This window comes from Streptomyces sp. NPDC033177 (assembly GCF_055577715.1).
In genome coordinates, this window is record NZ_JBVIPS010000009.1 from 459,965 (window position 1) to 500,711 (window position 40,747).

The 40,747-nt window shown below is 71.4% G+C and carries 29 protein-coding genes and 1 pseudogene (1 of these 30 only partly in view); 21 read left to right on the forward strand and 9 right to left on the reverse strand.

Annotated elements, in window-relative coordinates; translation table 11 throughout:
- From ACZ5U5_RS30530 to ACZ5U5_RS30550, 5 genes are all read left to right on the forward strand, one after another.
- Window positions 1-492, forward strand: partial view of a (2Fe-2S)-binding protein gene (locus tag ACZ5U5_RS30530; RefSeq protein WP_469027958.1) — the 3' portion only. 102 nt of this gene lie to the left of the window's left edge; 492 of the gene's 594 nt are visible here — the last part of the coding sequence; the start codon falls outside the window, past its left edge; the stop codon is at window positions 490-492.
- Window positions 493-494: 2 nt separating this feature from the next.
- A complete protein-coding gene (locus ACZ5U5_RS30535) occupies window positions 495-2,885 on the forward strand; it encodes a xanthine dehydrogenase family protein molybdopterin-binding subunit (RefSeq protein ID WP_469027961.1) in 2,391 nt (796 codons plus the stop codon).
- A gap of 269 nt (window positions 2,886-3,154) precedes the next feature.
- Window positions 3,155-4,633 (forward strand): NCS2 family permease, encoded by a 1,479-nt coding sequence (locus ACZ5U5_RS30540; RefSeq protein WP_469027963.1) that lies wholly within the window; start codon window positions 3,155-3,157, stop codon window positions 4,631-4,633.
- A 37-nt stretch (window positions 4,634-4,670) separates the two neighbouring features.
- Window positions 4,671-5,828, forward strand: a complete 1,158-nt coding sequence (locus ACZ5U5_RS30545; protein ID WP_469027966.1) for an XdhC family protein — start codon at window positions 4,671-4,673, stop codon at window positions 5,826-5,828.
- 61 nt (window positions 5,829-5,889) lie between these two features.
- Window positions 5,890-7,104, forward strand: a complete 1,215-nt coding sequence (locus ACZ5U5_RS30550; protein WP_469027968.1) for an FAD-dependent monooxygenase — start codon at window positions 5,890-5,892, stop codon at window positions 7,102-7,104.
- Between the two features lie 20 nt (window positions 7,105-7,124).
- Here the strand turns inward: ACZ5U5_RS30550 and ACZ5U5_RS30555 are convergent, their stop codons facing one another.
- From ACZ5U5_RS30555 to ACZ5U5_RS30565, 3 genes are all read right to left on the reverse strand, one after another.
- Window positions 7,125-7,583: an SRPBCC family protein gene (locus tag ACZ5U5_RS30555; RefSeq protein WP_469027971.1), complete on the reverse strand. Its 459-nt coding sequence runs from the start codon at window positions 7,581-7,583 to the stop codon at window positions 7,125-7,127.
- Between the two features lie 71 nt (window positions 7,584-7,654).
- The gene (locus ACZ5U5_RS30560) at window positions 7,655-8,458 is read right to left on the reverse strand and encodes a polysaccharide deacetylase family protein (protein WP_469027973.1); all 804 of its coding nucleotides are present in this window, start codon (window positions 8,456-8,458) and stop codon (window positions 7,655-7,657) included.
- Between the two features lie 89 nt (window positions 8,459-8,547).
- A complete protein-coding gene (locus tag ACZ5U5_RS30565) occupies window positions 8,548-9,984 on the reverse strand; it encodes an aminopeptidase P family protein (RefSeq protein WP_469027976.1) in 1,437 nt (478 codons plus the stop codon).
- 110 nt (window positions 9,985-10,094) lie between these two features.
- Here ACZ5U5_RS30565 and ACZ5U5_RS30570 point away from each other — a divergent pair, with 110 nt between their 5' ends.
- The 6 genes from ACZ5U5_RS30570 (at window position 10,095) to ACZ5U5_RS30595 (ending at window position 16,037) form a co-directional block, all read left to right on the forward strand.
- Window positions 10,095-11,273, forward strand: a complete 1,179-nt coding sequence (locus ACZ5U5_RS30570; protein ID WP_469027978.1) for an NAD(P)/FAD-dependent oxidoreductase — start codon at window positions 10,095-10,097, stop codon at window positions 11,271-11,273.
- Window positions 11,270-11,572, forward strand: a complete 303-nt coding sequence (locus ACZ5U5_RS30575; protein ID WP_469027980.1) for a (2Fe-2S)-binding protein — start codon at window positions 11,270-11,272, stop codon at window positions 11,570-11,572. The genes ACZ5U5_RS30570 and ACZ5U5_RS30575 overlap by 4 nt, the downstream gene beginning before the upstream one ends.
- 309 nt (window positions 11,573-11,881) lie before the next feature.
- Window positions 11,882-13,309: an FAD-dependent oxidoreductase gene (locus tag ACZ5U5_RS30580; RefSeq protein ID WP_469027983.1), complete on the forward strand. Its 1,428-nt coding sequence runs from the start codon at window positions 11,882-11,884 to the stop codon at window positions 13,307-13,309.
- A gap of 23 nt (window positions 13,310-13,332) precedes the next feature.
- Entirely contained in the window at window positions 13,333-14,235 is a 903-nt protein-coding gene (locus tag ACZ5U5_RS30585) for a dihydrodipicolinate synthase family protein (RefSeq protein WP_469027985.1), read from the forward strand.
- Window positions 14,236-14,270: 35 nt separating this feature from the next.
- Window positions 14,271-15,272: a proline racemase family protein gene (locus ACZ5U5_RS30590; protein WP_469027987.1), complete on the forward strand. Its 1,002-nt coding sequence runs from the start codon at window positions 14,271-14,273 to the stop codon at window positions 15,270-15,272.
- Between the two features lie 72 nt (window positions 15,273-15,344).
- A complete protein-coding gene (locus ACZ5U5_RS30595; protein WP_469027990.1) occupies window positions 15,345-16,037 on the forward strand; it encodes a GntR family transcriptional regulator in 693 nt (230 codons plus the stop codon).
- 135 nt (window positions 16,038-16,172) lie between these two features.
- Here the strand turns inward: ACZ5U5_RS30595 and ACZ5U5_RS30600 are convergent, their stop codons facing one another.
- Complete coding sequence (locus tag ACZ5U5_RS30600; protein WP_469027992.1) at window positions 16,173-17,516, reverse strand: phytase; 1,344 nt, start codon at window positions 17,514-17,516, stop codon at window positions 16,173-16,175.
- Window positions 17,517-17,782: 266 nt separating this feature from the next.
- On the opposite strand from ACZ5U5_RS30600, the gene ACZ5U5_RS30605 reads away from it, so the two are divergent.
- The 4 genes from ACZ5U5_RS30605 (at window position 17,783) to ACZ5U5_RS30620 (ending at window position 21,597) form a co-directional block, all read left to right on the forward strand.
- Complete coding sequence (locus ACZ5U5_RS30605) at window positions 17,783-18,253, forward strand: ATP-binding protein (protein WP_469027995.1); 471 nt, start codon at window positions 17,783-17,785, stop codon at window positions 18,251-18,253.
- Window positions 18,254-18,401: 148 nt separating this feature from the next.
- Window positions 18,402-20,075, forward strand: coding sequence for a PP2C family protein-serine/threonine phosphatase (locus ACZ5U5_RS30610; RefSeq protein ID WP_469028065.1), 1,674 nt, complete (start codon window positions 18,402-18,404; stop codon window positions 20,073-20,075).
- Window positions 20,072-21,193: a cobalamin B12-binding domain-containing protein gene (locus tag ACZ5U5_RS30615; RefSeq protein ID WP_469027998.1), complete on the forward strand. Its 1,122-nt coding sequence runs from the start codon at window positions 20,072-20,074 to the stop codon at window positions 21,191-21,193. Before ACZ5U5_RS30610 ends, ACZ5U5_RS30615 begins: the two co-directional genes overlap by 4 nt.
- A complete protein-coding gene (locus tag ACZ5U5_RS30620; protein ID WP_469028001.1) occupies window positions 21,190-21,597 on the forward strand; it encodes an STAS domain-containing protein in 408 nt (135 codons plus the stop codon). Before ACZ5U5_RS30615 ends, ACZ5U5_RS30620 begins: the two co-directional genes overlap by 4 nt.
- On the opposite strand, the gene ACZ5U5_RS30625 is transcribed toward ACZ5U5_RS30620, so the two are convergent.
- On the reverse strand, window positions 21,568-22,452 hold the full coding sequence (locus ACZ5U5_RS30625) for a DUF72 domain-containing protein (RefSeq protein ID WP_469028004.1): 885 nt from the start codon (window positions 22,450-22,452) through the stop codon (window positions 21,568-21,570). The two genes, ACZ5U5_RS30620 and ACZ5U5_RS30625, sit on opposite strands and share 30 nt — an antisense overlap.
- A gap of 206 nt (window positions 22,453-22,658) precedes the next feature.
- On the opposite strand from ACZ5U5_RS30625, the gene ACZ5U5_RS30630 reads away from it, so the two are divergent.
- The 3 genes from ACZ5U5_RS30630 to ACZ5U5_RS30640 are packed head-to-tail and all read left to right on the forward strand — an operon-like array spanning window position 22,659 to window position 26,187.
- Window positions 22,659-23,048 carry a hypothetical protein gene (locus ACZ5U5_RS30630; RefSeq protein ID WP_469028006.1) on the forward strand — a complete coding sequence of 130 codons (390 nt, stop codon included), beginning with the start codon at window positions 22,659-22,661 and terminating at the stop codon, window positions 23,046-23,048.
- Window positions 23,045-25,144 (forward strand): bifunctional polysaccharide deacetylase/glycosyltransferase family 2 protein, encoded by a 2,100-nt coding sequence (locus tag ACZ5U5_RS30635; protein ID WP_469028008.1) that lies wholly within the window; start codon window positions 23,045-23,047, stop codon window positions 25,142-25,144. Before ACZ5U5_RS30630 ends, ACZ5U5_RS30635 begins: the two co-directional genes overlap by 4 nt.
- Entirely contained in the window at window positions 25,141-26,187 is a 1,047-nt protein-coding gene (locus ACZ5U5_RS30640) for an LCP family protein (protein ID WP_469028011.1), read from the forward strand. Before ACZ5U5_RS30635 ends, ACZ5U5_RS30640 begins: the two co-directional genes overlap by 4 nt.
- A gap of 28 nt (window positions 26,188-26,215) precedes the next feature.
- On the opposite strand, the gene ACZ5U5_RS30645 is transcribed toward ACZ5U5_RS30640, so the two are convergent.
- The 4 genes and pseudogenes from ACZ5U5_RS30645 to ACZ5U5_RS30660 form a co-directional block, all read right to left on the reverse strand.
- Entirely contained in the window at window positions 26,216-27,517 is a 1,302-nt protein-coding gene (locus ACZ5U5_RS30645) for a phosphatase PAP2 family protein (RefSeq protein WP_469028067.1), read from the reverse strand.
- 162 nt (window positions 27,518-27,679) lie between these two features.
- Window positions 27,680-27,874 (reverse strand): annotated as a pseudogene (locus ACZ5U5_RS30650) (CorA family divalent cation transporter); the annotation flags it as partial.
- Between the two features lie 803 nt (window positions 27,875-28,677).
- A complete protein-coding gene (locus ACZ5U5_RS30655; protein ID WP_469028013.1) occupies window positions 28,678-29,679 on the reverse strand; it encodes a TauD/TfdA family dioxygenase in 1,002 nt (333 codons plus the stop codon).
- A gap of 81 nt (window positions 29,680-29,760) precedes the next feature.
- Window positions 29,761-30,699, reverse strand: coding sequence for a TauD/TfdA family dioxygenase (locus tag ACZ5U5_RS30660; RefSeq protein ID WP_469028015.1), 939 nt, complete (start codon window positions 30,697-30,699; stop codon window positions 29,761-29,763).
- A gap of 192 nt (window positions 30,700-30,891) precedes the next feature.
- Between ACZ5U5_RS30660 and ACZ5U5_RS30665 the strand changes: the two genes are divergently transcribed.
- From ACZ5U5_RS30665 to ACZ5U5_RS30675, 3 genes are all read left to right on the forward strand, one after another.
- A complete protein-coding gene (locus ACZ5U5_RS30665; RefSeq protein WP_469028018.1) occupies window positions 30,892-31,107 on the forward strand; it encodes an MbtH family protein in 216 nt (71 codons plus the stop codon).
- A gap of 274 nt (window positions 31,108-31,381) precedes the next feature.
- Complete coding sequence (locus tag ACZ5U5_RS30670; RefSeq protein WP_469028020.1) at window positions 31,382-36,040, forward strand: amino acid adenylation domain-containing protein; 4,659 nt, start codon at window positions 31,382-31,384, stop codon at window positions 36,038-36,040.
- Window positions 36,041-36,120: 80 nt separating this feature from the next.
- Window positions 36,121-40,747, forward strand: a 4,627-nt coding sequence (locus tag ACZ5U5_RS30675; protein WP_469028023.1) for an amino acid adenylation domain-containing protein, incomplete at its 3' end; no start/stop codon positions are given.

The window sequence follows — 40,747 nt, forward strand, 5'->3', positions numbered from 1 at the left end:
GGTTCGAAGAACGCCTGCGAGCAGGGCGAGTGCGGATCCTGCACCGTCCGCCTCGACGGCGTACCGGTCTGCTCGTGTCTCGTCGCCGCCGGTCAGGTCCAGGACCGAGAGGTCGTCACCGTCGAGGGCCTCGCGGACTACGCCAAGCACCGCGAGGACTCCCACCCGGGCGGCGCCTGCGGCTCCGTCTGCGGCGGCACCAGCCTCCAGGAAGCCCGCCAGTGGCAGGCGAAGGGCACCGACGGCCAGACCGGTGAGGGCGGCGAACTCTCCCAGATCCAGCAGGCGTTCATCGACGCCGGCGCCGTCCAGTGCGGTTTCTGCACCCCCGGTCTCCTCGTCGCGGCCGACGAGCTCCTGGAGCGCAACGCCTCGCCGTCGGACGCCGACATCCGTGAGGCGCTCTCCGGCAACCTCTGCCGCTGCACCGGTTACGAGAAGATCCTGGACGCGGTCCGCCTGGCGGCCGCCCGTCAGGAAGAGACGGTCTGATCATGGCTGGAACCAAGACCACCACGGGCGCGCCCACCGAGGTCACCCAGAAGCACAACAAGGGTGGCATCGGCGAGTCCACGCTCCGCCCGGACGGCACCCTCAAGGTCACCGGCGAGTTCGCCTACTCCTCGGACATGTGGCACGAGGACATGCTCTGGGGCCAGACGCTGCGCAGCACCGTCGCGCACGCCGAGATCGTCTCGATCGACACCGTCGAGGCGCTCAAGACGCCGGGCGTGTACGCCGTTCTGACGTACGACGACCTGCCCGCCGAGATGAAGAACTACGGCCTGGAGCTCCAGGACACCCCGGTCCTCGCCCACGGCAAGGTCCGTCACCACGGTGAGCCGGTCGCCCTCGTGGCCGCCGACCACCCGGAGACCGCACGCCGTGCCGCCGCGAAGATCGTGGTCGAGTACAGGGAACTGCCCGTCATCACCGACGAGGCGTCGGCGACCGCTCCGGACGCCGTCCTCGTCCACGAGGGCCGCAGCGACGAGTACATCAAGCACGTCCCGCACCCGAACATCGTGCACAACCAGCCGATCATCCGGGGCAACGCCGAAGAGGCCGCCAAGAAGGCCGACTTCATCGTCAAGGGCGAGTACACCTTCGGCATGCAGGACCAGGCCTTCCTCGGCCCGGAGTCCGGCCTCGCCGTACCGGCCGAGGACGGCGGCGTCGACCTGTACGTCGCCACCCAGTGGCTGCACTCGGACCTCGAACAGATCGCCCCCGTCCTCGGCCTGCCCGAGGACAAGGTGCGCATGACGCTCTCCGGCGTCGGCGGCGCGTTCGGCGGTCGCGAGGACATCTCGATGCAGATCCACGCCTGCCTCCTGGCGCTGCGCACCGGCAAGCCGGTCAAGATCGTCTACAACCGCTTCGAGTCCTTCTTCGGCCACGTGCACCGCCACCCGGCGAAGCTCTACTACGAGCACGGCGCCACCAAGGACGGCAAGCTCACGCACATGAAGTGCAAGATCGTCCTGGACGGCGGCGCCTACGCGTCGGCCTCCCCGGCGGTCGTGGGCAACGCCTCGTCCCTGTCGGTCGGTCCGTACGTGATCGAGGACGTCGACATCGAGGCGATCGCCCTCTACTCGAACAACCCGCCCTGCGGCGCGATGCGCGGCTTCGGCGCCGTTCAGGCCTGCTTCGCCTACGAGGCGCAGATGGACAAGCTCGCCGACAAGGTGGGCATGGACCGGGTCGAGTTCCGCCAGCTCAACGCCATGTCGCAGGGCACGCTCCTGCCGACGGGACAGCCCGTCGACTCGCCGGCCCCGGTCGCCGAGATCCTGCGCCGCGTCAAGGCCCGCCCGCTGCCGCCCGAGCGCCAGTGGGAGTCCAGCGAGGGCGCGGACGTCCGCGCGCTGCCCGGCGGCCTCTCCAACACCACGCACGGCGAAGGCGTCGTACGAGGCGTCGGCTACGCGGTCGGCATCAAGAACGTCGGCTTCTCCGAGGGCTTCGACGACTACTCCACCGCCAAGGTGCGCATGGAGGTCATCAACGGCGAGCCGGTCGCGACCGTGCACACCGCGATGGCGGAGGTCGGCCAGGGCGGCATCACCGTCCACGCGCAGATCGCCCGCACCGAGCTCGGCGTCCAGCAGGTGACGATCCACCCCGCCGACACCCAGGTGGGCAGCGCCGGTTCGACGTCCGCGTCGCGTCAGACGTACGTCACCGGTGGCGCCGTCAAGAACTCCTGCGAGCTCGTCCGCGAGAAGGTCCTGGAGATCGGCCGCCGCAAGTTCGGCTCGTACCACCCGGCGTGGGCCACCGCCGAACTCCTCCTGGAGGGCGGCAAGGTCGTCACCGACGGCGGCGAGGCCCTCGCGGACCTGGCCGAGCTGCTCGAAGGCGAGAGCGTCGAGGTCGAGGCCGAGTGGCGGCACCGCCCGACCGTGGCCTTCGACAAGAAGACCGGTCAGGGCAACGGCCACGTCCAGTACTCGTTCGCCGCGCACCGCGCGGTCGTCGAGGTGGACACCGAGCTCGGCCTGGTCAAGGTCATCGAGCTCGCCACCGCGCAGGACGTCGGCAAGGCGCTCAACCCGCTCTCCGTCGTCGGCCAGATCCAGGGTGGCACCACCCAGGGCCTGGGCGTCGCGGTGATGGAGGAGATCATCGTCGACCCGAAGACCGCGAAGGTGCGCAACCCCTCCTTCACGGACTACCTCATCCCGACCATCCTCGACACCCCGACCATCCCGGTCGACGTGCTCGAACTGGCCGACCCGAACGCGCCCTACGGCCTTCGCGGCATGGGCGAGGCCCCGACCCTCTCCTCGACTCCGGCCGTCCTCGCGGCGATCCGGAACGCGACGGGCCTGGAGCTGAACAAGACGCCGGTACGCCCCGAACACCTCACCGGTACCTGATCCCAAGATCTCTCCGGGCGGCGCGTGCCTCCCACGGAACGTCACACTTCCCGTCGCCCGTGCCGCCCGGAGAACCCCAGTACCGCACCGCTCGCGGTCATCGCAGTACCTACGCAGCACCCACGCTCTTCGGAGCCCCAGTTCGTCTCGGGCCGTCCCCCGGGTCGTGCGCCCAACGCACCATCCCAAATCCCGCAGTCTCCACAGGCCCGACCCTCTTGTGAACCGCCTGTTGCGGGTGCCCCTTTGAACCTTGGGAGTTAGGCACCATGACCCAGCAGTCAACGGAGCCGAAGACCACCGCAGAGGACGCGGGCAACGGCTCACGCGTCCCCGCCGGCAGGTCTTGGCTGGACCGCTATTTCCACATAACGCGCAGAGGATCGACCGTCGGCCGGGAGGTGCGCGGCGGCATCACCACCTTCATGGCGATGGCCTACATCATCCTGCTCAACCCGGTGATCCTCTCGGTTCCCGACGCCACGGGACACCGCCTCGACGGTGATCAGCTGACCACCGCCACCGTCTTCGCGGCTGCCGCCACCACCATCGTCATGGGCATCCTCGGCAATGTGCCGCTTGCCCTCGCGGCGGGACTCAGCGTCTCCGCCGTGATGGCCTTCCAGGTCGCCCCGGAGATGACCTGGGGCAACGCGATGGCGATGTGCATCATCTACGGCGCCATCATCATCCTGCTGGTCCTCACCGGCCTGCGGACCCTGATCATGGACGCGATCCCCCTGGCGCTGAAGCACGCCATCACCATGGGCATCGGCATGTTCGTCACGCTGATCGGCCTGGTCCAGGCGGGCTTCGTCACCTCCATGCCGTCCAAGCACGGCGACATGTACGCGAAGCCGATCCAGCTGGGCGTCGACGACAAGCTCATGGGCTGGCCCGTCCTCTGCTTCGCCGTCACCGTCCTGCTGATCTTCCTGCTCCAGGTCCGCAAGGTCCCCGGCGCGATCCTCATCGGCATCGTCGGCGGCACCGTCTTCGCGGCGATCGTCCACCAGCTCGCGGGCATGAGCCCCAAGGACTGGGGTCTGAACGCCCCGGAGCTCGACGGCTCCGTCGTCTCGTCGCCCGACTTCGGCCTCTTCGGCGAGGTGTCCTTCAGCGGCGTCGGGGACATCGGCGCCATCACCGTCGGTGTCATCGTCTTCACCCTGGTCCTGGCCGGCTTCTTCGACGCCATGGGCACCATCATCGGCATCGGCCAGCAGGCCAACCTCGCCGACAAGGACGGCAAGATGCCGGGCCTGAACAAGGCCCTGGCGATCGACGGTGCCGGCGGCGTCGTCGGTGGTGTCGCCGGCGCGTCCGGCCAGACCGTCTTCGTCGAGTCCACCGCGGGCGTCGGCGACGGCGCGCGCACCGGCTTCGCGAGCGTCATCACCGGCCTCGCGTTCGCGCTGTGCCTCTTCTTCACCCCGCTCGCCCAGCTCATCCCGACCCAGGTCGCCTCCGCCGCCCTCGTCGTCATCGGCGCGATGATGCTGAGCAACGCCCGGCACATCGACTGGACCGACCAGGCCACCGCCATCCCGGTGTTCCTCACCACGGTCCTGATGCCGTTCACGTACTCCATCACGGTGGGTATCGCGGCCGGTGTCATCGCCCACGTCCTGATCAAGGCCGCGCAGGGCAGGGCACGTGAGATCGGCTGGCTCATGTGGGTGCTCGCCCTCGTGTTCCTGGCCTTCTTCGCGCTCCACCCGATCGAGAACTGGATGGGCGTCAAGTAGCCCGTCCAGGTCCTCACACACCCGTTAGGAGACGGACATGCTGGACATCGCCGAAGAGCTGAACCGGTGGGTCGAGCAGGGACGCGACTTCGCCGTCGCCACCGTGGTGGCGGTCGGCGGCAGCGCGCCCCGGCAGCCCGGTGCGGCCCTGGCCGTCGACTCCGACGGCACGGCCATCGGCTCCGTCTCCGGCGGGTGTGTGGAAGGCGCCGTCTACGAACTGTGCCAACAGGCCCTGCAAGACGGCGAAAGCGTCCTCGAACGCTTCGGATACAGCGACGAGGACGCCTTCGCCGTGGGACTGACCTGCGGCGGCATCATCGACATCCTCGTCACCCCGGTCCGCGCGGACTCCGCCGCGCGACCGGTCATCGCCGCCGCGCTCGCGGCGGCGGCATCGGGCGAGGCCGCGGCCGTCGCCCGCATCACTTCCGGCCCCGCGGAACTCGTGGGCCGCGCCCTTCTCGTACGGGCGGACGCCGACGCCCCTCATGAGGGCGGGCTCGGCGGGCATCCCGAGCTGGACCGCACCGCCGCGGGCGAGGCCCGCGCCCTGCTGGACGCGGGGCGCACTGGCACGGTGGAGATCGGCGAGGACGGCTCGCGCTGCGGGCAGCCGCTCACCCTCCTCGTCGAGTCGAGCGTTCCGCCGCCCCGCATGATCGTGTTCGGCGCGATCGACTTCGCGTCCGCGCTCGTCAGGGTCGGCAAGTTCCTCGGCTACCGCGTGACCGTCTGCGACGCGCGGCCCGTGTTCGCCACGGCGGCGCGGTTCCCGGACGCGGACGAGATCGTCGTCGAGTGGCCGCACGAGTACCTGAAGCGCACGGACGTCGACGCCCGCACCGTCGTGTGCGTCCTGACGCACGACGCCAAGTTCGACGTGCCGTTGCTCGAACTCGCCCTGCGCCTCCCGGTCGCCTACGTGGGCGCGATGGGTTCGCGCCGCACGCACGAGGACCGCAACGAGCGGCTGCGTGAAGTCGGCGTGAGCGAGCTGGAACTGGCCAGGCTGCGCTCGCCCATCGGTCTCGACCTCGGCGCGCGCACCCCGGAGGAGACGGCCCTCTCCATCGCCGCGGAGATCGTCGCGAACCGGCGGGGCGGCAGCGGCGTCTCGTTGACGGGCGCGCACACGCCGATCCACCACGACGCCTCGCGGCGGCCCGCCGGGCGTATCGGGTCCGTGGCCTGAGGGGCCCCTGCTGTTACCTTGCGTCACGAGTTGATCACTTTGTTACGCAATAGGAGCATTCGTGAAGGTCGCCTGCGTCGGTGGCGGGCCCGCCGCCCTCTACCTCTCGATCCTGCTCAAGCGGCAGGACCCGTCCCACGACATCACCGTCCACGAACGCAACCCGGCAGGATCGACGTACGGCTGGGGGGTCACCTACTGGGGCGGCCTGCTCGACAAACTCCGGGCCGGCGACCCCGAGTCCGCGCGCGCCATCAGCGAGCACTCGGTCCGCTGGAGCGACGGCGTCGCGCACGTCGGCGACCGCACGACGGTCCACCACGGCGACGAGGGCCACGGCATCGGGCGCCACCGGCTTCTCGACATCCTCACGAGCCGGGCCCGCTCCCTCGGCGTACGCGTCGAGTTCGAGAGCGAAATCACCGACGCGGCCCAGCTGCCCGACGCCGACCTCGTCGTCGCGGGCGACGGCGTCAGGAGCGCCCTGCGCGAGCGCCACACCGACCACTTCGGCGCCGAGATCACGCTCGGCCGCAACAAGTACATCTGGCTCGGCACCACGAAGGTCTTCGACTCCTTCACCTTCGCCTTCGTGGAGACCGCGCACGGCTGGATCTGGTGCTACGGCTACCGCTTCAGCGACGAGAAGAGCACCTGCGTCATCGAGTGCTCCCCGGAGACCTGGACGGGCCTTCGCCTGCACGAGGTGAGCGAGGCCGAAGGGCTCGCCCTCCTTGAGCGGCTCTTCGCCGGGCCCCTGGACGGGCACCGCCTGATCGGCCGCGCGCAGGCCGACGGCAGCGCGCAGTGGCTCAACTTCCGGACGCTGACCAACCGGACGTGGCACCGCGGCAACGTGGTCCTGCTCGGCGACGCCGCGCACACCACGCACTACTCGATCGGGGCGGGCACGACGCTCGCCCTGGAGGACGCCATCGCCCTGGCGGACGCCCTGCGGGGAAACACCGACCTCACCGCCGCCCTCACGGGCTACGAACGGGAGCGGCGTTCCGCCCTTCTCTCCGTCCAGAGCGCGGCCCGCTACAGCGCCCAGTGGTACGAGAACCTGCCGCGCTACATCGGCCTCGACCCGGCCCAGATGTTCGCGCTCCTCGGCCAGCGCCACTCACCGCTGCTGCCGCACATCCCCCCGCAGCTCTACTACCGGATCGACCGCGCCGCCGAGCAGTTGGAGCCCCTGCGCCGGATGAAGCGGTGGCTGGGCCCGAGGGTGGCGCGGACGCTGCACGGACGGGTACGGGACTCGCGGGGCTGAACCGGCGGGCCGCGCGCCCCTTACGCGAAGGGGCGGGGCGGAGGAGCGGAGAGCAGCCCGTCCACCGCCCGCCCGAACATCCGTCGTCCGGCGGCCGCGAGCACCCTGTCGAAGACCGCCGGCAGCCACCGCACGCGCAGTTCCTCCCGCCAGAGCACCGTCGAACCAGTCGCTCCGGCTCGCGGAGACACCTCGATCTCCGCCCACCCCGTCACGAACGACCCCCGCTTCTCCAGCCGGCACAGGCCGCCGCCCGCCTCGGCCGGGCGCCACGTCACGACCTCCATCACGTCGTCGAAGCCGACGGGGCCGAGCCCGCTGCGGGCGACGAAGACCGTGCCCTCCCTGTGGGGCGGCGGTGTCCGCACGACGACCCGCGTCAGCGGGACCACGTCGGCATGCCGCTCCCAGGTGGTGAGCCGGCGCCAGACGTCGTCGGCGGGCAGGGATGATTCCCGGTCGATACGGAAGAGAGCCACACGGCGATCCTGCCAGGCCCCGGCGGCGAAACGCGCCTTCTACGGAGCCACGGATGCGAGTCCTGCGGGTCCTACGGGCGGTAGACCTTGCCCGGCTCGGCCTTCCCCGGCGCGAGCAGCTGCGGAACCGTCACGAAGACGTAGCCGCGCTTCTTCAACTCGTCGATGATGCCCGGCACCGCGGGCACCGTCCCCTTGTAGATGTCGTGCAGCAGGATGATGCCGTCCCGCTCGGTCTGGTCGATGACGCGCTTCTTGATCAGCGCGGAGTCGTTGGTCGTGTAGTCCTTGGCGGTCACGCTCCACAGGACCTCCGAGAGGCCCTCCTCGCGCGAGATCTTGTTGACGTCCGGGTTCGTGCGGCCCTGCGGAGGGCGCATCAGCGTCGGCTTGCGGCCGATCAGTTTCTCTATCGCCTCGTCGGCCCTGCGCAGTTCCTCGCGCGCCTCGTCCGGCGTGATGTCGGTGAGGATCTTGTGCGACCAGGTGTGGCTCGCCACCTCGTGCCCTTCGGCGTCCATGCGCTTCACGAGCTCGGGGTGCTCGGCTATGTGGTTCTTGCCGAGCAGGAAGAAGGTGGCGGGCACCTTCTCCTCCTTGAGGATGTCGAGCAGCCGCGCCGAGTTCTCGCTCGGCCCCGCGTCGAACGTCAGGGCCACGCACTTGGTGCTGCGGCAGTCGACCGTCCCGACCTTCGCCCTGCCCTTCACGCCCACCGATGCCGCGTCCTTGCGCACGGAGCTGGGGGAGGTGGTGTCCACCTTGGTGCAACCCGTGAGGGCGACGGCCATGACCGCGGCGGTCATGGCCGTCATGTAAGCGGCTCGACGGAACCCCGGGGCGGATCTCTTCATCTTGCTTTTCGCAGCGGACATGCGAGCACTATACACAGTGTGTATATACCGAGTGTATAGAGGGCTCCCGGGAGCTCGCTTGCCTTGTTGTGTCCGGGTCGGCGGCCGCTCTAACGGTCGCTCACCAGGCCGTCCATCCAGGCCTCGACCGCGGCGGAGTCACGCGGCAGACCCGCCGACAGGTTCTCGTTGCCGTCCGCGGTGACGAGGATGTCGTCCTCGATGCGGACCCCGATGCCCCGGTACTCCTCGGGCACGGTGAGGTCGTCCGGCTGGAAGTACAGGCCCGGTTCGACGGTGAGCACCATGCCCGCCTCCAGTACTCCGCCGACGTACTCCTCGGTGCGCGCCTGGGCGCAGTCGTGGACGTCGAGGCCGAGCATGTGGCCCGTGCCCGCCATGGTGAAGCGCCGTTGCAGCGCGAGCTCGAAGACCCGCTCCGGGTCACCGTCGAGAAGACCCCACTCGACGAGCTTGTACGCGAGGTGCCGCTGCGCCGCGTCATGGAAGTCGCGGTAGGCGGCGCCCGGCTTCACGGCGGCGATGCCCGCCTCCTGCGCCTCGAACACCGCGTCGTAGATCTTGCGCTGGAGCGGGGTGAAGGTGCCGTCGACCGGGAGGGTGCGGGTGACGTCGGCGGTGTAGAGGGTGTGGGTCTCCACGCCCGCGTCCAGGAGCAGGAGTTCGCCGGGGCGCACCGGACCGTCGTTGTCCTGCCAGTGCATGATCGTGGCGTGTTCGCCCGCCGCGCAGATCGAGCCGTAGCCGATGTGGTTGCCCTCCAGGCGGGCGCGGCGGAAGAAGGTCCCCTCGATCCACCGCTCCGACGTGGCGACGGCGGTCGCCAACTCCCGTACGACATCAGTGAATCCGCGGACCGTGGAGTCCACCGCCTTGCGCAGCTCGCCGATCTCCCAGCCGTCCTTGACCAGGCGCAGGCCCGAGAGTGCCTCCTCCAGTTCGGCGTCGCTTTCCTCGTCGGTCGTCACCGACGCCTCCAGCTCCGGGTCGTGGCCGCGCACGATGCGGGTCGGCACGCCGGGTGACGCGGCCAGTTCGGCCGGGGCGTCGCGGACGTCGCGGCAGGGCAGGCCGAGCAGCAGCTCGGACTCGGCGAGGCTGCGCCTGCGGCCCATCCACAGCTCGGCTGTCATGCCGGTCCAGAACTCGTCGCTGTCCCTGCTGTCGCGGGGGAGTTGGTAGAGGTGCGCGTCGTGGCCCTCACCCCCGGCGCGGGGTTCGAGGACCAGGGCGCAGTCCCGTGCCTGGTCGCCGGTCATGTGGACGTAACCGGAGTACGGGCGGAAGGGGTAATGGCTGTCGTTCGAGCGGATCTTGAGCTTTCCCGAGGGGATCACCAGACGCTCGCCCGGGAACAGCGCGGACAGGGCGGCGCGGCGGCGCGCCGCGTGTGGGGTCTGTTCCGCCGGGCGCAGGTCGCGCTGCTCGGTGTCGGCCCAGCCCGTCCGCATCAGGGCGGAGAGCTCCTCGGAGATCTCGGGATACAGACCGTTCTTGCGTACGCCGGACGCCTTCTTCTTGGCCATCGGATTCACCTTTTCTTCCCCGTTCCGGGGCTCGTGGTGGAGTGCTCTGGGGCGGTTCAGTCAGCGTAGAGACCCTTGGCCCGTAAGGGAACATGTGACATAGTACTGGCGTGACAAAGCGGCTGACCTGCGATGTTGTGGTGGTCGGCGCCGGGATGGTGGGCGCCGCCTGTGCCCTGTACGCGGCGCGCGCCGGACTCTCCGTCGTCCTGGTGGACCGCGGTCCGGTGGCCGGCGGCACGACTGGATCCGGCGAGGGGAACATCCTCGTCTCCGACAAGGAACCCGGCCCCGAGCTCGAACTCGCCCTGTTGTCAGGGCGTTTGTGGACGAAGCTCGCCGCGGAGCCGGGCGTGGGCACGCGCATCGAGTACGAGGCCAAAGGCGGCGTGGTCGTCGCCTCATCCGAGCAAGGTCTCGACGCACTGGGGGAGTTCGCTGCCGGGCAGCGAGAAGCCGGGGTCGAGGCGCGGACGGTGGCGTCCGATGAGCTGTACGACCTGGAACCGCACCTCGCTCCCGGGACGGCGGGCGGCGTCCACTACCCGCAGGACGCCCAGGTGATGCCGTCGCTGGCCGCGGCCCAACTGGCACGCCTGGCCAGGGGATTGGGTGCCGAACTCCGCACAGGGTGGGAGGTCATCGCCGTGCTGCGGACCGCGGGCGGGGAGATACGCGGGGTTCGCACCGACCGGGGTGAGATCCACGCCCCGTACGTCGTGAACGCGGCGGGCACCTGGGGCGGCGAGCTCGCCGCCCTCGCCGGAGTCACCCTGCCCGTGCTGCCGAGGCGGGGCTTCGTCCTGGTCACCGAGCCGCTGCCGCGCAGGGTCCGGCACAAGGTGTACGCCGCCGACTACGTGGCGGACGTGGCCAGCGGGTCCGCCGCGCTGCAGACGTCGCCGGTGGTCGAGGGCACGGCGGCGGGGCCGATCCTGATCGGCGCGAGCCGCGAGCGGGTCGGCTTCGACCGGAGCTTCTCGCTGCCGGTCATGCGGGCCCTGGCGGCGGGCGCGACGCGGCTCTTCCCGTTCCTCGCCGAGGTCCGGGCCATGCGCGCGTACGTCGGCTTCCGCCCCTACATGCCGGACCACCTCCCCGCCATCGGCCCCGACGCCCGGGTGCCGGGGCTGATCCACGCCTGCGGTCACGAGGGCGCGGGGATCGGACTCGCCACGGGCACGGGCCACTTGATCGCCCAGCTGCTGAGCGGCGCGCCACCGGACCTGAACCTGACCCCCTTCCTCCCCGACCGTTTCGCCGCCCGCCCGCCAGAGGAGGCGCCATGAGCAAACGCACCCCCCTGAACCTCGTCCACGCCCGCCCGGGGCCACCGCACACCGTCACGTTCGACGGCCGGGAAATCCCGGCCTTGCCGGGCCAGACGGTGGCCGCGGCGCTCTGGTCGGCGGGAATCACGGCGTGGCGCACCACGAGACGGGGCGGCGAACCAAGGGGCGCCTTCTGCGGGATCGGCGCCTGCTTCGACTGCCTGGTGGAGATCAACGGTCAGCCGAATCAACGCGCTTGCCTTGTACCGGCGGCTCCCGGAGATGTGATCAGGAGCGGGGGTGGGGACGTTGTGTGACGGCGGCGGAGCTGCGGGACCGGTCCGGCCTGGGTGCGGGGCCGCGCCGGTATGTCCGTCCTCGCTATCGTCCGGTGGCTCCGGGGCTGCTTCGGCCCCGGAGTGCCGCGAACCGTGCTCCGGGCAGACATACCGGCACGTCCCCTCGCGTCCGCTACCGACTGCGGCTGTTCGCTGGTCGCTGCGGGGCAATCGGGTGGGTGGGCGGGAAGGCTTGTTCGTCCAGGGTGGGATACGGGGTTACGGGTGGGTGGGCGGGAGAGGCGGGAGAGGCCCGTTCGGCAAGGGGCGAATGCCGGGGGGCGGGCGGTGACGCCGGAGGCGAAACCGCCCCGCACGCTGGCGGTGATCGGCGCGGGCCCCGCCGGGCTCGCCGCAGCGCTGGCCGCCGCGCAGCGGGACGTACGGGTCACGGTTCTCGACTCCGCCCCGCAGGCAGGCGGACAGTTCTACCGGCAGCCCGCAGTCGCGCTCGGCGCACGCCGTCCGCAGGCGTTGCATCACCAGTGGCGTACGTGGGAACGGCTGCGGGACGGGCTCGCGGAACAGATCGAGGCGGGCCGCATCACGCACCTGACGGAACATCACGTCTGGTTCGTGGAGCGCGAAGAGGGAGACGGTGGCTTCGCCGTACAGGCCCTCCTCGGACCCGAGCAGCAGGAGACCGTAGCCCTGCGTGCCGACGCCGTGCTCCTCGCGACCGGGGGGTACGAGAAAGTCCTGCCGTTCCCCGGCTGGACCCTCCCCGGGGTGATCACCGCCGGCGGCGCCCAGGCCATGCTCAAGGGAGGGCTGGTCCTCCCGGGCCGTACCGTCGTCGTGGCCGGAACCGGGCCACTGCTCATGCCCGTCGCCGCCGGGCTCGCGGCGGCCGGGGCCGAGGTGGCCGCGCTGGTCGAGTCCGCCGACCCCAAGGCCTTCGCGCGGCACGCGGCCACCCTCGCCGCCCATCCGGACCAGCTCGCCGAGGGCGCTCAGTACGCCGCTCAACTCCTGCGCCACCGCGTTCCGTTGACCACCGGCCACACGGTCGTCGAAGCGCACGGCAAGAACGTACTGGAGGCGGTGACCGTCGCCGCGCTCGACACGGCGGGGCGGGTGCGGCCCGGCACCGAGCGGCGCATCCCCTGCGACACCCTCGCCGTCGGCCACGGCATGCTGCCGCACACCGATCTCGCCGAGGGCCTCGGCTGCCGTATCGACGGGGTGGATGTCGCCGTCGACGCCGAGCAGCGCACCGACGTCCCCGGCGTCTGGGCCGCAGGCGAGGCGACAGGAATCGGCGGCGCGGCTCTCTCCCTCGCCGAGGGGCACATCGCCGGGTGCTCGGCCGCCGCCCGGCTCCGGGGGAGCACACCCGACCCGCGCACATGGGCCGCCGCCGCCAAGTCCCGTACGAGAATGCGAGAGTTCGCAGCGGCCATCGGCGCCGTATACGCGCCGCCCGCGCACTGGGCGGAGCAACTCCGCGACGACACCCTCGTCTGCCGCTGCGAGGAGGTTCCCGCGTCGGCGGTCCGCGAGGCCGTCGAGGAACTCGGCGCCACCGACGCGCGGACGGTGAAACTCCTGACCCGGGCCGGCATGGGCTGGTGCCAGGGCCGCATGTGCTCGGCGGCCGTCGCCGGGCTCGCGGGCTGCGAGGAGCGGTCCGCGCGGCGGCCGTTCGCCAGACCGGTACCGCTCGGCGTGCTCGCGCGGACCACCGACGAAGACGAGCCGACCCCCTCCTCCTGACCTGCAACGAAGGGACAACACCGATGACCACAACCCCCGACCGCCGCCCCTGGCACGGCGTTCTCGTCGCCACCGCCCTGCCCCTGAACGACGACGACCTCTCCGTCGACCACGACCGCTACGCCGAGCACTGCGCCTGGCTCGTCGAGAACGGCTGCGACGGCGTCGTGCCCAACGGCTCGCTCGGCGAGTACCAGGTGCTCACCCCCGAGGAGCGCGCCAAGGTCGTGGAGACCGCCGTCGCGGCGGTCGGCGGCACGCGGGTGATGCCCGGCGTCGCCGCCTACGGCTCCGCCGAGGCCCGCCGCTGGGCCGAGCAGGCCAAGGACGCGGGCTGCGCCTCGGTGATGCTGCTCCCGCCGAACGCCTACCGCGCCGACGAGCGCTCCGTGCTCGCCCACTACGAGGAGGTCGCGAAGGCGGGCCTCCCCGTAGTCGCGTACAACAACCCCATCGACACCAAGGTCGACCTGGAGCCCGAACTCCTCGCGAAGCTGCACGGCGAGGGATACATCCACGCCGTCAAGGAGTTCTCCGGCGACGTCCGCCGCGCTTACCGCATCGCCGAACTGGCCCCGGAACTCGATCTGTTGGTCGGCGCGGACGACGTCCTGCTCGAACTCGCCCTCGCGGGCGCCAAGGGCTGGGTCGCGGGCTACCCGAACGCGCTGCCCGCCGCCTGCGTCGAGCTCTACCGTGCCGCCACGACCGGAGAGCTGACCACGGCGCAGGAGCTGTACCGGGAACTGCACCCCCTGCTGCGCTGGGACTCCAGGCCCGAGTTCGTGCAGGCCATCAAGTTGTCCATGGACCTCGTCGGACGGCACGGCGGCCCCTGCCGTCCGCCGCGGGTGCCGCTGCTTCCGGAGCAGGAGAAGGCGGTGCGCGCCGCCACCGAGCGGACGGCCGCCGCCGGGCTCGGCTGACGCCCCCGCACGGCCACCTACGAAAGGGCTCCGCCATGCGCAGCAAACTCGTCCTGCACGCGGTCGACTCGCACACCGAAGGCATGCCGACGCGGGTGATCACCGGCGGCATCGGCACCGTACCCGGCGCGACGATGAACGAGCGCAGGCTCCACTTCCGCGAGCATCGCGACGACATCAAGCAGCTCCTGATGAACGAACCGCGCGGTCACGCGGCCATGAGCGGCGCGATCCTCCAGCCGCCCATCCGGCCCGACTGCGACTACGGCGTGATCTACATCGAGGTCTCCGGCTATCTGCCGATGTGCGGGCACGGCACCATCGGCGTCGCCACCGTCCTCGTCGAGACCGGCATGGTCGAGGCCGTCGAGCCGGTCACCACGATCCGCCTGGACACCCCGGCGGGCCTCGTCGTCGCCGAGGTCGCCGTCGAGGACGGCGCGGCGAAGGCCGTCACGCTCCAGAACGTGCCGTCCTTCGCCTTCGGACTCGACCGCAAGATCACCCTGCCCGACGGCCGTTCGGTGACGTACGACCTGGCCTACGGCGGCAACTTCTACGCGATCCTGCCCCTGGACCAGTTCGGCCTGCCCTTCGAGCGCGGGCGCAAGGACGAGATCCTCGCGGCGGGCCTCTCGCTGATGGCGGCGATCAACGCCGAGGACGAGCCGCTGCACCCCGATGACCCGTCCATCCGCGGCTGCCACCACGTCCACCTCTACGCGCCCGGCGCCACCGCCCGGTACTCCCGGCATGCGATGGCCATCCACCCCGGCTGGTTCGACCGCTCGCCGTGCGGCACGGGCACGAGCGCGCGCATGGCCCAGCTGCACGCGCGCGGAGAGCTGCCCCTGGACACGGAGTTCGTCAACGAGTCCTTCATCGGCACGCGCTTCAGCGGGCGGCTCCTGGGGACCACCGAGGTCGCCGGCACCCCCGCGGTCCTGCCCAGCTTCACCGGCCGGGCCTGGGTGACCGGCACCGCGCAGTACCTCCTCGACCCGGACGACCCCTTCCCCGCGGGCTTCGTGCTCTAGCCGACCGGGATAATGGCCACTCGTAGCACGTGACATTGCACCCTGACAGTGCACCCAGGAGGAACCGTCCCCATGGCCGCCCGGCGCAACCCCGCCCCGTCCGCCGCCCCTGCCGCCCTGCCCAGCCTGGGCGGCACGCGCAGCAGCTACCGCGAACGGGTCGCGGACGCGCTGCGCGCCGCGCTCATCGCGGGGGAGCTGCGCGCGGGCGAGGTCTACTCGGCCCCCACCCTGGCCGTGCGCTTCGGCGTGTCCGCGACCCCGGTCCGCGAGGCCATGCTCGACCTCGCCAAGGAGGGGCTCGTCGACACCGTGCCGAACAAGGGCTTCCGGGTCACCGCGGTCTCCGAGAAGCAGCTCGACGAGTACAAGCACATCCGCGCACTGATCGAGATCCCCACCACGGTGGAGCTCGCCGGCTCGGCGGACCCCGCCGACCTCGAAACACTGCGGCCCACCGCGCAGGCGATCGTCACCGCGGCGGCGGACGGCGACCTCATCGCGTACGTCGAGGCCGACATCCGCTTCCACCTCGGTCTGCTCGCGCTCTGCGGCAACGACCACCTCGTCGAGGTGGTCGGCGACCTGCGCAAGCGGTCCCGCCTGTACGGACTCCAGGCGCTCGTCGACGCGGGCCGCCTCGCGGCGTCGGCGGAGGAGCACCTGGAGATCCTCGACGCGCTGCTCGCCCGCGACGCGGACGCCGTACACGCGGTGATGACCCGCCACCTCGGTCATGTGCGCGGACTGTGGGCGGCCGAATAGCCCCGGCCGGACACGATCACCCTGGCGTGAGCCTCCCTCTCCACGCCCGGCACCACAGGACCGCCAGACCGATGTCCGGCCCGGCGGCCCTGTGCCTCATGTGCCGCCTGTCGTTCCGGCGAGGGTTACGCCGTGTCAGTCATCGACGGCGTCGAGCACGTCGCCCAGATCCACGAACTTGAAGCCCGTGGACGGGCGTTCGGCGTCGCCGGGCGTGTCATGGCCGTCCTGCACGACGAGAAGGCCGTGCGGGAACGCGGCGCCGAGCGGCTTGTTGAGGACCGCGGCGCCGTCACACTCCTCGGAGCCGTCGAGCGCTGCGGAGGCGGCGGTGACGCGGAAGCCGCCCTCGTACGCGTTGCGGTCGGACACCTCACGGTCGTAGGCGGCGAAGGTGTCGTCACCCTGGCTGGAGACCAGCAGATAGCCGTCGCCGTCGCCTTCGTCGAGCAGCGTCAGACCCTCGACGTCGGCCTTGAGGCGCTTGCCGCCGTAACCGGGGTCGGCGCCCGCGGTGCACTCCTCGGTCGCGGGGTCGTACGTCCCGGGAACACCGTACTCATGCACCTTGTCGACCAGTTGGGGCTTGCCGGTCAGGTCGGCGTGCAGCCGCCAGATGCCGACGTCCTCCTGGCCCGCGTAGAGCGTGCCGGAGGCGGGGTCCACGACCATGCCCTCCACCTGCGGCAGTTCGCCCGGCTCGCCGCACGGCGTCCATGAAGTGCCGTTCGGCAGGCGGAAGTCGGCGGGCAGTTCGAGGGTGCGGACCTTGCGGTAGCCGACGGTGCCGTCGCTCTTCGGGGTCAGTTCGAGGAGCGCGAGACGGGTCCGCTCCCGTTGGCTGACCAGTGCGTACGACCGGCCCGAGCGGCGGTCGGTCCAGGTCGCGAGGCCGTACGCGGTGCGCTGCTCGTTTATCTCCTCCTGCGAGGAGGAGAAGACGGGCGCCGCCGAAGGGTCGGTGACGTCGGTGAGCGGGCCCCCGGGGCGCTCGCGGTCGATGCGGTAGACGCGCAGCCGGTCGTTGCCGCGGTCGCTCGTCACGGCCAGGTCGGCGCGGCCCGACGGCAGCCGCAGGCCGTGCACCAGGTCGACGTTGTTGAAGCGGCCGGGCGCGTCGTCGGGGCCGGGCGCCGCGGGTGCCGGAACGGACTGGACCTCGCGCGCGGAGAGGTCGTACACGCGAAGACCGCCCTGCTTGGCGGTGGCGACGACCAGGCTGCGGCCCGGGTCGGCGGGGTTGCGCCAGATCGCCGGATCGTCGGCGTCGGCGTTGCCGCCCGCGTCGTCGTCGTGCAGGGCGGTGGTCTCGGCGCGCGGCTGGACGGCGGGCAGCGCCGTGGCCGCGAGGGCGCCCGGACCCGGGGGAGCGGTCGCCGCCACCGCCGCGAGGGCCGCGACGAGAGCGATGCGGGTGAGGGCGGGGCGGGCGAGGAAGGGAAGTGCGAGGGCGGGGCGGGGTCTGCGGGGCTTGGCCATGAAGGGATCCCTTTCTGTCATGGGTACCGCATGACGAATCCACTCTGTGATCTTGCTGTGAAGACTTGCCGTCGGATGGTGCCTCGCCCGGCGGTCCGCGAAGTGAACGGAGTGTGTCGCCGGGCACGTACGTGTTCGTAGAATGTGCGACCTCTAATGGCAGGTGGTAAACCGGCTGTTCGAGGTGAGATACGTCTCGGAGCAACGCGGGTCGGCCGAGGCGTCGGTACGGCGCTGCCCACGGCCCAGGTGAAGGAGTCTTGCGTGTGAGTCCCGACGCACCGTCCGACTGGCCCCGCGAGAACGGGCGTCCGGCGCCGCTGCCGGCCGCTCCGTCGTTCCCGGCTGCCTCGTCCGTGCCGCCCACGGCGGCCGCGGCGCGCGGACACGTGCGCTGCGTCCTGCGGCACCGCGCGGACCGAGGCGAGGGCACGGTCTGCGAGCGTGCCCTGACCGACGTCCTCCTCGTGGTCTCGGAGCTGTTCACCAACGCGCTGCGGCACGGCGGCGGCGTCACCCGGTTCGAGGTCAGCGTGGCGGCCGACGTGCTGCGGGTGACCGTGGGCGACCGCTCGGCGGACCTGCCCCAGCAGCGGCACACCGTCGCCCCGGGGACGCGGACGGGCGTGGCGGGCGGATACGGGTGGCCCCTCATCCGCGAACTGGCCACCGAGGTCGACCTCGTCCTGGAGCGCGGCGGCGGCAAGCTCATCACCGTGACACTGCCTCTGAACTGAACAGCTCTCAACTGATCCCGGCTTCCCTGTTTGGCCGAACGTACGCGTGGTACCCGTGCGCCCTCAGGGCCGAGTGCCGCACAGAGTCGTTGGTGGGGCGGAATCCCCGCAGGGAGGGAGGTGGGGTTCGCCTCGCGTGCCCATCGTCATGAACGCACCGGAACAGCTGGGAACGAAGACGCGTATCGCACCAACGGTCCTGGCCGACGCCTGGGCCACCGCGCCGCACCCCGTGGTCGTCGCCGACGGCGCGGGCCGGGTGGCGGCCACGAACGAGGCCGTGCGGCTTCTCCTGCCGACCGCGGCGAACGGCACGGCCCTTCGCGAGGCCGCACCGCGATGGCTCGCCGAGGCGCACACCCGGCTGACCGCACAGGACCCCCGGGCGTCCGACGACGGTGTGCCGGACGTCGTACGCGGCGAGATCGGCGAGCGGAGCTTCGAGGCACGCCCCGCCCGGCTGGACGACGCGCACTGGGCATGGTGGCTGGCGGAGGACACGTACCGGCGCACGGCGGAGGACGACCTCCGCGCCGAACGAAGACGTACGGCGCTACTGGCGGACGCCTCCCAGCAGTTGCTCGCGTCCCTCAACATCGAGCGGTGCATGGAGGTGACGGCCACCATGGCAGCGGGGCATCTCTGCGACGCGGCGACAGTGATCGCGCCGGGCCGCGGCAACGTGCACCCCATGACCAGCACCGGGCCGGCGGGGAAGGTCACCCACTCCACCGTGGAGATCGACCTGGCGGAGGTGCCGGGGCTCAGCGAGGCGATGCAGGGCTTCCCGCCGGTGCCCTCGCGGTGGATCGACCCCGCGACGCTTCCGGAGTGGGCCGTGCCCGCCCATTTCACCGGCCCGGTCTGCTCGGTGCTGATCACCCCGCTGCCCGGCCACGGCGTGCCGGCGGGCGTCCTGATGCTGTTGAGGTCCACCGAACGCAGTGCGTTCAGCGAAGCCGAGGAGGTATTCGCCCGGGTCTTCGCCGCTCGCGCCGGCGCGGCGGTCTCCGCGGCGCGGCTCTACGCCGAACAGAGCGGCATCTCCCGCACGCTCATGCGTGATCTGCTGCCGCCCGACCTGCGTCCCGTGAACGGCGTGGAGTTCGCCGGGGGGTACATCGCCGCGGGCGCTGGGGAGCACGTCGGCGGCGACTTCTACGACGTACACCCCGGGAAGACCCCGGAGGACGAGACGCTCGTCGTCCTCGGTGACGTCTGCGGCAAGGGCCTGGAAGCGGCGGCCCTCACCGGCAAGATCCGCAACACGGTGCAGGCGCTGCGGCCCATGGGCCACGACCACCAGCAGCTGCTCGGCTTGCTCAACGAATCGCTGCTGCGGTCCGACCACACCCGGTTCGCCACGCTGGCGCTAGCCTCCGTGGTCCGCCGCGGGAACTCCGTGGATCTCCGCGTCACCAGCGCGGGCCACCCCCCGCCGCTGATCGCCCGCGCGGACGGCAGCGTCGACGAGGCCGACACGAGGGGCACCCTGATCGGCGCCCTGCCGCAGGTCGCGTCCAGCACCGCGCACGTCCGGCTCAAGCCGGGGGAGGTGTGTCTGCTGTTCAGCGACGGCATCGTCGAGGCCAAGGGAGGGCCGTTGGGGACGGAGTTGTTCGGTGAGGAGCGGCTGTCGCGGGCGCTCTCGGAGTGCTTCGGCATGGTGGCCGAAGCCGTCGTGGAGCGCGTGCAGATGCTGGCGTCGCAGTGGGTGGGCCGGGGGCCGCACGACGACATGGCGGTGGTCGCCATAGCCGCACCGCGCCACCAGCACCTCAGTGCCGTGGACGGACACACCCGAGGCAGGTACACCGGATGATCGCTCCCACCCCTGATCTGACCGAGGGACTTGTCACGTCCGCGACGGTCGATCCCCTCGAATCGGCCCGCGCCCAGCTGTGGGACGACGTGCGCGAGGGCGACGAACTCGGGGCCACCCGCACGGTGCGGGCCGCGGTCGAGGCGGGCAGCGGATTCGAGAGCGTCCTGCTCGACCTCATCGCCCCCGTGCAGGCCCGGGTCGGCGTCGAATGGGCGGCGAACCGCATCAGCGTCGCCCAGGAGCACGCCGCGACGGCCATCAACGACCGGGTCATCACCCTCACCGCGGACGCCGGTCTGCCGGTCCCGGACGCCGCACGGCGGCGCGGACGCGTCACCGTCGCCTGCGTGGACGGTGAGTGGCACGCCCTGCCCGCGCGGCTGCTCGCCGAGGTGCTTCGCCTGCGCGGCTGGCAGGTCGACTTCCTCGGCGCCCACACCCCCACCCCGCACCTGGTGCGGCACCTGCATCAGCACGTGCCCGACGTGGTGGCGCTCTCCTCGTCGATCCCGACGAACCTCCCGGTCGCCCACGCCGCGCTCACCGCCTGCCAGGCCGTCGGCACCCCGGTGCTCGTGGGCGGCGCGGCCTTCGGCCCGGACGGGCGGTACGCCGAGGCCCTCGGCGCCGATGCCTGGGCGGCCGACGCCCGGGACGCCGCCGGCCTGCTCGAACAGGGCCTCGCGCGGCCCAAGATGACGCTCCATCAGGCCGTGGACGACCTGCCGCACCTCAGCGACCAGGAGTACTCGATGGTCGCCCGCAGCCGGGGTGAGCTGGTCAGGGAGGTGCTCCGCGAACTGGAGGAGCTCTTCCCCCCGATGGCCCACTACACGGTGCAGCAGCGGCAGCACACCGCGGAGGACATCGCACACATCGTGGACTACCTGGCCACGGCGCTCTACCTGGACGACGACGGCCTCTTCACCCGGTTCCTCGACTGGACGGCGGACATCCTCACCGCGCGGCACGTCCCCGCCCGCAGCCTCCTCCTCGCCCTGGACGTCCTGGGCCGAAGACTGGCCGACTTCCCGCGCGCCACGCGCGTTCTCGGCACCGCCCGCGATGCCCTCGGCGCTCGGCAGGCGTGCCCCAGGACCGGAGACACCGTATGACCCGCCTCGCGTCCGGCCCCGTCTCCCGCCTCGACCTGCGCACCGAGTTCCAGCAGGGCGTCGTGACCGTCCACGTCGGCGGCAGTCTGGAGTACGGGGTGGCCGACAGCCTCGTCGCCGCCGTCACCGGGCAACTCGACCCGGCCCACGCGGGAGGCCGTGCGGTGCACCGACTCGACCTGGAACTCGCGGAGTTGACGTTCGTCGACTCCATGGGCCTGGCATCCCTGCTGATGGCCCGGCGCGTCACGGACGCCCGCGGTGTCACCCTCCGGCTCAACCGACGCCCCGACTGCCTGGACCGCCTGCTGCGGCTCACCTGCACCTTCGACCACCTCACTGCTGCCGCCGTGCCCGACCGGGCGGCGGGCGGGTCAGGTGCGCCGGACCTGCGAGGCGAGTGACGGCCCCAGCAGCCGCGTCATGGCCTCGGCCGCGCGCACGGCGGCGTCCGCGCAGCAGTTGTTGAACAGGACGTGGACCTGCTCGGTCCGCTCGGCGAGCGAGCGCAACCGGGGTACCCACTCGGCGAGTTCGTCGTCGGTGTACGCGTACCGGAAGCGGTCCTCCTTGCTGCCCCGCCCCCATGCCGTACTGCGGCCGTGGAAGCGTACGACGGACAGCCGGGGCGAGGTCACCGGTGCGCAGGGAGGCAGTGAGGACGGCAGCGTCGCGTTCATGTCGACGCCGACCGCCGCCATGCCGTGGCCGGCCAGCAGGCTCCTGGTGGCCTCTGCCTGCTCCGCACGCCACCAGTCGGGGTGCCTGAACTCGACGGCCACCGGCCACCCTTGGGTCCGCCGGGCGGTCAGGGCGAGGATCTCCGCGGCCCGTTCGCCGGGCCGCAGCCACGGCGGGAACTGGAACAGCACACTGCCCAGACGGCCCGCCTGTCGCAGCGGCTCGATCCCGGCGGCGAACCGCTTCCACACCTCGTCGAGTACACCCGGGTCCCGGGCGTCGACCGGCCCTCTTTCCCGCAGGTCACCGGGTAGCGCGGCGGGGCGTGTGGGGTGCCCGGTGAGCAGTGAGAAGGCCTTCACGTCGAACGTGAAGGTGTCCGGGGTGCGTTCGGCCCACAGGTGGCTGTTGCGTTCGCCGGGCAGCGCGTAGTACGTCGAGTCGACCTCGACGACCGGAAACCGCTCGGCGTAGTACCGCAGCCGCCCCTCCGCGTCACGCCGCCCCTTCGGATACCACCCGCTGCGCACCAGTGCCGGATCGGTCCACGAGCACGTCCCCACCAGAATGTCGCCCATGGGAGCCCAGTACCCCCAAGGGGCGCGAGCCGGGCATGGCATTTCTCACGTGACCGCCACCGCGCGCCCGAGTAGGGTCGGGGGCTGCGTGAGACCAACGGCCACACCGGCCCCACCCGGTGAGCCGCGGGCAGAACGGCGGGCCCCCGGGCCCGTACCCCCCACACAAAGAGTCGCGCGTGCGCGGCCGCAGATCAGGAGCATCAGTGCAGGGCACCCCCCACATAGCCAGCACACCGCACGACGGGCGATTGCCGTCCGTGTCGCCGTACCCGCCGGACGACGCCGTCCCGGCCGCACGGCGTCCCCCGGCAGCCGCCCCGCAACTCCCGGTGTTCATCGACCGATCCGGCTGGCGCAGACGGACCCTGCAAGGCCTCGGGCTGCTCGTGGGCTGCGCCTGCGTCGGCTATCTGCTGTTCGCGGGCACGCTGATCAGCGGCCTCTGGCAGCCCGTCGGCACGCACCCGCCCAGCACGGACGCACCGGCATCCTCCGGCGCGGACACCGCCGCGGGCACCTCAGGGGGCTCCTCCGCGGGCTCCTCCGCGGGCTCCTCCAGATCCGACCCGTCGGCCGGAGGCCCGAAGCAGTGAGCCGGGGCGCTGCTGATGTCCGCCGCCCGCCGCGCGGTCACTGGCTCGTGCTCCTGCTCGTCCTCCTGGTGGTCGCCGTCGCCCTCCTCTTCGAGGGCTGGACGACACACCAGGTCGACGCCGCACGCACCAAACCGCCGTGCACCCGGCCGATCCCGCGCGCGGCGGACGACGGGAAACCACTGCTGCGGTTCGGCCCGCGCGGGGTCACCACCGAGGCCATGCCACCGGGGACCGTCGCGCTCACCTTCGACGGCGGGCCCGACCCGGTGTGGACGCCGCGCCTGCTCGCCCTGCTGCGCGAACACCGCGCGCCGGCGACCTTCTTCGTCCACGGCAAGGACGCGGCCCGGCACCCCGAACTGATGCGGCGGATCCTGCGCGAGGGCCACGAGGTCGGTTCGTACACCTACACCGGGGGCGACTTCGGTGTCGCCTCGCCGCTGCGCGCCCGCCTCGAACTGTCCCTCACCCAGACCGCCCTCGCGGGCGCGGCGGGCGTCAACACCACCCTGCTGCGGCTGCCGCACACCACGGCAGCGGACACCCTCTGCGGCCCCCAGTGGCCGGCCGCGAAGCGCGCGGCCGAACAGGGGTACCTGGTGGTCGCGTCGGACCGCAAGGACCGCAAGCCCTGGAAAGGGGTGGTGACGCAGCACAGCCAGACCGACCTCGGCTACCGCGAGGCCGAGGAGTTGCTGCGGGACCGCCGGGTGAAGTCGTTCACCACCGTCAGCGCCGGCCTCGGCCGGCCCTCTTTCAGCGAAGGGGTCCCGGTCGCCGAGGAGATCGAGGGTCAGGGTCTCATCTGGTCGCAGCGGCTCGGCAAAGCCTTCCTCACCGTGATGGTGTGGACGCTGACCCTCGCGGGCGTACTCGGCGTCCTGCGGATGCTCCTGTTCGCGCTGTTCGCCCGGCTGCACGTGCGCAGGCTGCACCGGTTCCGGCCCGGCGCGCCACGGCTGCGCGAGGTGCGGGACCCGGTGACGGTCCTGGTGCCCGCGTACAACGAGGAGGCCGGCATCGCCTCCACCGTGTACTCGCTGCTCGCCTCCACCCACCCGCACTTCCAGGTCATCGTGATCGACGACGGCTCCACCGACGCCACCGCCGACATCGCCGAGGAGATCGACGACCCCCGGGTGACGGTGATCCGGCAGCCCAACGGCGGCAAGCCGGGCGCCCTCAACACCGGCCTCGCGCATGCCCGGCACGACATCGTCGTGATGGTCGACGCGGACACCATCTTCGAACCCGAGGCGCTGGCCCGGCTCGTCCAGCCGCTCGCCCACCCCGCGGTCGGCGCGGTCAGCGGCAACACCAAGGTCGGCAACAGGCGCCGTCTGCTCGGCAAATGGCAGCACCTGGAGTACGTGCTCGGCTTCAACCTCGACCGGCGGATGTTCGAGGTCCTGGAGTGCATGCCGACGGTGCCGGGGGCGATCGGGGCGTACCGCAGGGACGCGCTGATGGGCGTCGGCGGTGTCAGCGACGAGACCCTGGCCGAGGACACCGACCTGACGATGGCGCTCTGGCGGGCCGGCTGGCGCGTCGTCTACGAGCAGTCGGCTGTCGCCTGGACCGAAGTCCCCAGCAGCGTCCGGCAGTTGTGGCGCCAGCGCTACCGCTGGTGCTACGGCACCCTCCAGGCGATGTGGAAGCACCGGCACGCCGCGGTGGAGGTCGGCCCCGCCGGACGCTTCGGACGCCGGGTCATGCTCTACGTCACGCTCTTCCAGATCGTGCTGCCGCTGTGCGCGCCGGTGGTGGACATGTTCGCCCTGTTCGGGGCGCTGTTCCGCGATCCCGTGGAGGCGGCCCTCGTCTGGTTCGGCTTCCTCGCCGTGCAGTTGGTGACCGCCGCGTACGCCTTGCGCCTCGACCGCGAACGGTTGCGCGTCCTGTGGGTGCTGCCCCTCCAGCAGTTCGTGTACCGGCAGTTGATGTACCTGGTGGTCATCCACTCCGTCACCACGGCGCTGCTCGGCACCCGCCTGAAGTGGCACAGCATGAAGCGGACCGGCACCGCCGACCCGTACCTGGTGGAAGCGCCGCCTGAAGAGGCGCGGCCGAGTCTGCAAGGGAGTGGACGATGACAGACCCCCTCCGTTTCGCCGAGCGCCCCAGCTCGCACTACGGCCCCCGGCGCGCCCACGCCCGGCAGCCGAAGAAGCGCAGGAGACTGCGGCGGGCGGTGCTCGTCCTGCTGACCGGCGCGCTCGTCGCCGCGGGCGGCACGTACGGCTGGGCCGAGACGAGCCTCCAGCGCGAGGTCGACCTCGGCAAGTACGGGAACCGCCCGGCACCCGGCGCGGGCACCAACTACCTCATCGTGGGCTCCGACAGCCGCGACGGGCTCTCGGAGGACGCCGTGCAGGATCTGCGTGCCGGCGGGGGCGGCGGGCGGCGCACCGACTCGATGATGCTGCTGCACACCGGCGCCAACGGATCCAGCATGGTCAGCCTGCCGCGCGACTCCTGGGTCACCGTGCCGGGCCGTCTCGACACGCTGACCGGCAAGACGAAGCGGCCTGAGGGGGACAAGCTGAACGCCGCTTTCGCCTACGGCGGCCCCGAGCTCCTGGTGCACACCGTCGAGCGCAACACCGGCCTGCGCATCGACCACTACGCGGAGATCGGCTTCGCCGGGTTCGTGAACATCGTCGACGCCATCGGCGGTGTCCGCATGTGCCTGGACCGCGACATCAAGGACAAGAAGTCGGGCGCCGACCTGCGCAAGGGCTGCCACACCCTGGACGGCAAACGGGCCCTGGCCTTCGTCCGGCAACGTCACCAGGAGAGGGAGGGCGACCTGGGCCGGTCGAAGAACCAGCAGAAGTTCCTGTCCACCCTCGCCCACCAGGCCGCCCGTCCCGGCACCCTCTTCGACCCGACGGAGATCGGTCCCGCGATGCGGGCCGGGCTGGACACGCTCATCGTCGACAAGGACATGAGCCTGCGGGACCTCAGCGAGATGTTCCGCGCCGTGCAGAGCGTCTCGGGCGGCAAGGGCACCCGGCTCAACGTGCCCGTGTCCGGCTTCGGCGTCCCGACCTCCAAGGGCAACGTACTGAAGTGGGACGCGGAGAAATCGGCCAGGCTCTTCGCTGCCCTGAGGCAGGACCGCCCGCTGAAATGACGCACACCACTCCAACACTCATCGAAACTCACACCATCTCGGGCTGCGGGTCCGGCGGCCGGAGCACCGGTGCGGGCTTCGGTTCCCACGCCCCGGTGGTCCGTACGTAGCCGTAGATCACCGAGAGCATCGACAGGATGACGAGAGGGCCGAACACCCACGGGTGGGCGGCCATCTCCATCGGCAGCCAGCGGTACGCCACCAGGAGCGCGGCGAAGACGGCCGTGCCGTAGGCGATCAGCTGGACGCCCGACCGGTGCCAGCCGCGGTCGTACGTGCGCAGCCCCGCCTCGACGGTGAGCGCGAACACCACACCGGCGACGAGATCCACGCCGTAGTGGTAACCGAAGCCCAGCGTCGCGCTGAGCGTGCAGACCAGCCAGAACGTTCCCGCGTACCGCAGCAGGCGCGGACCCTTGCGGGAGTGGATGAAAATCGCGGTGGCCCACGCCGTGTGCAGGCTCGGCATGCAGTTGCGCGGGGTGATCCCGTCGTACGTCACCGGGTGCGGGAGGCTGACCGGCGGCAAGGTGTGCGGCCACAGGTCGGCCACGGCCCACTGCACGCCGCCGGTGCCGGAGGTGCCGGGACCGTAGGCGAAGATCGGCCCGACCACCGGGAAGATCATGTAGAAGGCGGGCCCCAGGAGGCCGATCAGCAGGAAGGTGCGTACGAGGTGGTGGCGCGGAAAGGCGCGCTCGGCCGCCACGTTGCGCAGTTGGTAGAGCGCGACGGCGACCGCCGCCACCGCGAGCTGGGCGTAGACCAGGTCGAGCACATAGGTGCTGACCGGCCCGGAGGCCTCAAGCAGCCGTCCCGCCAGCCACGACGGATTGCCGAGCGCGTGATCGGCCATCGCCACATAGGGGTCGAGCACGGCCGGGCGGGTCTTCGACGTGATGAGCAGCCAGGTGTCACCGGTCTTACGCCCGGCCACGAGCAGGAGCCCGAGCCCGACGCCCTTGAGCAGCAGAATCCGCTCCTCACCGGTGCGGCGCGTGAGCGCGAAGACCGCGCAGCCCAGCATCGCCCACAACGCCCCGTTGCCGAAGAACTGCCCCTCGGGCACATCGGCGTCCACCGCCCACCGCACCGCCACGAAGACGACATCGACGCCGACCGCGAACCCAGCGGCGATGAACCGCTGCCGCCAGCTGAGCACCACCATCATCAAGGCGAGCCCGCCGTACAACGGCCCCGGCTTGGGCGGAAAGATAACCTCGCGCACCTGATTGGTGACCGGCCCCGGCACACCGCCGTAACGACGCGCGACGATCTCCAGGACGACGAGAAACCCCAGGGCCACCGCGGCCGCGGTGGCCCAGAGGATGGTTCTGCGGCTTATTCGCGGAAATGACCGCGTCGATATAGGTATCAATTGTCTGGCCGATGTGGTCGATGCTGTGGTGGTCGATCCTGTGGTGGTCGATGTGGAGGAGCGGATCGAGGGCGCTGGTCGCGAGGCCGATCATGCCATTGGGCGGACGGCCGCCTACAACCAGTCCCGCCGCTTGAAGATGAAGTACAGGCTGACGCAGACCATGGCCATCAGGCCGATCGCGAAGGGGTAGCCGAATGCCCAGTGCAGTTCGGGCATCTCGTCGAAGTTCATGCCGTAGATCGTTCCGACGAGGGTCGGGGCGAAGAGGATGGCGGCCCACGAGGAGATCTTCTTGAAGACGTCGTCCGCACTTCGCTGACCTGCGGAAAATGGCCGCTACCCACTTTGGCCTGAGGCGAAGAGCATTTCCCGGACTTTCGCCGTGCCTCCCATCTGCGCGGTCGGTTCTCCCCAGGCGCTCCCCAACGGGGCTTCGTTCTCCCCAGACTCTCCCCGGCGGTTTCGGTGGGGAGGGCTGAAGGCTTGCTCGGACAAGGCTGGGCCGTTACTCACAGTGCCGAGCCGAAGGCGCAGCGCCGGGTCCGGGTTCCGTCCACCCCTCGCACGTCTCTCACTCTGAGGTGGTACGCCGACGGTTGCGACGTGATCAGATCCGGGGGATCTTCAATGAGTGTGTCAGGAACTACGCGACCGCCCTTCGCGCCGTCCGCCTCGTCATCGGACCACGCGTATGGGACCACCAATTGAGCTGACGAGCCGTCATAAGATGCTGCCACCAGCGCCCAGGTGCGCGGGAGATGCCATGCGGGCCTGTTGATCCTCGAGATCACCGACGACGGCCACGGCGGGGCCGTCCCGGAGGCGGGCAGCGGCGGGACCGGGTTTCGCGGACCGGGTCGCGGTGCTCGACGGCCGGATGCACTGTCGAGCCGGTCGGCGGTCCCATCCTGCTGCATGTGGAGCTTCCGTGTCGTTTCGCCTGATCGTGGCCAAGGAGGCCGTTCTGTTGCGCGAACGCCCGGTCGGGCTGTAGCCATCTTCAACGAGCTGGACCTGCCCGTGGGCGCCGCGGGCCACCGGCGGGTCCTCGTGGGTCTGGCCTTTCTGCGGGCATGACAGCCGCGGGGCCAGGGGCTACGTCTTGCGGCTCAGTCGAGAACGCTGCCGTTGCCGGGGCGGTCGCCGCGGGTGCGGCGGTTGTCCAGGAGGACGAACGTGCGGTGCAGCCAGCGGTCCTGGCCGTCGTAGCGCGGGGTGAAGGCCGAACGCCCGTGAATGGTCAGGCGGTTGTCGACGAACACCATCTCCCCCGAGCGCAGCGGAACCGACGTCGAGGCTTCGATGAACGCCTCCCGCAGCCGCTCAAGGGCCTCCGCGGCCTCCGCGTCGACGGCGGCGGTGGCATGGAAGTCCACCTTGACGTTGGGGTCTTCAGGGTCTCCCGTGAGCACCGCGTGGGCGACGCCCGAGTCCCCCGACTGGAACGACGGCGGCGGCACGGTGGTGAAGCGTTCCTGGTGCAGCACCTCCCGGGTCGCGGGGGCGAGCAGCCGCAGCGCGCGTCTGATCGACGAGGTGAGGGTGCCTGCCGCGTTGTCAGGGTCGCCGCGCAAGCACAGCAGGCCCACGAAGTCGGGGCGGTGCGGGTGGAAGGCGTTCTCGACGTGCAGCTCCAGGGGTGTGGAGCCGGCGTTGCTCTGCGACGTCTCACGGCCCGGGACCGGCACCACGTTCTGTACGAGGGCGCCCGACTTCTCGTTGCGGTAGGCGGCGATCTCGCCCAGCTCCGCCGCGATCAGTACGGCGATGGCGGCCGGGAGTGTGGCCTCCCGCTCAACCGACTCCGGAACCGTGGGTGTCGGGGGCAGCACCTCCGGGTCCACCGGCAGGTTGCGCAGCACGAGGGTGCCGTCCTCGCCGGGGTCGTGCCGGTAGGCCCGTACGGTCTGGCGCAGCCTCGGCGGCAGGTGGGCGGAGAGTTCGCGGGCCGCGGCCACCCACTTGGCGTCGTCGATCAACCCCGGTGCGGTGGCGGCCAACTGGCGTGCCACAGCATCGAACTCACGGCGCTCGGGGTCGGTCAGGGTCAGCGAGTGCGGGGCATCGGCTTCGGGCCGGATCGTCCCCGGGGCGGGGGTCGCGATGGACATGCGTCTCCTTCGGGCCTGTGCTTGCGGATTGCGTCGCCGTACGGGGCCTCGGTGGCCGTTCGGGTGGGCGGGAGCGGGAGGTCAGCTGGACATGGCTACGAGCACCCGGCGGCTGCCGGTGAACGAGCGGCGGCCGTGGGCGACCAGCATGTTGTCGATCAGCAGCAGGTCACCGGCGTGCCAGTCGACGTCGACGGCGGCAGCCAGGCCGCGGTCACGGACCTGCAGCACGTACGCGTCGGGGATGGGGCTGCCGTCGGCGAAGCAGACGGACTGCGGCAGTTCGTCGGCGGGCAGCACCCGGGCCAGCGCGGCCGCGTCCTCGCCGAGCGCCGCCGGGTGCCACTGATCGGACTGGTTGAACCACACCTCCTCGCCGGTCACCGGGTGGCACAGGGTGGCCGGGCGGTCCTGGGTGACGCGGAGGGCGTCGCCCGGGAGCCACTTCCAGTCCGAGGCGGTCGTGGAGAGGAACTCCTCGACGACGTCGCGCTCCTCCGTCTCGAAGGTCTCCTGCCAGCTCTTGCCGAGGCCGCGGCCACCGTGCAGGTTCTGCGTGTAGCGCACCCCGTCGCTGAACGCGTCACGCACCTCGTCGTCCAGTGACGCGAGCCACAGCGCGCCGTTCACCACGGGGGTGGCACCACCTGTTTCCGGTGCGGTGTGGCAGAAGAACAGCAGCCGGGACGGCCAACGGTGCGCGTACGAAAGCTCGTTGTGCATCGAGATGACGAATTCCGGCGGATATTCCGTCGACGTGTAGACGTTCCGTCCGACCTTGGTGCGCGGGGAATTCCCGTGTACGTAGGCCGCGCGATCGGGCAGCAAGCGGTCCATCACGGTGTCGAGTTCGTCGGGGTCGACACCGAAGCCCCGGAAGACCAACGCCCGTTCTGCCGTGAGCAGTTCGGCGAGGTCGGGCAGGGCGTCAAGATGTGCGGCGAGTCCTTCGGCGCCCGGTTTCGCGCCCACGCTCGACGGGGTGATCTCCAGTGGTTTCCAGTTCCGGTGGTCCGTCATCCCGGCCTTCCCTTCTGCGCCCGTGCCGAGGCGTGTGAATGCGATTCGCCGGACAGCTTGCGGAGCGTTTCTATACCGGCTCTACATGCCGGGGCCGCTCGATATAGAAGCCCTATAGCGCCGGTTCACAGACTCCCGAACACCGATACGAGCAGACACGACACGTTCGAAACCAACCGATCAGGGAGCGACATGGCCGAGCAGAACACCGACGCGCAGACCTACCTCGTCGTCCTCAACGACGAGGAGCAGTACTCCATCTGGTGGGCCGAGCGGGAACTCCCGGCGGGCTGGCGCGCCGATGGCACCCGCGGCACCAAGGAGGAGTGCCTCGCGCACATCGGCGAGATCTGGACCGACATGCGGCCGCTCAGCCTGCGCCGCCGGATGGCGGAGGCGGCGGGCTGACCGCCGAGGCCCGTGCGGATCCGGAGGCCCGGGGTTGAGCGGAGGCGCCCGCCCCGCACCCGGGCTTCGTGCCGTCGCCGACACGGCTCACCCCCTCCCGGCGCCGCACGGCTCACCCCCGTCACTGGCACGGCTCGCCCACTCGCTCGCCGCCGAGCACCCGCTCCGTCCCTGCCCCAGCAGCCCCACCGGCCCGGGCTTCTTCCGCCCCCCCCACGTCCGGCCCGCACCTCACTCCGCCCACCCACCGCACACGACCCCACGGGGAGCACTTGTGGCACGTCAGTCGCCCCTCCACCTTCTCTTCTCGGACCTGGCAGCCCAGGCCCCGGACCGGACCGCCCTCGTCGACGGCGGTGGCGGGCGCGGGATCGGATACGCGGAACTCGACGCGGACGCCAATCGGCTGGCGCACCTGTTGCGCGCGTCCGGTGTGGGCCGGGGATCGCTCGTCGCCGTGCACCTGCCGCTCTCCGCGGACCTGCCGACGGCACTGCTTGCGGTCTGGCGGGCGGGTGCGGTGGTCCTGCCGCTGTCGGCCGACAGGCCGGGGGAGGGGCTGCGGGCGGTGCGCCGGTACGCCGAGCCGACGGCCGTCCTGACCGATGGCCACGCGGCGGCCGTCCTGCGCTCCGAAGCCGGACCGGCTCAGGTGATCGACCTCGACGCCGAGCGCGACACCCTGCGCTCCCAGGCCGCCACTGCGCCCGAAGTCACTGTCGAAGGCGGCGACCTGGCCTGGGTGATCCAATTGGCCGACAGCGGAGAGCACCTGACGGCCAGTCATGCGGCCCTGGCGCACCACGTCCGCTGGACCACCCGGCGCTTCGGTGTGTCCGACGCGGACCGCGTGCTGTGCACGCCCACCGGCCTTCCCGCCTATTGGCCGTTGTTCACCGCCCTCACCGCCGGTGCGAGCGTGGTGACGGCCACGGAGAAGGCCCCCCTCGCCGACACCGTCGCCGCCCACGGTGTCACCGTCATGCCGGTCACCGCCTCCGGCCTCAACACCGTTGCCGCAGAGGGTGAGTGGGCCGCTTGCGATTCTCTGCGTCTCGTCCTCGCCGCAGGAAGCCCCGCTGACCCCGCCGCCACCGCCGTCGTCACCGCGGCCGGTGCCCAGGCCTGGCAGGTTTACGGCGCCGACGGCGGCGCCCTCGCCGTCACCGCGCGCCCCGTGGAAGGCGGGGCCGACGACGCCACGGCCGCCGTATCCCTCGGGCGTCCGATCGACAAGGTGCGGGTGCTCGTGCTCGACGCGTACGGAGACCCGGTGCCTCCCGGCGTTCCGGGCGAGCTGCATGTAGTTGGTCCTACGGTGGCGCGCGGGATCCTCGGCGACCCGCATGCCACGGCCGAGCGGCTGCGACCCGCCCCCCTCGGGGCGCCGGGCTCACGCATGTACCGGACGGGCGACGAGGTCCGCTGGCGCGCGGACGGCGCCCTGGAACTCCTCGGCCGGGTCTCCGAGGGGGCAGAAGCACCTGCTGTCTCCGCCGCCGAACTTCCCGGGCGGCCGGCCCATGTGGCCCCCGTGACCCCCGTCGAACACACCGTCTGCCGGACGTGGGCGGAGCTGCTCGGTACCGCCGACGTCGGCCTCGACGACAACTTCTTCCAGCTCGGCGGACACTCCCTCGTCCTCACCCAGCTCGCCGAAATGCTGCACCGGGCCACCGGTCGGCAGGTGGTGCTCGCCGACCTCTTCGCCGCAGTCACGGTCCGCGAGCAGGCTGCGCTGCTCGACTCCGCGGCCACCGCCGAGCCCGGCGTCACTCCCGTGTCCCGCGACGGGGAACTCCCGCTGTCCTTCGGCCAGCGTCGGCTGTGGTTCATGAACACGATGCACCCCAAGAGCCCGGAGTGGACGGCTCCCCTCTTCATCCGGCTCTCCCCGGACACCTCCGCCGACACCGTCCGCCGCGCCCTCGACGTCCTCGGCGAGCGGCACGAGGCGCTGCGCACCCGTTACGCCTCCCGCGACGGCGAACCCGTACAGATCGTCGAGCCGTACACGCCGATCGAGCTGCGTGTCGTCGACGGCGAGCGCGACGACCTCCTTCCCGCCTACACCGAGCAGTTCGAGGCAGGATTCGACCTGGAGGGCGGTCAGGTCTGGCGGGCACTGCTCGGCCGGGCCCCCGGCGAGGACCAGCTGCTCCTTGTCACCATCCACCACATCGCCTGCGACGGCTGGTCCTCGGCCGTCCTTGAGGACGAGTTCCGCACCCTGTGCCGCGCCCTGGGCGCCGGTGAGCACCCCGAGCTGCCCGAACTCCCGGTTCAGTACGCGGACTTCGCGGCCTGGCAACAGCAGTGGCGCACCACCGAGCTGCTCGCCGACGACCTGGACTTCTGGCGCCGCACGCTCGACGGTATGGTCCCGCTCGAACTTCCCACCGACCACCCGCGCCCCCCGGAGCGCGACCCGCACGGTTCCGCCGTCACCTTCAGCATCCCGCGGCCCCTCGTCGACGCCACGACCGCACTCGGCCGCCGCCACGAGGCCACGCCGTTCATGACGCTCCTGACCGCCTTCGGTACCCTGCTCGCCCGGCACACCGGGCAGTGGGACGTCGCAGTCGGCGCCCCTGTCGCCGGCCGCACCCGGCCCGAGCTGCGCCCCATGGTTGGCTTCTTCCTCAACTCCCTGGTCCTGCGCTGTCCCTTGGACGCCGGGCAGTCCTTCCAGGATGCCCTCGGCCGGGTGCGCGGTGCCTGCCTAGACGCGTTCGCCCACCAGGATGTGCCGTTCGAGCACCTCGTCGAGGAACTGCGCCCCGAACGCGACCTCTCCCGCACTCCGCTCTACCAGGTCGCCTTCAACATGCACGACGAGCAGCTCACCGGCGGCATGCCCGACCGCACCGACCTCGACTACCTGCGCGGCGCCCGCCAGGTCTCCAAGACCGATCTCACCCTGTACGTACGGCGCGAGGCCGACGGAACCTGGACCGGCGCCCTCGAATACGCCACCGCTCTGTTCGAGCACGCCACCATCGAGCGCTTCGCGGACCATTTCGTACGCCTGCTGGCCTCCGTGACTGCCGCCCCCGCCACCCCGCTCGCCGAGGCGGACATCCTGCCCGACAACGAGCGCGCCCAGCTCCTGGAGAAGTGGAACGCCACCGCCGAGGAGTTCCCCGCCGGCACGGTCCTCGACCGGATCGAGGCCATGGCCACCGCCCGCCCCGACGCCCCGGCCGTCCTGGCCGGTGAGGCACGGCTGACGTACGGCGAACTCGACGCGTACGCCAACCGCATCGCCCACCATCTCGCCGCGCGCGGCGCAGGACCGCAGACCGTCGTCGGCGTCTGCCTCGACCGCGGGCCCGACCTGATTGCCGCCCTCCTCGCCGTATGGAAGGCGGGCGCCGCCTACGTCCCGCTCGACGCGACCAACCCGGCCGAGCGGCTGCGCCACGTCCTCACCGACAGCGGGGCGGCGCTGCTGCTCACCGACTCCGCCCTCGCGCCCGCCGCCGACGGCTTCACGGGCACCCGTGTCCTCCTGGACCACGAGCGCGCGGCGGTCGCGGCACACCCCGCCGACGCCCCGCCGCGGTGCGGCGACCCGGACGCCCTCGCCTACGTCATCTACACCTCCGGCTCGACGGGCACTCCCAAGGGCGTGATGGTCACCCACGGCGGCCTGGCCAACCACCTCGGCTGGGCGGCACGGGAGCTGACGTCCAGCGCCGACGGCGGAGCGCCCCTGTTCTCCTCCATCGCCTTCGACCTGCCCGCCACGAACGTGTACGTGCCGCTGATGACCGGCGGCCCCGTGCACGTCCTGCCGGCCGACCTGGACCTCGCGGGGCTGGGCGGGGCCCTGGCCGCCGCCGGACCGTTCGACTTCGTCAAGCTCACCCCCGGCCACCTGGACCTGCTCGCCCACCAGCTCGACGCCGAACAGACGGCCCGTCTCGCGAAGACCGTGCTGGTCGCGGGCGAGGCGCTGTCCGCACGGACCGCCAACCACTGGCTGACCGCCCTCGACGGTCACCGGCTCATCAACGAGTACGGCCCCACCGAGGCGTCGATCGGCTCCACCGCCCATCCGGTCACCGAGTCCTACGACCGCCCGGTCCCGCTCGGCGGCCCCCTGCCCAACACGACCGCCCACATCCTCGACCCCGCAGGGCACCCCCTCCCCGTCGGCGTGGCGGGCGAACTGCACGTCGGCGGGCACGGCGTGGCCCGCGGCTATCTGGCCCGCCCGGCACTGACCGCGGAACGCTTCGTGCCTGATCCGTTCGGCCCCGCGGGATCCCGCCTCTACCGCACCGGCGACCTGGCCCGCCGCCTGGCCGACGGCAGCATCGAATTCCTCGGCCGCATCGACGACCAGGTCAAGCTCCGCGGCTACCGGATCGAACTCGGCGAGATCCGCGCCGCGTTGACGGAGCAGCCGGGCGTCCTCGACGCCGCCGTCGTGCTACGCACCGACGACGCGGGCGAGAAGTCCCTGGCCGCCTACCTCGTCCCGGACGGCCCCGCCGACCCAGACCTGACGACCGCACGCGCGGGGCTCGCGGCCGTGCTCCCCGAGTACATGCTGCCCACCGCCTACGCCGTCGTCCCCGCGATCCCGCTGACCTCCAACGGCAAGGTTGACCACCGGGCCCTGCCCGTCCTCGACCTGGCCACGGGTGCCTACCGGGCGCCGTCCACGCCGACCGAGGAACGCATCGCCGAGATCTGGGGCGAGATCCTCGGCCTGGAGCGGATCGGCGTACACGACGACTTCTTCGGACTGGGCGGACACTCCATCCTCGCCATCCGGATGACCTCCCGCCTCCAGGACGCCTTCGACGTCGACCTGACCATCCGGGCGGTCTTCGAGCAGCCCACCGTCGGTGGACTCGCCCAGGCGATCGAGGAGCGGATCCGGGCCGAGATCGACCAGCTGGCCGAACGCGAACTCGCCTGACCGCGCGAGTAGTTGAAGTACCACCAGTACCGCCCGATGACCCGGGCCCATTGAAAGACCCGTTGAGGAGCGGAAAGACCATGAGCATCGGTGACGCGCCGTCCACGAACGACCGGGAAGCTGCACTGCGGGAGGAGCTGCTGCGGAGCAGGCTGGCCGGTCGGCGGGGCGGACGCCGGGCCCCGATCCCGCGGGTCCCGCGGGATCGGGAGCTGCCGCTGTCATTCGGGCAGCAGCAGCTGTGGTTCCTTCACCGCATGGACCCCGCGAGCACCGAGTACGCCGTACCGCTCGCGATGCGACTGCGCGGCGCCCTCGACCCCGAGGCGCTGCGGGCCGCGCTGACCCGGATCGTCGAGCGGCACGAGATCCTGCGCACCCGCTACTCGCTGGCCGGGCGGGAACCGGTCCAGGTCGTCGACGAACCCGGCGCCGTCGAGCTGCCCGTCACCGACCTCTCGGACGCTGGTGCCGCCGAGGCCCGTGCCCGCGCCGAGGCCGACGCCGCCCGCCCCTTCGACCTGGAAGGGGAGTGGCCGATCCGGGCCCGCCTCTACCGGCTCGATGACGAAGAGCACCTGTTCGTCGTCACCTTCCACCACATCGCCTGCGACGCCTGGTCGATGGGCGTCTTCGCCCAGGAGCTCGGCGCCTTCTACACCGCGTACCGCACCGGCAGGCCCCACACCGCAGAGCCGCTGACCGTGCAGTACGCGGACTACGCGGCCTGGCAGCGCGCCGAACTCACCGGAGCCTCCCTGGAAGGCCATCTGGCCTACTGGCGACAGCAGTTGGCCGATCTGCCGGTCCTCGAACTGCCCACCGACCGGCCCCGCCCCGCACGCCGGGACCCACACGGCGACGCCGTCGCCTTCAGCGTCCCCGCCGACCTGGCCCGGCGTGTCAGTGAGGTGGCCCGCGCCCACGGCGTCACACGCTTCACCGTCCTGCTCACCGCCTACCAGCTCATGCTGGCCCGCCACAGCGGCACCACCGACATCCCGGTCGGCGTGACCGTCTCCGGCCGAAGCCGCCCCGAGCTGCAGCAGCTCATCGGGTACGGCATCAACGTGCTGGTGGCCCGCGCGCATTGGCACGGCGACCCCACGTTCGCCGGGCTGCTCGCCGCCGGCCGCACCACGGTCCTCGACGCCTTCGACCACCAGGCCGTGCCGTTCGCCACCCTCGTGGACGAACTCCAGCCCGAGCGTGACCTGTCCCGTACCCCGCTCTACCAGGCGGACTTCATCCTGCGCGAGCGACAGGCCCCCGACCTCGCGCTGCCCGGCCTGACGGTGACGCCCGAAACGGGCCACCGCATCGCCAAGACCGACCTCACCCTCGACGTCGCCGACGCCAAGGACGGGCCGCTCGACGCCCACCTGCTGTTCGCCACCGCCCTGTTCGACCGCACGACCGCCGACCGCATGGCAGGCCACTACCTCCGCCTCCTCGACGGCCTCACCGCCGCACCCGAGGCCCGGGTCTCCACCGTCGAGATGCTCTCCGACGACGAACGCGACCTGGTCATCGGCGCGTGGGCGGCGGGCGAGAGCATCGACCGAGGCAACGCGGGCACCGTGGACCTGTTCACCCGGCAGGCCGCCGCCACCCCCGATGCGGTGGCGGTGAGGGCGGGCGACAGCGAGCTGACCTACCGCCAAGTCGACGAGCGGGCCAATCAGGTGGCCCACTACCTGCTGGAGAACGGCGTCGGCCCCGACACCCTCGTCGGCGTCTGCCTGGACCGCGACGTCCACCTCGTGCCCGCCCTCCTCGGCATCTGGAAAGCCTCCGCGGCCTATCTCCCCCTCGACCCGAGCGTCCCCAGCGAGCGCCTGGGCTACATGCTCACCGACACCCGCGCCGAACTCGTCCTCACCACCGGCGCCCACCTGCCCACCCTGTCCGCCGTCCACCACGGCACCCTCACCGTCCTCGACCAGGACGCCTGGCTCATCGACGATCAGCCCACCACACCGCCCGCCACCTCCCCCGACCCGTGCCAGCTGGCGTACGTCATCTACACATCGGGCTCCACCGGCCGCCCCAAGGGCGTGATGATCCACCACAGCGGCCTGGCCAACTACCTCTCCTGGACCACCGGCTCGTACGCCGCCCAGGGCACCGGCGGCGCCCCGCTGTTCTCCTCCATCTCCTTCGACCTCGGCATCCCCGACCTCTTCACCCCCCTCATCACCGGCCAGCCGGTCACCCTGCTGCCCACCGACCTCGACACCGCAGCCCTCGGCAGCACGCTCGCCGCCCACGCCCCCTTCAGCTTCATCAAGCTCACCCCCGGCCACCTCGACCTGCTCACCCACCAGCTCACTCCCGCCCAGGCCAGGGATCTCGCCGGACTCGTCATCGCCGCCGGAGACAGCTTCACCACCGACCTGGTCGCCCGCTGGCGTGCCCTCGCCGGGCCACAGGGCACCCGGCTCGCCACCGAGTACGGCCCGACGGAAATCACCATCGGCAACTCCGGCCAGCTGATCGACACGCTCCCGGACGGCGAACTGATCCCGCTCGGCGATCCCATCCCCAACTCCGCGATGTACGTCCTCACCGACGACCTCAGGCCCGCCCCCACCGGCGTCGCTGGCGAGGTCTACATCGCGGGCGACGGCCTTGCCCGCGGCTACCTCGGCCGCCCCGACCTGACCGCCGAGAAGTTCCTCCCCGACCCGATCGGCCCGGCAGGATCCCGCCTCTACCGCACCGGGGACCTGGGCCGCCGCCTGTCCGACGGCTCCCTCGACTTCCTCGGCCGTATCGACAACCAGGTCAAGCTGCGCGGCTACCGCATCGAGCTGGGCGAGATCGAGGCCGGCCTGCGTCAGCACCCGACCGTCTCGGAGGCGATCGCCGCCGTACGGCGCACGACACACGGCGTGGAGCGCCTGGTCGCCTACGTCGTCACGGCCGACGGCGCTGCCCCCGACCAGCCCGCCCTGCGCGCCCACCTGTCGGCGGCCCTGCCCGACTACATGGTGCCCACGGTCTACGTCCCCATCGACGCCGTTCCCCTGACGCGCAACGGCAAGGTCGACCACCGCGCGCTCGCCGCCCTCGACCAAGTCTCCCCCACCGAAATCCGTGGCACGGCACCGCGCTCACCGGCCGAGGAACGCCTCGCCCGCGTCTGGGCCGACGTCCTCGGCCTGGACGAACTCGGCGTCGAGGACAGCTTCTTCGTACTCGGCGGCGACTCCATCGCGGCCGTACGCCTCGTGGGCGCCCTGCGCGAGGCGGGCGAAGACGTCACCGTCCGCGATATCTTCGAACACCGCACGGTCGCCGACCTCGCCGCCTTCCTGGACGGCCAGGAGACGGGGGGCTCGGGCTCACTGGTGTCACGGGTGGCGCCGTTCGCGCTGCTCGGCGAGGAAGACCGGGCCCTGCTGCCGACGGACGTGGTGGACGCGTACCCGCTGTCACAGATCCAGACCGGCATGCTCGTCGAGATGCTGGCCGCAGGCCCCGACACGAAGGACGTCTACCACAACGTCAACTCCTTCCGCGTCCCCGACGGGCAGCCCTTCTCACCGGAGGCCTTCCGGACCGCAGTGGACACGGTCGTCGCCCGCCATGACGTCCTGCGCACGTCGATGCACCTGTCCGGCCACTCCCTGCCGCTGCAACTCGTCCATGCCGAGGCTCGTATCGGCGTAGAGATCCACGACGTACGGACCGACGGCACCCCGGAGCGGGAACAGGCCGTCGCCACCTATGTACGGAGTGAACGCGACCGCCACTTCGACCTGACCACCGCCCCGCTGCTGCGGCTCGGTGTGCACATCGAATCCGACAACGGCTGGTGCCTGACGCTCAGCCACTGCCATGCGGTGACCGAGGGCTGGACCCTCAACACGCTGCTGGTGGAGCTGCTGGACTGCTATCGCCACCTGCGGGACAGCGGGGAGGCGCCGGAGTACGAGGCGCCTTCCGTCCGGTACGCGGACTTCGTCGCGGCCGAGTTGGCGTCGGTGGCGAGCGAGGTCGACCGGACCTTCTGGCGGGCGGTGACGGATGCGCATGCGCCGGTGCGGCTGCCGGAGGTGTGGGGCGACCCGGCGGGGAGCGGCGCGCAGCGGGTCGGCCTGCAGGTCCCGTTCGCGGATCTGGAAGTGGCTCTGCGGGAGCTGGCGGGGAAGGCCGCGACTTCGCTGAAGAGCGTGCTCTTGGCGGCGCACCTGAAGGTGCTGTCGTCCCTCATGACGGAGGACGCCTTTCACGCGGGTGTCGTCTTCCACGGCCGTCTGGAGGCGCCGGGATCAGACCGGGTGTTGGGCATGCACCTCAACACCCTGCCGTTCCCCTCGACCCGCCCCTCCGGCACCTGGCTGGAGATGGTCGAGCGGGTCCACGCCCAGGAGTCGGACATCTGGGCCCACCGCCGATACCCGCTTCCCGAGATTCAGCGCGACTGCGGCATTGGTGAGCGGCTTGTCTCCGTGCTCTTCGAGCACCAGGACTTCCGTCCGTCCGGTGCGCAGACGTACGGCAGCGGCGCGTCCTGGGACATCGGCGGCAACGAGTTCCCGCTGAACGTGGTGGCTGCTGACGGGGCTGTTCAGCTGGGCTCCACGACGGATGTGATCAGCGGGGGGAATCTGCGGCGGCTTGGGTCGATGTACCGGTCGGTGCTTGAGGCGATGGCGGCGGACCCGGAGGGGGACGCCGGGGTCGTGTGCTTGCCCGAGG

What these genes read in the sequence shown, in the direction of transcription:
- ACZ5U5_RS30535 (WP_469027961.1), top strand. Translation starts at nt 495, where the DNA reads ATGGCTGGAACCAAGACCACCACGGGCGCGCCCACCGAGGTCACCCAG.
- ACZ5U5_RS30540 (WP_469027963.1), top strand. Translation starts at nt 3,155, where the DNA reads ATGACCCAGCAGTCAACGGAGCCGAAGACCACCGCAGAGGACGCGGGC.
- ACZ5U5_RS30545 (WP_469027966.1), top strand. Translation starts at nt 4,671, where the DNA reads ATGCTGGACATCGCCGAAGAGCTGAACCGGTGGGTCGAGCAGGGACGC.
- ACZ5U5_RS30560 (WP_469027973.1), bottom strand. Translation starts at nt 8,458, where the DNA reads ATGTCCGCTGCGAAAAGCAAGATGAAGAGATCCGCCCCGGGGTTCCGT.
- ACZ5U5_RS30565 (WP_469027976.1), bottom strand. Translation starts at nt 9,984, where the DNA reads ATGGCCAAGAAGAAGGCGTCCGGCGTACGCAAGAACGGTCTGTATCCC.
- ACZ5U5_RS30575 (WP_469027980.1), top strand. Translation starts at nt 11,270, where the DNA reads ATGAGCAAACGCACCCCCCTGAACCTCGTCCACGCCCGCCCGGGGCCA.
- ACZ5U5_RS30585 (WP_469027985.1), top strand. Translation starts at nt 13,333, where the DNA reads ATGACCACAACCCCCGACCGCCGCCCCTGGCACGGCGTTCTCGTCGCC.
- ACZ5U5_RS30590 (WP_469027987.1), top strand. Translation starts at nt 14,271, where the DNA reads ATGCGCAGCAAACTCGTCCTGCACGCGGTCGACTCGCACACCGAAGGC.
- ACZ5U5_RS30595 (WP_469027990.1), top strand. Translation starts at nt 15,345, where the DNA reads ATGGCCGCCCGGCGCAACCCCGCCCCGTCCGCCGCCCCTGCCGCCCTG.
- ACZ5U5_RS30600 (WP_469027992.1), bottom strand. Translation starts at nt 17,516, where the DNA reads ATGGCCAAGCCCCGCAGACCCCGCCCCGCCCTCGCACTTCCCTTCCTC.
- ACZ5U5_RS30610 (WP_469028065.1), top strand. Translation starts at nt 18,402, where the DNA reads ATGAACGCACCGGAACAGCTGGGAACGAAGACGCGTATCGCACCAACG.
- ACZ5U5_RS30615 (WP_469027998.1), top strand. Translation starts at nt 20,072, where the DNA reads ATGATCGCTCCCACCCCTGATCTGACCGAGGGACTTGTCACGTCCGCG.
- ACZ5U5_RS30620 (WP_469028001.1), top strand. Translation starts at nt 21,190, where the DNA reads ATGACCCGCCTCGCGTCCGGCCCCGTCTCCCGCCTCGACCTGCGCACC.
- ACZ5U5_RS30625 (WP_469028004.1), bottom strand. Translation starts at nt 22,452, where the DNA reads ATGGGCGACATTCTGGTGGGGACGTGCTCGTGGACCGATCCGGCACTG.
- ACZ5U5_RS30640 (WP_469028011.1), top strand. Translation starts at nt 25,141, where the DNA reads ATGACAGACCCCCTCCGTTTCGCCGAGCGCCCCAGCTCGCACTACGGC.
- ACZ5U5_RS30655 (WP_469028013.1), bottom strand. Translation starts at nt 29,679, where the DNA reads ATGTCCATCGCGACCCCCGCCCCGGGGACGATCCGGCCCGAAGCCGAT.
- ACZ5U5_RS30660 (WP_469028015.1), bottom strand. Translation starts at nt 30,699, where the DNA reads ATGACGGACCACCGGAACTGGAAACCACTGGAGATCACCCCGTCGAGC.
- ACZ5U5_RS30665 (WP_469028018.1), top strand. Translation starts at nt 30,892, where the DNA reads ATGGCCGAGCAGAACACCGACGCGCAGACCTACCTCGTCGTCCTCAAC.